This is a genomic window from Sorangium sp. So ce448, from assembly GCF_051520915.1.
Taxonomy (GTDB): domain Bacteria; phylum Myxococcota_A; class Polyangia; order Polyangiales; family Polyangiaceae; genus Sorangium; species Sorangium cellulosum_B.
The window spans coordinates 5,841,640-5,899,310 of the sequence record NZ_CP150343.1; the positions used below are offsets into that span (position 1 = coordinate 5,841,640).

The window sequence follows — 57,671 nt, forward strand, 5'->3', positions numbered from 1 at the left end:
CACAGCCGCGCCGGCAGCTACGCGGCGCTCCTCCAGAACCTGGCGCGACAGATCGACGTCAGCGCGACGCCGCGCCAGAAGATCAACCTCTACGAGCGGATCGCCGGCATCCACGACGAGGAGTTCCTCGATCACGCGAAGGCGGCCGAGGCCCTCGAGGCGATCCTCGGGATCGACAGCGCGCACGAGGGCTCGCTCGCAGCGCTCGGGCGGCACTACCGCGCCCTCGAGCGCTGGGAGGACGTGGTGTCGCTCTACGAGCGGCAGCTCGGCATCGTGCCCGACGACAAGCGCCGGGAGGAGCTGCTGCTCGCGATGGGGCGCGTGCTCCTCGATCAGGTCGGCTCGCCCGAGCGCGCCCGCAAGGCCTATGAGCGGGTGCTCGCGATCGATCCCCACCACGCCGGGGCCCTGGAGTCGCTCGCGCACGTGCGGGCCGCGACGGGCGACGCCGCGGCGGCGCTGAGCGCGATCGAGTCGCTCGCGGCGACGGCGAAGACCGCGGAGAGCAGGGCCGATCTCTGGATCCGCGCGGCGAAGCTGCTCGAGGAGAAGGGCGATCGGGACGGGGCGATCGAGCGCTACAAGATGGCCCTCGAAGCGCAGCCGCAGAACGCGGGCGCGTCCTCGGCGCTGCGCGCGGCCTACCTCGCCCGGGGCGACGCGACGAGCGCCGTCGAGCTCATCGCGCGCGAGGCCGAGGTCGCGGAGGGCAACCTCGCCAAGGGCCGCCTGTACGGCGAGATGGCGCTGCTCCTCCGCGAGCGCCTCAAGGACGACGGGCGCGCCGCGGAGGCGGCGACGAGGGCGGTCGACCTCGATCCGACGGGCGTGCTCGGGCTCATGATCTCGGGCGATCTCGCGTTCGAGGCGGGCCGCTTCCTCGAGGCGGCGCGGCACTACGAGCTCCTGGCGAGCCGGGTCGACGTCCTGCCGAAGGAGCAGGGGCTCAAGCTGCTGCTCCGCTATGTCGACGCGCTCGGCAAGAGCGGCTCGAGCGGCAAGGCGATCGGCACGGTGAAGGCGCTGCTCGCGCTCGCGCCGGACGATCCGGCGGCGCTCTCGCGGGCCGCCAGGGTCAACCTCGACGCGGGAAGGGCGAAGGAGGCCGCGGAGCTCTACGGCCGCCTCGTGGACCGCTTCGGCGCCGGCCTGCCGGAGCGCGATCGGGCGGAGGCGCTCCTCGGGCTCGGCGAGGCGAGGCTCGCGGCCGGCGACCCGGACGGCGCGGTGGCCGCGCTGAACGGCGCCGCCGATCTCCTCCCGGAGTCCCCTGCCCCGCTCGCCCTGCTCTCCAGGGTCTTCGAGGCCAAGAGGGACTGGGAGGAGGTCGTGCGCGTCAAGCACCGGCGGCTCGACGTGGTGACCGGCGAGGAGCGGAGCGCGCTCCTGCTCGAGATCGGCGACTTGCTGGCGGCGCACCTCCACGACCGCGCGCGCGCCGCGAAGAGCTACGTGGCGGCGCTGGACGAGCGCCCGGACGACCGGAAGATCCTCACCAAGCTGATGCAGCTCTACAGCGAGGAGAAGGACTGGTCGAAGCTCGTCGACATCGTCCTCAAGCTCGCCGCCAAGATCGACGACAGCCGGCAGAAGGCGAAGTACCTGCACACGGCGGCGATCGTGAGCGCGCGGCAGCTCGGCGATCTCGACCGGGCCGCCACGTTCTACGACGAGGTGCTGGCGCTCGACCCGTCGCTCACCCGGGCGCTCGCGGAGGCGATCGACCTCCGCGGCGAGAAGGGTGACCACGAGGAGGTGGAGCGCCTGCTCAAGATCGAGCTCGACAGGGCGACCGAGGAGAACGACACCGCGAGGATGCTCGAGACGTTCGACCGGCTGGGCGCCCTCTACAAGGACAAGCTCGGCTGGATGAGCGAGGCGATCGACGCCTACGAGGCGGCGCAGACGCTCGATCCGGACAGCGAGGCGCGGAACGAGCTCCTGGCGAACCTCTACGCGAGCAACCCGGCGGAGTACCTGGACAAGGCGGTGGCCGCGCAGGCCCCGATCCTGCGGCGCAACCCGTACAAGCCGGACGCGTACCGGCTGCTCCGGAAGATGTACACCGAGGCGAAGCGCGCCGACGCGGCCTTCTGTCTGTGCCAGGTGCTCTGCTGCCTCAGCGCCGCCGAGCCGGACGAGGAGCGCTTCTTCCGGCGCCTGCGCCCCGACACGGCCGCGGCGGCGCAGCAGCCGCTCGACGACCACGCGTGGGCGACCGCGCTCGTCCACCCCGACGCGGATCCGCTCCTGACGACGGTCTTCGGCGTCATCGAGCCGGCCGTGCTCAGGAAGAACGGGCAGCCGCTGGAGGAGCTCGGTTACCAGCTCGCCTACCAGCTCGATCTCTCGCGCCACCCCTACCCGATGTCGCAGACGCTCTACTACGCGGCGGGTGTGCTGGGCCTCGCGCCGCCGCTCACGTTCCAGGATCCGAACGACGGCGGCGGCGTCTCGTTCCTCCACGCGCACGTCCCGGCGATCGTGCTCGGCGCCGCGGCGCTCCAGATGGACCTGCCCACGCAGGCCGCCGCGTTCATCGCGGCCCGCCACCTCACCTACTACCGCCCGGGCATGTACCTCCGGCACCTGGTGCCGACGGGCACCGGCCTGCGCGCGTGGCTGTTCGCGGCGATCAAGCTCATCTCGCCCACGTTCCCGATCACGAAGGAGCTGGAGGGGCCGGTGATGGACGACCTGGTGGTCCTGGAGCCCATCCTCGTCGGGCCTGCGCGCGATCAGCTCGCGAGCGCCGTGACGAAGCTGCTCCAGGCCGGCGCCATCGACCTGAAGCGCTGGGTGTCCGGCGTCGACCTGACGGCCGACCGCGCGGGCTTCCTCCTCGCCAACGACCTCGAGCTGGCGCAGGAGATGATCAAGGCGACCGACGAGGCGGGCGCCGCCCTCCCCCACAAGGAGAGGCTCAAGGAGCTCACGCTCTACGCGGCCAGCGAGGAGTATTTCGCCATCCGGCAGCGGCTCGGCATCAACATCGACAGCTGAGGGCCGGCCCCTCGGTCGCGGAGCGCTGGCGCCCGGCCTCGAGCTACGCCTGGCAGGACCGCGGTCGCAATCTGGCAGGGCGGGTCAACTGGATCATCGACGATCCAGCTGCGGGATGTCGCTTCCTGCCCACTTCCGCACCGGACTGGTTGACGGATAAATCCCCAAATTGCTAGGCTGCTGGCCGGCATTAGGCCTTTTCGATCGTATGTTAGCTCGCCGCAGCGTGGCAGCGGGCAGCCTGAGCGATTGTGTGAAAGCACGCCCATGGCGGCAAAGAAGACCCGAAAAACTTCGAAAAAAGACCGGAAGAGAGCGACCAAGGCCAGCGCGGCAAGCTCGAGGCGAGCAGCCTCGACAGCGCGGACGCGGAAGGCAAAGCCTGCCGCCCGCTCAGCCGCGCGCAAGCCGAAGCGGAAGGCCGCGTCCTCTCGTCCTGCTGCGCGACGCACCGCTGCCGTAAAGGCGGCAAAGCGCCGGAAAACCACGACAAAACGGGCGACCACCCGCAAGTCGGCGGCCCCGGCGCGGCGCAAGGCGGCGCGCGCACCGGCGCGGGCAACCCGTACAGGCGCGAGGAAGAAAGCGGCGGTCGGGAGGGCGAAGAAGGCCACCCGCGCGGCCGCGAAGCGAACGAGCGCTTCCAAGGCGAAGAAGGCCGCGGCCAGGACGAAGGCCAGGTCGACGCGCACGGCCGCCAAGCTCAGGACCACCAAGGCCAGGGCGAAGGCCAGGGCGACGAAGGTCAAGGCGAGGGCGGCGAAGGCCAAGGCGACCCGGGCGAAGACGTCGAGGGCCAAGGCCACGAAGGCCAGGGTCACCCGCGCCAGGGTCGCAAAGCCGAGGGCCGCGAAGGCCAGGACCGCGAAGACCAGGGCGGTCGCCGGGCGGGCGCGGAAGGCGAAGGCCGCGAAGACGAAGGTCGCGCGGGTCAAGGCCACCAAGCCGAGGCTCGTGCGGGTCAAGGCGGCCAAGCCGAGGCTCGTCAGGAGAAAGATCGCGGCGCGCTCCGAGCGGGCGCTCGCGGCGCCGGCGGCGGAGCCGACGAAGCTCCCCAAGAAGCTGAAGCTGAGGCTCGACGACGAGCCGAAGCCCAAGGAGAAGCTGAAGCTCAAGGAGAAGCTGAAGCTCAAGGACGTCAGGGAGCAGGCCGAGCCGGGCGAGGCCGAGCGACCGCGCCGGGCGAGCGACAGGCCGTCGCGCACGAGCGACAGGCCGTCACGCACGAGCGACAGGCCGTCGCGCACGAGCGACAAGCCGGTCGTCGACAAGAAGAGCGCGCGGCCGGGCGTGGCGAAGGGGAAGAGCGCCGGGGCGTCGATCGAGCGCCGTCCAGGTCGCGCCCCGCTCCGGGAGGCGCCGCGGGTGGTCACCCTGCCGCTGCCGATGCTGCCGCCGCCTCGGCGCGCCACCATCGAGGAGCGCAGCGCGATCATCGAGCAGCGGCTGGCCGCGCAGTCGGAGGACTTCCGGCGGCGCTACATCGACAGCCTCGATATGTCGTGGATTTACCACGACAGCGCGCTCGAAGGGGTTGTCTATACGTTCGACGAGCTGCGCGCGGCCCTCGCCGGCCCGGCGCCGCTCGTGACGGACTCGAGCCTTCAGCCGACGTACGATGACATCCGGCGGCACAAGGAGGCCATCGCGTACGTGCGCGAGCAGGGCGAGAACAAGCGGGCCCCGCTCACGCTCGACTGCATGAAGAAGCTGTACCTGATCCTCCATCCGGAGGAGGGGGATCTCAAGACGGTGAAATACCGCAAGGACATTCCCCAGCACCGGCTCTACTTCCACGAGTACGCTCCGCCGGACAAGATCGCCTACAAGGTGCGTCAGATCATCGACTGGCTGAACGACCCCGAGACGCGGAAGACGCGGAACGGCATCCGGATCGCTGCGCGCGCGCACTACGATCTGCTGCGGGTCTACCCGTTCCCGAACGACAGCGGCAAGGTCGCGAGGCTGTTCATGAACATGCTGCTGCTCCGCACGGGCCTGCCTCCGTCGATCATCCACTCGACCGAGCGGCAGCGCTACTACGAGGCGCTGAAGGGCTCGGCGACGACGGTGCTGCAGATGGTGCAAGAGTCGGTGGAAAACGCGCTCGCGAGCGTCGAGAAGCTCCTCGATGAGCATGAGACGCGGAAGCGCGCCTTCGTCAGCTGAAACGGCAGAGGGCGGTCGCGCGCGAGACCTCGTCCTGACCGGGCGAGGCGCGCGCCGACCGCCCGCGTCCGTCGCTGTCGATCCCGCGGACCAACATCGAGGCGAGGGCGTCGCACCCCCGGTGAAGCGGCCGGACAAGGCGGCTCGCGCGGGTGCTTCGATGGCGGCGAAGACGCGCGCGTCGAGGTCCAAGAAGGCGACAGCGCTCGCCGACGCGGCTCGGCCGACGCCGGCACGCGCAGCGCCGAGCACACCTCCGGCCACCTTCGCGCGGCTGCGGGCGCTGCACCCGGACGCCCACTGCGAGCTGGATCATCGATCCTCGTTCGAGCTTCTCGTCGCGACGGTGCTCAGCGCCCAGACGACGGACGTGCTGGTCAACAAGGTGACCCCCCACCTGTTCGGCGCGTATCCCGACGCCCGCGCCCTCGCCAGCGCCGATGCCGCCGAGGTGGGCGCGCTCCTCAAGCGGCTCGGGATGGGCATGTTCAACCAGAAGGGGAAGAACATCGTGGGGCTCGCGCGAGGCCTCATCGAGCGGCACGCCGGCGAGGTGCCGAGGACGCTCGCCGAGCTCGTGAAGCTACCCGGAGTCGGGCGAAAGACGGCGAATGTGGTGCTCGGCGTCGCCTTCGGAGCGCCGGAGGGCGTCGTGGTCGATACCCACGTGCAGCGCCTGTCGCAGCGGCTCGGGTGGACGACCAGCGACAAGCCAGAGCAGATCGAGCGCGACCTCGTGGCGCTCTTCCCGCGGCGCGACTGGGATATGCTGTCCCACACGCTGATCTTCCACGGCCGCCGGATCTGCTTCGCGAGGAAGCCAGCGTGCGGAGGCTGCGGGATCAGCGACGCGTGCCCGAGCGCGTTCCGCGCAGAGAACGTGGGGCGCAAGCCGCCGCGGCGCCGCGGCCCCGCGCCGTGAGCGCCAGCCGCGCTGCGCGTAAAGTCGGTGTCGAGCGCACCGGCGGAAGGTCGGAAGCAGGCGAGCGCGGCTCATCGTCGCCCGGCGCCCAGCGAGCTGTTTATCGCGCTGGAACCGAGGACGCGGGATAACCTTGGGCCGATGAAGGCTTCGCACATGATCCTCACCCTTGCCTGCCTCTTCACCGCGGCGTGCAGCCCTCTGGAGGACGATCTCTGCGACTACAAGTGCGACTGCGAGGGGTGCAGCGACCGCGAGTACGGCGACTGTCTCGATCGCTACGATGACAGGTACGTGGACGCCGACCGCCGCGGCTGTGTCGACCAGTACGACGCTCTCCTGGAGTGCGAGGACGACACAGGGATCTGCAACCGCGACGACAAGTGGAGTACGTCCTGTAAACCCGAGAAAGACGCGCTGGATCGCTGCATCGACTAGCGTTGCAGCGCGGTCGACCTGAGCCAACCGCCCGGCTTCCTGGCCGCCGCTCAGGTCCCGCCGCCGGGCGCGACGGCGGTGCCAGGCGTGACGGCGCCCGCGCTGCGGAAGGCCGCGACGAGCCGTTCCGACGCGGTGTAGGGGTCGACCTCGCGCCGCGCGACGGCATGCACCGCGGCCTCGAGCGCGGGACCGAGCGCTGCGACGGCGGCGTCGGTGAGCGCGTCGCGGAGCTGCACGTGCATCGCCTCGCGCAGGCGCTCCTCTCGGCGCGCAGCGCCGGCCTCGGTCCCGAACAGCCACGCCCGGTGCCCCTCCAGCTTGTCCACGAGCGCCGCCACGCCGTCGTTACGTGTGGCCACGGTCCGCGCGATCACGGGCTCCCACGGACCTTCGACGGGCTCGCCCCCCCGAGAGGGCGCCCTCTGCGCACGGGCGTGGAGCGCCGCGGCGCTGTGCCCGCGCGCCCGTCCGGAGGCCGCAGCCACCTCGCCGCCGAGCGCGATCATGAGCTCCAGATCGCGCACCGCCACGTCGGCCCCGTCCCGGTCGGCCTTGTTCACGGCGAAGACGTCGGCGCACTCCAGGATGCCCGCCTTGATCGCCTGCACCTCGTCGCCCATCCCCGGCGCGGCGACGACCAGGGTGGTGTGCGCCATCCGGGTGATCTCGAGCTCGTCCTGCCCGACGCCGACGGTCTCGACCACCACGACGTCCGCGCCCCAGGCGTCGAGCACCCGCACGACGTCCACCACCGAGCGCGACAGCCCGCCGAGCGCGCCCCGGGTCGCCAGCGACCGGATGAACACGTCGGGATCGTCGAAATGGGCCTGCATGCGGATGCGGTCGCCGAGGATCGCGCCGCCGGTGAACGGGCTCGTGGGATCGACCGCCACCACGGCGACCCGGCGACCCTGCCCCCGGAACACGCCGATCAGCCGATCGGTGAGCGTGCTCTTGCCTGCCCCCGGGTTCCCCGTCACGCCGAGGACCCAGGCGCGGCCGGTATGGGGGAAGAGATCCTTCAGGATCGCGGCATAGTCGCCGAAGCGGTCGTCGACGAGCCGGCAGGCCCGCGCCGTCGCGCGCATGTCGCGGGCGAGGACCTTGTCTGCGAGCGGATGCACGCGAGCGGCTTAGGCCCGGCGATGCCGGAACACAACCGGCCCGCGGGCAACGCGGCGCCGGGCTACCTACCCTGCCCCGCCGCCCGCAGCGCCGCCGGTGCCGCCACCGCCGCCGGTACCGCCACCGCCGACCGTACCGTCGCCGCCGGCCGTACCGTCGCCGCCGGCCGTGCCATCGCCGCCGCCGGCCTCACCGCCGCCTGCTCCGCCCTCCCCGCCTGCCGACGAGCCGGCGCCCCCCGCGCCCCCGGCGCCCCCGGCAGCGGTGTCGAAGATCGGCCTCGTATCGCCGCACGCGACGACGAGCAGAGCCCAGAGCACAGCGCACGAGGTGAAAGCGAGAGCGCGATTCCACATGGCTACGTCCTTGCCACGAGACGCCGGGCGGCGCGCTCGCGAAATCCTGCGGCGTGCTCCAGTCATGGCGCCGCAGGCGGCTGCCGCTCGAAGCGCCGCCAGCGGCCATCGATGAGCCGCTCGTGCGGCAGGTACTGGGCCTTGTAGACCAGCCGCGAGCAGCGCTCGACGTAAAGGCCGAGGTACAGGTACCGGAGGCCCCAGGAACGGCACAGCTCGAGCTGCTTCAGGATCGAGAAGACACCGGGGCTCAGCGGCTCCAGCTCGGGCTCATAGAAGGAGTAGACCGCGGACAGCGAATCCTGCCCCCGATCCACGACGGCGACCCCGACGAGACGGCCGCCGACGCGATAGCGCATCTCGAACGTCTCGCAGCAGCTGTCCACGAGGAACGCCTCGTACCCCTCGGCGCCGAGCGGACCGTCATCTCGCATCAACCCCCGGCCGTGCTTGTGCCGGTTGTACAGGATGATCTTCTCGCGCGTGGTCACGGGCGGGCCGATCTCGACGTCCACCACCCGCTCTCCACGGCGGAGCACCCGGCGTTGCGTGCGGCCGGGGACGAAGTCACGAACGACGATCCGGATCGGCTCGCACGCGCGGCAGGAGGGGCACTGGGTGCGGTAGAGCAGCTTGCCATGGCGGCGGTTGCCCGCGACGAGCCGCTGGTCGAACTCCGCACGCGTGAGCGGACGGATGGGCACACGCAGGGGCATCCGCGCCTCGGCTTCAGGCAGGTACGGACAGGGGCTCACCTCGTCATGGACCGTGAGCTCGATCGGGTTCGCTCCCTCATCCAGCCGAGGGAGCTCGGCGTCCTGCCCCGCTGCCGCATCTCGCTCGCTCGATGAGCCCATGTCGGTGTCGATCCGAGCGCTCGATCCCCCGTCGAGCCGCCGGCCGCCAGATCAAGGGGATGCCTGTTGCACGGCCACGTCAAGCAAAACCCAGAGCGCCCGGGCCCTCTGTGAGCTCCGCCCGCTTGCGCCGCGCTGGTCTTTATCGCACATCTACCCATACAAACCCACGTGCACCCCACGCATGCTGCATGGCCCGGTTTACCGGCGCTGGCGCTCGAGCGATTCACGCGTTGTGCGAAGAGCCCGAGCGGCGCGCCCTTTTCGCTTGGCCCGGAGGCCAGTATGACCGCGCGCGCGACCGCGACAGGGACGTCCCTCGACCATCGAGCGCCCGAATCGCGCGACCGCCTCAAGAAAGGCCGAACGCTTTGGATCTGACAGGAAAGCAGCGCCGCCACCTCCGCGCGCTGGGGCATCACCTCGAACCGGTCGTGCAGCTCGGCAAGGCCGGCCTGACCGACGGCGTCGTCGCGGCCGTCGACGCCGCCCTGGAGCGGCACGAGCTCGTGAAGGTACGCCTGGGCACCGAGTGCCCGGACGAGCTGGACGACGTCGCCGACACCCTCTCCGAGCGGCTTCGAGCCGCCGTCGCGCAGACGCTGGGGCGGACGATCCTGCTGTACCGGCGCCACCCCAAGGAGCCGAAGATCAAGCTGCCCGCGGGCAGCTGACCGCGATCCACCGCGCGGCCGCGCCCCCCACCCTGCGCGGCCTCGGGCGCCTCGAGTCGACGAGACGCCGCCGAGGCCGCCTTCCCACGTTCCGCGGCGGCGGCGAGGCCTCGGATCGCCGAGGCCCGAGCAAGCGTCACACGTGCCGGAGCGTGGGGCGCTCGGCCAGCAGGTGATCGAGCCAGGCGTTCGACAGCTTCTCCTGCACCGTGTTGGCCCGGAGCCTCGCGGCGAGGTTCTTGAAGTCGACGTGATCGATGAGCTGGTCCTGGTTGAAGCACGAGAAGACCAGCGTCTCCTTGCCCGTCTCCGGGTCCACGTGCCGCTGGAGGCACTGCGCGCAGACCTCCTTCATCATGCACTGCATCGGCGAGTTGATGCTCGCGATGCCCACGTGCTTCGGATCCAGGTGCGGCGCCAGCACGCCGTGCCGCGCCTCGCGCACGGCGTTCATCATCTTGTCCGAGCCGATCGCGATGATGCGACGGACCTCCGAGAGGGCCGCCAGCTCGCCGCCGAGCTGGCGCTCGGCGTAGGCCCTCATCGCCTGGACGATGTTGCCGCGGAAGTGGTGGTCGGTCGCGCGCCGCGGGGAGATCTCGGCGCCGCCGTCCGTGCACCAGACGACCTGGTCGGTCGCCACCTCGATCTCGTCCTGCTTGAAGAGATCCTCGCCGCGCCGGTAGCCGGCGAAGTAGATCACGCGGTCGCCGCGCGCCTTCAGCGCCTTCGCGATCGAGAACAGGACGGCGTTGCCGAGCCCGCCGCCGGCGAGCAGCACGGTCTCCCCCTCGGGGATGTCCGTGGGCGTCCCGGTCGGCCCCATCACGACGACCTCCTCGCCCGGGCGCAGCGCGGCGAGCAGGCGGGAGGACGCGCCCATCTCGAGCGCGATGAGCGACAGCAGCCCCTTCTCCTTGTCGACCCACGCGCCCGTGAGCGCGAGGCCCTCCATCGCGAGCCGCGTGCCGCGGATCACGGGCGAGCGCACCTCGTAGTTCTGCAGCCGGTAGAACTGCCCGGGCTCGAACTTCCGCGCCGCCGCGGGCGCGCGCACGACGACCTCGACGATCGTCGGCGTGAGCCGCTCGACCCGCTCGACCACCGCGCCGAGGTCGTGATCGAGGCGGGCGAAGAGGTCGCGCCGCCGCGCGTCGCGCGCGCCCTGCGGCTCCTCGCCGAGCCGGGCGATGTCGTGGCGGAACAGTGCGACGACGGACGGGTACGCGTCCTTGGCGCTCGCCATCGCCTTCACGACGCTCCCCGCGTAGTGGGGGTGGTTGTCGCCGTAGAAGCTCACCGCGTGCTCGCCGTCGTTGTAGCTCGTGAAGAAGCCCTCCCGCGGCTTGGCCGGCTCCACCTTGAGCGCGCCGCCCTCGTCGACGTAGGCGCGGTGCGGCTGGAAGAACTGCCGCCACTTGTCGAACACGAACGAGCCCGGGCGCTCCTTCTCGTACGTGACGTTGGGGCTCGTCCCGGCCGCGACGCACACGGTGCGGGCAGGGATCGAGACCGCCTGCCCCGCGCTCCGCCACTTGCCGTCGACGATCTCCTGCCGGTCGAAGACGAGCGAGGAGACGCACCCGCGCTCGTCGAGCACCGCCTCGACCGGGGCGAGGTTCTCGACGTAGCGGATCCCTTCCTCGAGCGACTTGGCGACCTCTTCGTGGTTCAGCCGGTACGCCGGCGAGTCGATGAGCCGCTTCCGGTAGACCAGCGAGACGCCTCCCCACGCGTCGATCAGGCCCTGGAAGCGCGGCGGGCGCCCCTCGCGCGCGGCGCGCGCGCGCTCGTCGCGGATCTCCTCCGCGTGGCGCCGCTGCTCGGCCAGGAACTCCCGCTCCTCCTCGTCGAACATCGCGAGGACGGCGGCCTCTCCGCGCTCCGCGATCAGCGCGTCGAGCCGGTCGGCCGTCTTCTCGGCCTGCACGACGTAGTACGCGGCGAGCTCCGTCGCGGTGTCGATCGCCGTGAGGCCGCCGCCGATCACCACCGCCGGCAGGCGCACCTGCAGGTTCGCGAGCGCCGAGCGCTTGTAGGCCCCGGCGAGCTGGAGCGCCATCAGGAAGTCCGACGCCTTGCGGATGCCGCGCGCGAGGTTGTTCTTGAGCGGGATGATCGTCGGGCGCCCCGCGCCCGCCGCGATCGCGACGTGGTGGAACCCGAGCCGGAAGGCGTCGTCGAGATCGATCGTCCCGCCGAACCGCACGCCGCCGTAGATCCGGAGCAGCCGCTGCCGGGCCAGCGTGACGTACAGGACGGTGAGGAAGTTCTTGTCCCATCGCACCGTGATCCCGTACTCGCTCACCCCGCCGAAGCCGAGGAGGACGCGCTCGTCGAGCTCGGTGTAGAGCCGCTTGAAATCCTTGACCGGACGCGGCGGGCGCGATTCGTCGCCCGTGAGCTCGACCGGCAGCGGCTCGATCTTCAGCCCGTCGATCGCCACGCACGCGAAGCCCTGCCGCGTGAGGTGGTGCGACAGCGTGTAGCCGGCCGGGCCGAGGCCGACGACGAGCACGTTCTTGCCGTTGTACGGGAGCGCGTGCGGCCGCAGCGCGTCGAGCGGGTTCCAGCGCGTGAGGAACCCGTAGATCTCGAGGCCCCACGGGAGCGACAGCACGTCCGTGAGCGCCGCGGTCTCGATCTGCGGGATGTCCACCGGCTCCTGCTTCTGGAAGACGCACGCCTTCATGCAGTCGTTGCAGATGCGGTGACCGGTGCCGGGGCACATCGGGTTGTCGAGGCAGACGAGCGCGAGCGCGGCGATCGACTCGCCCCGCCCCCGCATGGTGTGCATCTCGCTGATCTTCTCGTCGAGCGGGCAGCCGTTCAGCTCGACGCCGAGCGGGTTCGCCTTGATCGCCCCGGTCTTGTTGTCGCGCAGGCCCTTCGAGCACGAGTCCTTGTCGCGATCGTGGCAGAAGAGGCAGTAGTCGACCTGGCTCTCGACCTCGCGGGGCGGCGCGCGACGGTCGGTCAGCGCGAAGCCGTCGCGGTCCCTCCGCTCGTGCTCGGGGCCGACGAGGAGCTCGGCGGAGCCCGGGCTGCCGTTCGCGCCCTTCCTCTGCAGCTGCACGAGCTCCTGGTAGTCGAGCGTGCGCGGCGCCTTCAGCGTCGGCCACCGCCGCGCCGGATCGTGCTCGTCCGCGCGGCGCGCAGCGAGCCACGCCTCGACGGCGTCGAGCGCGAGCGCCACGACCGCCCCGTCCTCGGCCTCCGTCGGCTCCGCGCCAGCGACCGCCGCCGCCGGCGCCACCCCCTCGGCGAGCGCCGGGTCCTCCCGCAGCGCCGCGCGCACCTTCGCCGCCCGCTCGCGGAGCTCGTCCGTCCACTTCGCGCCGCCGGCCTTCGCGGCCTTGCGCGCGATCTCGTCGACCTCGATCAGGGCGAGCGTCGCGCGCGCGATCGCGAGCTCCTCCGCGGCGGAGCCGCCGTCGAGCGCGCTCGCAGGCGCGCCCATGGCCGCGAGCGACCGCCGCGCCGCGTGCGCCGCCTCGACGTGCGTGCCCCGCCACGCCTTCCCCGGGTTCGGCTTGAACAGGCGCTTCTTCGAGAACTCGCGCTTGAAGTCCCAGAGCGCGCTCCGCTCGAGGGTCGCGTCGATCTGCGCCTGCGTCTCCCGCTCGACCCGGAAGAGCGTCGCCACGAAGCGGCCGACGTGGGGCGCCGCCGCCAGGAGCGCCTCGGAGACCTGCTCCGGCGTGAGCGCGGGCCGGCCCGCGCCGGCGCCGGAGGCCTCCACCTGCGCCGCGCGCAGCGAGGCCCGGTACGCGTCGAAGCGCCTGTAGGCGCCTTCGTCTGCTGCGTGGAAATACTCCTCGAACCGCTCCGTCAGCTCGGCGAGCTTCGCAGGGTCGAAGAGATCGGCGTAGCCGAAACCAGGGAGCCCGAGCTCGAGCTCGGAGGCATCGGAGGTCGCCTGCACCCACGAAGAGAAGTCAGCCTGCACTCCAGCGTTCGCTTCCATACCCGCGACAAATGCTTTCTAGTTCAAGGGGTTCGCTCACCCGGCGAGGGCTTGCCAGCGCAGCCTCGAGAGCGACGTAAAGTAGCACCAGGTCGCACTTTCGACCTGTTGCTCGAGCAACATTCAATCGAGCTCGCCCTGCGCTGGTCAGCGCGTCGAGCGCTCGATCACGCAACCGCTGCGCGCTCATCGGCACGTCAACCGCGCCGGTGCGTCGCGTCAGAATCCCTGCGAGACGACGCGCTCGATCGTATGCGTGGAGATGTTGCCTGCGACGACCTCTGGATCTCGCAGCAGCGCCTGGTGCAGCGGGATGTTCGTGCGGATGCCGCCGATGATGAACTCGTCGAGCGCGCACCGGAGCCTGGCGATCGCCTCGGCCCGGTTCGCGCCGTGCGCGATCACCTTGGCCACCAGCGAATCGTAGGAGCTGGGAACGCGGAAACCACCGTACACGCCGGAATCGACGCGGATCCCGACGCCGCCGGGCGAGTGGTACTCCGTGATGAGGCCCGGCCACGGCACGAACGAGCGCGCATCCTCGGCGTTGATCCGGCACTCGATGGCGTGGCCCCGGAAGCTCCAGGGCCGCGTGTCGGGCAGCGAGAGGCGCTCGCCTGCAGCGGCGAGGATCTGCTGCGCGACCAGATCGACGCCGGTCACCATCTCGGTGACGGGGTGCTCGACCTGGACCCGGGTGTTCATCTCCATGAAGAAGAGCTCGCCTCGCTCATCCATCAGGAACTCGAGCGTGCCCAGGCCGGTGTAGCCGGTCTCGAGGATCGCACCCCGGAGGATGTCGCCCATCCGGGAGCGCTTCTCGTTGTCCATCGCCGGGCTGGGCGACTCCTCCATCACCTTCTGGTGCCGGCGCTGGAGCGAGCACTCGCGCTCGCCGAGCGTCCACACGCCCCCGTGCTGATCCGCGAGCACCTGGAACTCGATGTGGCGCGGCGCCTCGACGTAGCGCTCGAGGTAGACGTCCGGGTTCTTGAAGCCGCTCAGCGCCTCCTGCGTCGCGATCTCGAACGAGCGCTGCACCTCGCCGGCCTCGCGGACGATGCGCATGCCCCTGCCGCCGCCGCCGCCGGAGGCCTTCAGGATCACCGGATAGCCGACGCGCTCGGCCTGCTCGGCCGCGTCCGCCGCGCTCTTGAGCACGCCCGTGCCGCTGAGCATGGGGATGCCGAAGCGCTTGGCGACCTCGCGCGCGGACACCTTGTCGCCCCAGGTCCGCATCGCCTCCGCGGTCGGCCCGATGAAGGTGAGGCGGCACTTCTTGCAAAGCTCGGCGAACTTCGCGTTCTCCGAGAGGAACCCGTAGCCCGGGTGGATCGCGTCGGCGCCTGTGACCTCCGCCGCCGCGATGATCTGCGGGATGTTGAGGTAGCTCTTCGACGCCTCGGCCGGACCGACGCACACCGCCTCGTCCGCGAACCGGACGTGCAGCGCCGCGGCGTCCGCCTCGGAGTGGATGGCTACCGTGCGGATGCCGAGCAGGCGGCAGGCGCGGATGACACGCATCGCGATCTCGCCGCGATTGGCGATCAGGATCTTCTGGAACACGGCACCCTCGCCCGGGCAGCGCTAGCTGCGCCGCACCTTGAAGAGACGCTGCCCGAACTCGACCGGCTTGCCGTTGTCGACGAGGATCTCGACGATCGTGCCCGGAGAGTCCGCCTCGATCTCGTTCATCAGCTTCATCGCCTCGATGATGCAGAGCGCCTGACCCACGCGGATCGCGCTGCCCACATCGACGAACGGGGGCGCATCGGGCGACGGCGATCGGTAGAACGTGCCGACGAACGGCGACGTCACATAGGAGATCCCCTCGTCGCTCTCTGCCGCCGCGGGCGCGGCAGGGGCCGCCGGCGCGGCGACCGGCGCAGGTGCCGCCGCGGGCGGCGCCGCCGGCGGCGCGACCGGCGCGCTGTGGATCTGGAAGGCGGCGGGCGCGAGATGCGGCGCCGCGCCCTGCGGGATGACGCCTCCGCGCGTGAGGCGAATGCGAACGTGTTCGTCCTCGAACTCGAAGTCGTTCACGTTGCGCTTCTCTAAGATGCGTACCAGCGCCCGCAACTGCTTGAGGTTGATGTTCATGGAAGGACGTTCGGCCATCGATGTTTGCCGCCTTTCAACCAGAGTGACGGCGCATGTTCAACCTCTTTCGTCGGATCGCAGCTTCTCCAGATGCCCGATCAGCCCGATCAGCCCCAGGACATACGAGCTCGGACCGAAACCCGCGACGCGCGCCATGCACGCAGGCGCGATGCGGGAGCGACGGCGGAACGGCTCACGGCCGTCCGGGTTGGAGATGTGCACCTCGACGGTAGGAAGCGCGCTCGCGCGGATCGCGTCATAGAGCGCGATGGAGGTGTGCGTGTAGGCACCTGCGTTGAGGAGGATGCCGTGGAAGCCGCGATCGCCAGCGTGGCTGATCGCGGTCACGAGCTCTCCCTCGCAGTTCGATTGCATGCACGACACCGAGGCGCCGCGGGCCTTCGCGGCCTCCTCGACGGCGCGGTGAACGTCATCCAGCGTGGCCGTGCCGTAGATCGCTGGCTCGCGCTTGCCCAGTCGATCGAGGTTCGGCCCGGAGATGACCGAGATGCTGAAGCCGCTCAGGCGAGCTCCTTCAGCAGCACCGGCACCTTGGTGCGCAGGAGGTACCGGGCCTTGCCGATGTTCGCGTCGGGCGTCATCGAGAAGGCCACGAAGTACGAGTTGTTCACGACGCGGATCAGGGTCGTGACCTTCTCCGCCTGGATCGCGATCTCGGCGGCGTTGCCCGCGTCGAGCATCTCCGCGGCGCGCTGGATCGACTTCAACACGACGCTGAACTCCGCGCCGATGGTGGTGATGTCGAACGCGGCCCCCGGCTTGGAGTAGCTGTCGACCGGGATCCCCTCGAAATCCATGAGAAGGGTCGCGATGCCGCCCTCGGTGTTCTCTACGACTTCCTTCAGCACGGCCTGGAACATGCGCCGAGATTACCCAAGCGCGGCACGATCGGGAAAACAAACGAACCTGGCCCGGCATCTCGCGCCGCAGCCCGGGAGCGCCGGCGCTCCTCATCGTCGCCCGACCCGCTCGGCCACGCACGGCCAGGCCGATGGCGACCGGGCGCGCGCGGCCAGGCCGATGGCAGACGGCCGCGCACGGCGCTGGCGATAGATGGCGCTGCGCGGCAGCGCCGCGAAAGCTCGTAACCGGCCGCCTGCCATCGTGGACCAGCACGGCAGGCGCGGCAGGCGCGGCAGGCGCAACTGGCGCAACAGACGCAGCACGACGCGACAGACGAAGCGCGGCGAAACGTTGGACCGGGCGGGCGCTTTGCCTCTTGCATCCTGGTCCCAGCCGGGCGATTCCCGCCCCTGGGGGCCCGCTCCAAAGCACGCCTTGACCCTCGTCCAGGCGAGCGGCTAACGTGCGGCCGTTCTTTCGCCTCGCGGCAACGTCCGGAGGCGGATCCCACCGGCGCGTCTCGCCGGGGGGCCGACGTCAAACGTGGTCGGGAGCGGCGTGCGCCGCATCCGCCATCTCATCAAGAAAAACAAGGACGGCCCAACATCTATGCGTGCTCGAGCCGGGGATCCCCCCCGCACGATGCCCCAGAAGATCCTTGCCGGGCGGGCGACGGATCCTCAGCTGCGCGGTGATCTCGTCCAGGTCAAGGTCGACCAGGTGATCCTCTCCAGGGCGCCGTCGCGCGCGCTGGCCGAGGCCATCGCCACGGGCATGAAGAAGACGCCGGTCGAAGTCGCCGTCGCCTACGACGGGACCTGCGTGGCCGACGCGAGCTCGCTCGCGGATATCGACGAGGGCAGCCCGCACTCGGTGTCGCCCGAGTTCCCGACCTACAACATCCCGATCGCGCGGCCCGGCATCGGGTTCCCTGCGCCCGTCCACCTGGAGCGCTTCGCGGCGCCGGCGCGGCTCGCCCTCACGGACGACCCGCGCCTCACGACCGTCGGCGGCATCGGCATGCTGTCGCTCGTCGTCTCGCCGAGCCAGCTCGGGCAGGCGCTCGCCACGGGCTCGGTCTGGCTCCGGCCGCCCCGCAGCGTGCAGATCCACCTCTCGGGCAGGGTGCGGCCCTTCGTCTGCGCGCGGGACGTCGCCCTCGAGCTGCTCCGCAGGAACCTCGACGAGGTGGTGCGCCGCATCGAAGGCGAGCACCACGCGCCGGTGATCCTCGAGTTCGCCGGGCCGAGCGCGCGCCTCCTCTCCGTGGGCGACCGCGCGGTGCTCTGCGGCATCGCGCCGCAGGTCGGCGCGGCGGCGGCGCTCTTCGTGAGCGACGAGAAGACGGAGGTCTTCCTCCGCGATCAGCGCAGGTCGAAGGCCCACCGCGCGCTCGTGCCGGACCCGGGCGCGCCGTGCGAGGAGGTCGTCTCGATCGATCTCGGCACGGTCGATCCGCTCCTCATGGACGAGGAGGGCGTGGTCCGGCCCGTCCGCGATCTCGCCGGCAAGCCCGTGGCGCAGGTTGTCCTCGGGGGCGACTCCGGCGTGACGTTGCGCGACATGCTCGCGGCGGCGCTGCTGCTCAAGTCGAAGCGCGTCCCGTCGCGGCTCGACCTGCTCGTCGCGCCGCCGTCGCGGCAGGTGCTCGAGGTGCTCGCGCAGTCGGGCGCGCTCGTCGATCTCGTCGCGACGGGCGCGCGCATCGTCGAGCCCGACAGGCGCGTCGTCACGTCGGAGATCTACCCGCCGCCGCCCGGCAGCCTGTCGCTGCGCACCGCGGATCCGGAGCCGCGCATCGCCGGGGCGCCGTCGTTCGTCGTGGCCTCGGCGGAGACCCTGGCCTACGCGGTGGCCACGGGCGCGGTCGGCGATCCGCGGTCGTTCAAGCGGCCGGTGCGAGTGACCGTGCCGCGGGCGCTGCCGACCGACGACGTGCTGATCCTCCGCGACAAGAAGGGGGAGCAGGTGAGCACGAAGAAGCCGCCGCCGGCGCCGGCGGCGGTGCCGTGGAAGGGGCCGCTGACGCTCGACGTGCTCGCCGGCGTGCCCAAGGTGAACGGGCACGCGGCGGTCGGGGCGCGCGGTCGCGCCGCCCCTGCGCCGGTCGAGGCGCCCGCGGCGGCCGCCGCGGAGCAGCAGGGGCAGGCAGCGCCGGCCGAGGGCAAGCCAGCCGGCGGCGTGGCGCTCGTCCTGTCGACGCTCGACGAGGTGCGGGCGGTCGCGGAGCGCGCGACCGATCTCTCGACGGTGCGCGCGGTGGTCGCGCCCTTCGTCCCGAGCACCGCGGTGTCGGCGTTCGCGAGCGAGGGGATCGCCACGTTCCTCGTCGGCACGGAGGCCCTCGGCAGCATCAAGGACCAGAAGAGCGTGGAGCTCCCCGCCCCGGCGCAGTGGGGCGATCGCGTCGCGGCGATGTTCGGGAGCGAGCGCGTCGAGATCGCCTGGCTCGCGACCGGTATGGAGCGGAGCTGGACCCACGCAGGCACCGTGCGGCAGCCGCCCAGCGCGAGCAAACCAGCCAGGTAGCCGGGCCGAGATCCCGGTGGCAAGGCCGCCCCCCACGGGAGCGGGAGCCGCCTTCCACCGGGAACCGCGGAGCCGGACAGCTGCGCTCAGGGAGCCGCGCGCACGGGGGCCAGCGGGGCGAGGAGCTTGATCTCGTTCGTGAGATCGCGGAAGCGGATCTGCTGCTCGTTGATCTGCATCTCGAGGACGATGACGCGCTTCGTGATCTCGTCGAGGCGCGCCGACGCCTTCGCGAGCCGATCGGTGAGGTCACGTCGGAGCTCGTCGGCGGTCTTGTTCTTCTCGATGGCCCTGAGGTTCTGGCGGAGCTCGTGGCTCTGCTGCTCGAGGCGCTGCTGCTCGGCGAGGATCCTGTCGCGCTCGTCGATCGCCGGGCGGAGCTTGCCCCGGATGTCCCAGGCCTGGCCGAGCTGCTTGGCCACGGCCGCGTCGGCGCGCGGGTCCTTCAGGTAGCCTTGCACCGCGTCGTCGGCGAGCTGGTCGAGCCAGTCGATCTGCTGCCGGAAGAGCCGCCGCTCGTCCACGTCGAGCACCGCCGTTCCCCGCCGCGGCACGTCGATCGGCACGAGCGCGCTGCCCGTGCCGACGTTGTCCTCCGTGCCCTTCGGGGGCGCGTGCAGCCGCGTCCCGTGCAAGCGCGGGTGCTTCACGAGCGTCCTCGCCGCGAGGTCGCCGCCGTTGCGGACGGCGTACTTCGTGTGCGTGACCCAGTCGCGCTCGATCTCGAGCGCGCCGCCCTCGATCTTCGCGAGGCGCGCGCCCTCCGCGCTCTCCTCGCGCGTCGTGTCGACGGCGAGGCCCCGCTCCAGCGCGAACGGCACCGTCGTCGTGGCCCCCGGCGGCAGCGGCTCGACCATGCCCTGCCCCAGGAACGCGCCGTTCTCGAAGACGGCGATGGGGCCGCGCTCGAGGAGCCCCTTCGTGTCGTTCGTGAAGCGCGCCACCCGGAACGGGTGAGAGCTCGACGCGGGCACGCCGCCGTCGGGCGCGAACAGGAAGATCGACTCGCCCGGGACCTGCCGGGCCAGGAGCAGGACCATCGTCGCGCTCTTGTCGGGGATGTCGACAGGGAACGGGATGTCGTAACGGGTCGTGCCCGCCTCCATCGCGACCGCGGCGAGCGCGCTCATGTTGCGCGGCGGAGAAGGGTTCATCGCCATGGGCGGCGGCGCCGACACCGGCGCTGACCGCTTCAACTGCGGCCCCGCGTGTTGCCCGCCGGCGCGCGCCTCGTCGCGGTCGCTCAGCTTCGGCATCGGCTTCGCGGCGGGCGCCGTGGCAACCGCGCTCGGCCTCGCGGACCGAAGCCTGCCGCCGCCCTTCTCCATTTCGGCCTGGGCCTCGTCCGCGAACGCGTACCCCTCGCCGTCGTCGCCCGGCGCCACGGGCGCAGGCGCGACGGGCGGCGGTGGCGGCGGCGCGGCCTCGGTGGCCAGCGTCGTCTCGCTCGTCGGCACGGACGCGATCACCTCGCCCTGATCGCTGACGACAGGGCGCGGCGGGATCGCCGCCTGGTCGAGCGTCGCCTGGAACGCGAGCGGCGCGCCCGCCACGAGCGACAGCTTCACCCCCTTCCAGTCCTCGCCCGAGAGGTTCTGCACGATGCCCCACGCCTGGAGGTGCGCCTGCTTGGAGTCCGCGCGCGGCGCTGCGCCCTGCGCCCCGCCCGCCCCCATCACGAGCCGGTACGACGGCCTCCACACCGGCGTCTCCGCCACGTAGCCGACCACGAGATCGTGCTCCCGCCCGTCGAGGGTGAGCTTCACCTTCTCGTGCTCGTCGTCGCGCTTCTTCGCCGCCGCCGCGCCCTTGTCCTTCGGCGCCGGCATCGGCGTCACCTCGGGCCCGAGCTCATCCGGCGCCTCTTCCTCGCCGGATCCGTCGTCGACCTCGACAGGGAACGACGCGCTCCGGACGCTGCTGCCGCCGGCCTCGATGACGGCGAGCGTCGCGAGGAAGTCGCCGACCTTCTCCTTGCGGACCCGGAAGGTCACCTGATCGGCGTCGATGAGCCCTCGGCGCTCGAAATACGCGACGCCGTTCCTGTAGATGACCACGCGCCGCAGCGCGAGCCCCGAGGCGTCCACATCGGGGCCGCGCGCGCAACCGGCGAGCAGCGTGAGAGCGAGGAGCAGGCCGGAGCCCGCCCGCGCGACGTCGTTCCGTCTCATGAATGTCCCTGGGTTTCGCTTGCGTCAGCTGTCGGAGGGCGCCGCCGAGGCGCGGCGCCAGTCGGGCGGCAGGTCGAGAAAGCCCTCGTTGCAGAGGAACTCGTAGAGCCCCTCGCAGACCTCGCCGCAGATCATGCTGAAGAGGTGGGGATCGGTGATGAAGAGGATCGTCTCGTCGCGCTCGGCGCCCGCGGTGTCGGCCAGCTGGGCGACCAGCTCGTCCTCGGCGAAGCCGACGAGCATCACCATGAGGTGGCGCTCGAACGCGGCGCGGAAGCGGGGGAACGCCTCGCTCGTCAGCTTGTACGAGTACGCCCTGCCCTCGAACGTCCGCGCGTCCTGCACGACCCGCGCGGAGATCTCGCCGAGGCTCTGGGCGAGCTGCACGCTGAAGAAGTCGACGAGCACGGCGTGGACCACCGAGACGATGCGCCTCAGCTCGCTGGATCGGCGCGCGAGGAAGGCGTCCTGCATGTCCTTCGTCAGCTTCGCGAGCAGCTCGAACGACTGCTCCCGCGCGTCCTCGGACGCGAACTCGAAGCCGTCGAGCTCGGCCTCTATCCGGTTCTTGTAACGGGTCAGCACGTAGAAGAGCGCCTGCTCGCCGTGGTGGATCACCTTCGGCGCGCCGTCGCGGCCGCGCGTCTTCTCGTGGAGCTCGGACTGGAAGAACAGGCGGGCGAGGTTCCTGTGGATCTTCTTGAGCCGCCGCTCGACGAGCAGCGAGATGCCGTCCTCGCGGATGACCCGCTCGAGCAGCGCGCAGAGCGTCTTCTCGTGCGCGTCGCGGATCGCGTCGCGGTTCTTCGCCCCGCGATCCCCGGCGCCCGCCGACGCCTGGATCACCTTCAGCTGGGCGACGACCTGCGCGGTGACCGCGTCGAGCTCGGGGTTGGTCTCGAGATCGGCGCGGTAGTGGACGATGCGGGCCTGCATCTGCTCCTCGAGCAGGCCGAGCGCCATCTCGGTGATGTGATCCTTCAGCGCCTGGCTGACGTGCTCGCCGACGCGCCGCGGCGCGTCGGGCGGGAGCGGCCTCGGCGGCTCGTACGCCGGCCTCCCCCCCGGTTGCGATCGGCCCGTGGGCGGCAGCGGCGGAGGGTTCCGAGGGACCGGGGCCATGACCCGACAGCATAGCGGAACTCGCCCGTGGTGTGCGCTTTTGGCGGAGCGGCGCGAGTCGGAGTAAGACGGCGGCCATGCACGCGGCCATGCACACGCTCGCTTCAACCATGTGCGCCTGGGGACCGGAAGGCCCTCGGGCGCCCTCCTCGCCGGCCCTCTCGTCCATGGCGCCCCCGCGCCTGGATCACCGGCGCCTCGCGGCGGCGCGCCTCGCGGCGGCGCTCGCGCTCGCGCTCGCCAGCGCCGGAGCGGGCTGCTCTCGCGACGGCGACGGCCAGCCGCCCCCCGCGCGCACGCCGGAGCCCGCGGCACGGCAGGAGCCCGCGGCGGCGGCGCCGGCCACCACGACAGAGACCGCCGGGACGACCGCCGCGACGGACAGGAAGGACGGCACCGCCGGGGCGCCGGCAGGGCAGCGCGAGAGGTTGAACGTCCTCGTCGTCTCGATCGACAGCCTGCGCGCGGACATGCCGTGGAACGGTTACGAGCGCGACATCGCGCCCGTGCTCACCGCGTTCGAGAAGAAGTCGGTCAGCTACACCCGCCACTACGCGATCTCGTCGTACACCTCGATGAGCGTCGGCGGCTTCCTCGCCGGGCGGTACCCGAGCGAGGTCGATCGCAGCGGCTACTTCTTCGGCAACTACCCCGACAGCGTCGTCATGTTCCCGGAGCTCCTGCAGAAGGCCGGGGTGCGGACGATGAGCGCGCACGCGCACTTCTACTTCGACCAGAAGGCGGGCTTCCGTCAGGGCTTCGACGTGTACGAGATCGTGCCGGGGCTCTCGGCCGACAACACGACCGACCGGAACGTCACGAGCCCGGGGCACCTCGAGCTCGCGATGAAGATGCTCTCCGACAAGGCGAACACCTCGGGCACCTTCTTCGCGTACTTCCATTTCCTCGATCCGCACGACGTGTACATGACGCACGAGGGGATCCCGACGTTCGGCAAGCGCGCCCGCGACAAGTACGACGGGGAGGTCAGGTTCACCGACATGCACGTGGGCAAGCTGCTGGACTTCGTGGCGCAGCAGCCGTGGGCCAAGGACACGGCGATCATCGTGACCGCGGACCACGGGGAGGCGTTCGGCGAGCACAAGATGTTCCGCCACGGCTTCGAGGTGTGGGACGTGCTCACCCACGTGCCGCTGATGATCCAGGCGCCCGGGATCACCCCGCGCCGGATCGACGTGCCTCGCAGCTCGATCGACCTGGCGCCGACGATCCTGGAGCTGACCGGCGCGCCGGCGGAGCCGTCCTTCCCGGGCAAGAGCCTGGTGCCCGAGCTCCACGGCGCGACGCCGGAGCCGCGCGACGTCATCGTCGACCTTCCGCGCACGAGCGACAACGACCGGCGCAGGGCGCTCATCCACGGGCAGTACAAGCTCATCGCGTACGGCGACGACGACGCGTTCGACCTCTTCGACCTCGTCGCGGATCCGGGGGAGACGAAGGATCTCAAGCGAACGCAGGCGCCGGTCTTCGAGGAGATGAAGGCGCTCTACAAGGAGCGCTCCGCGGCCATCAAGGACGTGTGTCCCAAGAACACGGCGAAGCTCAAGGGGAAGAAGAGCAACAAGCGGTGCTAGCGCGCGGGGCGGAGCGCCGCGCTGCAGAGGAGCAGCGCTAGCGCGCCGGCGGGGCGACGGTGAGCGTCACGACATCGTCCTCGCCCTCCTCGAGCCCGGCGCGCGCCACGAGGCGGGCGCCGTCGCACTCGAGGTGGATCACGACGGGCGCCACCGCCTGGCGGCCGCACGACGGATCGCCCGAGACGCGCGCCGCGAAGGCGCTGCGCGCGAGCTCGACCGCCAGGGCGATGCCTCCGATGCGGCCCATCGCGTCGTCCGGGGCGACCTCGCGCGCCGAGCGCGCCTCCTCGAGGCGCGTGAAGAGCGCAGGCCCGCGGATCGCGACCTCGATCGGGCGGCCCGCCGCGTCCTCGAGGACGGCGACCTCGATCTCCGCCTGGCGCGGCGCGCTCTCGCCCTCGGCCGTCACGACGAACCAGAGCGGGATCCGCTTCGCGCAGACCGCTGCGCCCGGGCCCGCGCGCTCGTCGGCGGGCGCGCAGCGGGGAGGCGGAAGCGCCAGGCTGAACGGGACGATCACCTCCGCCGGCGCCTCTGCGAGGGGCCGCCCCCAGGCCCCCCTGTCCAGGAACCGGCGCAGCCACGCGGTGACCTCCTCGCCGACCCGCGCGCGATCCGCGCGCTGCCTCGCGAGCTGCGCCTCCGTCTCCTGAGCGGCGCGCGAGAGGACGTCGCCGGCGCTGCGCTCGCGGACGAGCTCGCGCAGCCGGTGGGTCGCCTCATCGCGGAACGCGCCCCTGGGCAGCGTCGCGAGGTACGCGGTGAGGCCCGCGGCCGTCCTGCGCTTCGCCGCGTAATAGATCGGTTCGGCCTGCGTGAGGTACGCGCGCACCTCGCCGGCGAAGGCCCCGCGCGGATGGCGCTCCAGGTAGGCCGACGCCGCCGAGAGCCGCCCCTCGAGGGTCCTCGAGACGCGCGTCGCCCGGTACGCCGCGTAGTCGTCGTAGCCCGCCAGGAGCGCCGGCTTCGAGGCGCACCCGGACAGGACCGCGACGAGCGCCGCGAACGAGAACATCCGAGCGGAGGTCGCAAGGCACCGGCTGGAAGCGACTGCGCCACGCCCGCTCATGGCGCCTCTTCCAGTGGGCAAAAATTGCACTCGGTCGGGGTCGACGCGCCTTCGTCGGCCATGTGGCCGCGGTACTCGTCGCAGCTCGCGAACTTGAGCTTGTGCAGGCACACCTCGCCGTCGTGGACCAGCGGATAGCAGCCGGCCGGGAGCTCCGGCGCCGCCTCGAAGGCGCAGGCGGCGTCGCAGACGCGCGTGCGCAGGCCGCACTCGTCGCACCGGGCGCAGTCGATCTGCGCCTTCAGGGCGAAGAACTTGTACGGGTCGAGCTCCTCCGGCGCCTGCCCGCAGCTGCCGATGTCGCCGACCACCGGCGCGATGCCCACGAAGAGCAGCAGCGCCGCCACGCCGGCGATCTCCTTCGCCCGGGGGCGCCCGCCTCGACGCTCGCGCTCCGGCAAGCTCATGGCAGGAGCTCGTGATCGATCATGAGCCCGAGCTGCGCCGAGACGACGGGGTAGACGGTGTACGCCGCGTCGTACGTCGCGGCGCCATAGAAGAGATCCCCGACGATCTCGCCCGAGAGCGCGACGCCCGCGAGCAGGGAATACCCGAGCCCCAGGGCGAGCTCGCCTCCGACGTTCACGTCGGGCTCGATCAGGATCGCCGCGCCGAGCCGCCCGTACCCGAGCACGCGCGAGAGGCCGCGGTAAGCGACGAAGTAGCTCGGCGTGAGCGACTCCTGCGGGACGCCGCCGACGGCGACCGAGAAGCGCAGCGCCCCGCCGTGCTGAACGCCGTCGGCCGGCCCCAGCGCGAGCGCGACCCCGAGATCGAGGTACCCCGCGGTGAGCGAGAGCGACTCCGCCGTATCGCCGAGCTGCGTCTGCAGGCGGTAGGGGTTGTTGAACCGGATCCCCTTCCCCATCGCGACGGTCGACACGACCCGCCCCGCCGTCCCCGGCGGCCGCGCGAGCGCGCGGTACGCATCGAGCTCGGCGCCGCCGCGATCCTCGCCGGGCAGCGGCGCCGCAGCCCCCTCGGCGCCGCGGTCCGCGGCGGGCTGGGCCGCGGCTGCGCGCCCCGAGGACGCCCCGAGCAGAACCGCCACCAGCGCGAGCCCGGTCCGGAGTTCCAGCATGGCCACGAGCTTTCTACCCCGAGGCAGCGCCCGCTGGCACGCTCAATTGCGTCCCGGCCGCGCGCCGCGCGAGCCTCGCCGCGGCATCGGCGCCCGGCGACGGCGCCGCGCGCCCCCCGGCACGGCGCTCGCCACCGCTGCGTATCCGCCCGCTTCACCTGCGGACCGGACCCTGCATGGTGAGACCACCGTGAGCAATTCAAGCACCCGAGGCAGGCAAGGCACCGCCGCACAGCCGTCGGCGCTGCGCGCGCCGCGCGCCAGCACGACGCGGCGTCGAGAACGAGAAGATCGCAGCGAACCGGGAAGGCCAGCCGCGACGTGGGCGGGCGCGAGCGAGCTGGACGATCCGTTCGTCGACATGCTCGACGCAGCGGCGGCGCCGCCGCTGCGGGGCAAGGTGAACCCGCGCAGCGAGATCAGCGACGTGATCCCGACGCTCGACGACGAGGTCCGCGGCTACCACCACCACCCCAACGACGCCGGCAGCACCGAGTTCGAGGTGAACCCCGACGCCGCCGACGCCGCCGCCGATCTGGCGAGCGACCTCGGGGCTGAGTTCCTGGAAGGCGCGACGAGGGGCCAGGACATCAGCGACGTCGTGATGTCGCACGACGACGACGACGGCGATCTGCCCTATCTCCTGGAAGACGAGGACGTCGAGTCCGTGGAACCGGACGCCGAAGCAGAGGACGAGCAACCGGTGACCCAGCGGATGCGGCGGCACGCGGGCTGACAGGCATCGCGCGCCGCGCGTGACGGCCCGAGGTCGCGGCGCGCCGTCATGCACGGCGCGCGACGAGGTCGGGCCCGGTCACGCCTGACCGAGCACGGGCAGCTCCGCCACCACCTCTCCGTCGATGCGGATGAAGGCCAGCAGGCCTTCGTCCTCGTAGGCCAGCACATCGAGCACGATCCGCTCGCACAGCGGCAGCACGTACAGCGCTCCGTCGTCCGCCATCACCGTCATGGATCGCACAGGTGCACTCGCCGTGGGCAGCGTCTCTGTGGTCCGTCGTCGCGCATCCATGTCGCTTGAGCTCCCAGGCTTGAATCGAGCTCCGGCCACCGCCGGCGCCGCGAGGCTAGAGGGCCTGCCCGTCATCTCACCAAGCGCCTTCCATGCCACGACGTTGGCGCAGCAGCGCCCGGGCCCGCGGCGTTCCACGGCGACATATGGCTTTCGCCCTGGCCCGCGCCGCTGCGTCGCTGCGGCTCAGCCGCGAGCGGCGCCGCTCCCCGCCCGCAGCGGAGCCCGGCGCGCCCGGAGCGCCGCAACCCCGCGATTTCGAGCCGTCTCCGGCCTCGCCGACGGCCGAGGCGCGCAGGCGTTCTGCCCGCCCGCGCGCGGTCATCGCGGTCTTCGCGCCGTTCCGGCGTCCGGCGCCGATGCCGCGGACAGGACCTTTCGCGCGAGCTTGGAAACGCCGATATCCAGCGCGCCCGGATCGAGCCACGCCGCCTTCTCGTAGGGGGAGGCAAGCTTTGCCCGGAAGCGCCAGGGGGCCGCCACCTCGGCGCGCGCCACCGTCACGTCGAGGCGCCGGTGCGTGAGGATGTGGCGCACGCGGCCGACCTCGCGGAGCGCCGCGTCACGTGTGACGCCCACCAGCTCCAGGAGCGCGCGGGCGTCCGCGAGCGAGCGCGCCTCGACCATGGGCGGCTCCCAGAGCCCGCCGAAGAGACCTCCCTCGGCGCGCCGGACGAAGAGCACCCGATCGCCTGACCGCACCACCGCGGCGACCATCGCGACCGCCGGGACGTCGCGTTTCGGGGCGATCACCGGCAGCTCCGCCTGCCGCCCCGTGGCGCGCGCGACGCACGCGCCGTCGACGGGGCAGGCATCGCAGCGGGGATTCCGGGGCGTGCACACGGTGGCGCCGAGCTCCATCAAGGCCTGGTTGAAGCGTCCGGGATGGACGTGGTCCGCCGAGCCCCGCACGAGGCGTTCGGCCGTCGACCAGAGCTTGCGCGTGCCCGAGGCGCTGCGGATGTCGTCGTCGATGCCCTCGATGCGGGAGAGCACCCGGGCGACGTTGCCGTCGACGAGCGGCACCGGCTGATCGTAAGCGATGCTCGCGATCGCACCCGCTGTGTACGCGCCCACGCCGGGCAGGGCGAGCAGCGCGGAGACGTCGCGAGGGAGCGCGCCGTCGTGGCGCGTGGTCACCTCTCGCGCGGCGAGGTGGAGCACGCGGGCGCGGCGGTAGTAACCGAGGCCGCTCCAGAGCGAGAGCACGTCGTCTATCTCGGCGGAGGCCAGGGCGAAGACCGTCGGGTAGCGGGCGAGGAAGCGCTCGTAGTACGGGATCACCGTCTCGACGCGGGTCTGCTGGAGCATCACCTCGCTCAGCCAGATCGCGTAGGGGTCGCGCGTCCTTCGCCACGGCAGGTCGCGCGCGACGCGGCCGAACCAGGCCTCGAGGGCGGCCGCGATCTCCCGGTCGCGCTCGCCCGGGTCCGGCGCTGCGGGCGGAGGGGCGCCAGCGCCCTGCTCACCGGACGGGGCGCGGCGGCGCGGGGACCGCAGCCGCGCCTGCTCATCCTCGCCCCCGCTTGCACGGCTGCGCGCGGGCTGCTGGTCTGCGCTCGCACGGCTGCGCGCGGGTCGCTCGTCTGCGCTCGCGCGCTTGCGCGCGGGCGGCCGGGACGTCGTGCTCACGCGCGAAAGGCCCTGCCCCTGCGCTGCCGGCGCGGATCGCCGAGGTCGCACGGATCGCTGAGGTTGCGCGGCTGCCGCTCGCGGTGCTCAGAAAACGCTTCCATCGCGCGGGACTCTAGCGCAAGAGCCGACCGCGGTGTCGTCCCGGCGCCCCTGCCCACCCCAGCTGCTCCCTCGGGCAGCGCGCCTCTGCGCCGCGCTGATCCTCGGGCTCGTCGCGCCTGGGTGCCGCGACGAGCCGCGCCCCTGGGAGGGCAAGCCAGGCCCCCCGGTCGTGCTCTCGGCAGCGCCGCCGCACCCAGCCGCGACGATCGGGACCGGCGGGCTCGCGGACGCCGACGCGGGACAGGGCGAGGGCGACGCCGGAGCGCGCACGGATCTCGATCTGCCGGTCCTGCCGGTGCGCGTCGGCGGTCCCTGGGTACGCTGCTATGGGAACTTCAGGATCAGCGGCGATCCGCTGAAGGACGTGACGCGCCTGTCGCTGCTCTGCGGCCCGGAGAACGGCATGCGCCGGATCTCGCCGAAGCCGATCGAAGGGCAGGTGGCCGAAGGCGGCGCGATCGTCACGGAGAAGCTGCAGGCGGTCCGGGGCGCGTGTTACCGGGTGTTCGCCGTCGGCGGACCGGGGGTCCTCAACCTGGACGTCGCCGTGCGGAGCAGCCGCGGGGCGATGATCGCGAGCGACGGCACCGAGGACGCATGGCCGATCGTCCAGCCGGATCGGCCCTTCTGCCCGCTCGAGGACGACAACGCCACCGTGGAGATCAGCGCCCGCCGCGGCAGTGGCCGGTTCGCAGCGGAGGTCTGGATGCTGAAATCCTACAAACGAGCTCGCCAAGGAGACGCCAGCGCGGAAGCGGGAGAGGACGAGACGTACGAAATGAGCAGCGAGACGGACGCCTACGAGGAGCTCTGAGCTGGCGCCGCCTCGACCATCGCCCGATCCATGGACATCGCGGGCGCACGGTTTCCGTCCGGGTCACTGCAGTGTCCGCCGCCGAGCGATCAAAGGCAGAGCTTTCTCGTCTGCCGGACGCGCGCGAAAGGCTCCCCATCGTCATCAAAATCCGGCAGATCCATGGACCATGGCGCGACGCCGGCACCCTGCACGCACCCCTGCATTGACGTGGCCGCCCCGTCCCGCTAGGGGAGCCCGAGCCATGGCCGACGACACCGAGCCGCTCCGCGAGGACGAAGGGGACAAGGTGGAAGGCGAAGGCGAGAAGAAACGCCTCTTCGAGCGCGCTATCCCCGAGATCTTCAAGCGCGTGGTCGAGCGCGCCGTCGAGAGCGGCATCGACAAGCTGAGCGAGGGGCCCGAGAACCTCCGACACTTCGTGGGCGACCTCAAGCTGCCCAAAGAGGTCCTCCACTACCTCTACACGCAGATCGACGAGACCAAGAACGGTCTCTACCGGGTCGTCGCCAAGGAGATCCGGGACGTGCTCGAGCACACCCAGTTTGCGGACGAGATCACGAAGGTGCTGACGAAGCTCTCCTTCGAGATCAAGACCGAGATCCGCTTCATTCCCAACGAAGCGGCCAAGAGAGACGACAGCCAGGACGAGCCGAGGACCGGGTTGCCGAAGCCGGAGGTCACCGCTCAGGTGAACGTCAAAGACCGAAGCAAAGAGACCGGGCGAGACCGGCGCCGTGAGGAGAAGTGACGACGAAAAAGCTTAGGACAGGCGGCGAAGTCGACGCCTGGTGCACCAAGTGCCGCCTCGACCTTACCCATCGGATCATCGCGATGGTCGGCGACGTGGTGAAGAAGGTCGAGTGCAAGACGTGCATGTCGCACCACCTCTACCGCCAGCCGAAGAGCGAGCGGGAGAACCGCGCGGCGGCGCGCGCCTCCGCTCGGAGCAGCAGCGAGCCGCGGGCGGCTTCGAGCTCGCCGCGCGGCGGCGGCGCGGAGCGCCTCACGGCCGCCCAGCGCGCCGAGCGCGATCAGACGCTCGCGTGGGAGCGCGCCATCGCGGGGCAGCCGTCCGGTGCGTTCAAGCCGTACCGCGTCACGCTGACCTTCGGCGAGGGCGAGCTGATCCACCACAGCAAGTTCGGCGACGGCGTGGTCGCGAAGGTCATCGATCGGGGCAAGATCGAGATCCTGTTCAAGGATGGCCCCCGGACGATGGCGCACGGGCAGCCGTAACGAGCGCCGCGGCGCTCGCTCGAAGCCCGAAACTTGGGGCCGCCCGCGCGATCGGGTAGCCTCCGTATCGCCTTGGACAACCCTTCGCCCCCTTCCGCGAGCGGGTCCCTGCGCAGGCGGCGATCCCGCGCTCGCTTGCCCGAGCGCGCGCTGCGTTGCGTGGCGATCTGCGCGATCGCCGTCGAGGCGCTCTGGTACGGCATCCACGAGGTCCGCGGCTTCGGCCCGGCCCTCGCCGACGGCGTGCGCGCCGTGGTCGGCCCTGCGCCAGTCGCGTGGGCCGAGGATGTGGCCTACGGCGTCGCCGATCGGCTGAACCGGGCCATCTACCGCGACGCGGCCCCGAAGACCTTCTGGGAGCCCCCGCCCGCCGTCGCCGCGGAGGCCGTGAAGAGCGCCGACGGCCCGGAGGCGGAGACGGTCACGTCGCCCGCCTCGTTCCAGCCGCCCTTCTCCGAGGTCGCGGCCACGGGTGACGGCGTCTGGACGCCGATCGCCGACAGCGCCGCCCGGCCCGGCGAGGCGCAGGTGCTCTGGAAGAGCGTCGTGCACCCCGACCCGAGGCGCGTGTTCGCGGCCATCGCGGTGGTGGCGATCGATCTCGGGCGCGTCGATCTCCGCCTGGTCGCGGGCACGAAGGAGCCGTTCTCGCCGGACATCCCGGCAGAGCGGCGCCCTGGCGTCGTGCCAGGAGGCCACGCCGCGGAGCTCGTCGCCGCCTTCAACGGGGGCTTCAAGGCGATGCACGGCCACTACGGGATGATGCTCGACGGCGACACGTTCCTGCCGCCGCGCGACAGGGCGTGCACGATCGCGCTCTACCGCAGCGGCGCGGTGCGGATCCGAACGTGGCCCGAGCTGCGCGACGGCGAGGCCCGCATGGCCGCGTACCGGCAGACGCCGCCCTGCCTGGTCGAGCAGGGCGAGCTCCACCACGCGCTGTACGACTCGAACCGGGACTGGGGCGCGACGGTGAGCGGCGAGACGGTGATCCGGCGCTCGGCGCTCGGCGTCGACGCGACGGGCAAGCTGCTCTTCTACGGGCTCGGCGAGGCCGTCACGGCCCGCAGCCTCGCCCGCGGGATGAAGGCCGCGGGCGCGCACGACGTGGCGGAGCTCGACGTCAACCACGCCTACCCGCGCTTCCTCCTGTACGGTCGCGGCGCGGACGGCGCGGGTCCGCGCGCCAGCTCCGCGCTGATCCCGGACGTGCAGTTCAAGCCCGAGGAGTACGTCGCGGAGCCTGCGCAGCGCGACTTCTTCTATCTGCGACGCCGCCGGCCGTCGGCGCCGCTCGGGATCGCCGATCCGGCGCCCGAAAGCGACGCCCTCGAGCGCGGCGGGCGGTGACCACCTGCCCTCGCCGCGCCCCGAAGCGCTCGCGTCGCTAACGGCGATCGAGCAGGTCGCGCAGGCGCTGCGCGAGGGTCTCGGGGGTGAACGGCTTCTGCAGCAGCGCGAGCTCGCGATCGGGCTCGGCGCCCGAGAGGACGTCCTCGGCGTAGCCGGAGATGTACAGCACGCGGGCGCGCGGGTGGATCGCGACGGCGCGCTCGGCGAGCTCGCGGCCGTTCATGCCCGGCATCACGAGATCGGTGAGCAGGAGATCCACCGCGTCTTCCCCCTCCCGCGCGAGCATCGCCAGCGCTTCCTCGCCGCTCGCGGCCGAGAGCACGCCGTAGCCGCGCCGCTCGAGCACGTCGACGATGAGCTTGCGGACGGCGTCGTCGTCCTCGACGACGAGCACCGTCTCGTCGCCGCCCGCCGGCGACGGCCGCGCGCGAGCGGGCGCCACCTCGGCGCGCTCCTCGACGCGCGGGAGGTAGACGCGGAACGTCGTGCCGCGCCCGAGCTCGCTCTCGACCTCGATGAGCCCGCCGCTCTGGCTCACGATCCCGTACACCGTGGCGAGGCCCAGCCCCGTGCCCTTGCCTCGCGCCTTCGTCGTGAAGAACGGCTCGAACAGGTGGGAGAGCGTGTCGTGATCCATCCCGTTGCCGCTGTCGGTCACCGAGAGCACCACGTAGGGGGGGCCTCCAGCGGCGGGCGCGTCGTCGTCGTCGCGCTCCGCTGGCGCGAAGGACCTCGCCGCCGGGCTCTCGCCGGGCTCGCCCAGGGAGGTCTCGACGACGAGCTTGCCGCCCCTCGGCATCGCGTCGCGCGCGTTCACGACGAGGTTCAGGACGACCTGCTCCAGCTGGCTCTTGTCCACCTTGATCGAGCCGAGATCCCGGCCGACGTTCGTCTGCAGGTCGATGTCCTCGCCGATGAGGCGCTGCAGCATCGTCTGCATGTCGAGCACGACCGCGTTGACGTCGAGCACCTCGCGCTGCAGCGCCTTGCGGCGGCTCATCGCGAGGAGCTGCCGCGTGAGCGCCGCGGCGCGCTCCCCGGCCTTCGTGACCTGGAGGGCGTCGCGCCGCAGCGCGCTGTCGGGTCCGAGGCGGCGGATGAGGAGCTCGCCGTAGCCGAGCATCACCATGAGCATGTTGTTGAAGTCGTGCGCGATGCCGCCGGCCAGCCGGCCGAGCGCCTCCATCTTCTGCGACTCGCGCGAGCGCTCCTCGCGCTGCCGGAGCGCCTCCTCGGTGCGCCGCCGCTCGGTGATGTCGCGGACGAGGACGAGGACGTGCCCCTCGAGGAACGGCATCACCCGCGCCTCGACGTGCCGCTCTCCGCCGGCGCTCGCGACGGCGTGCTCGAGCGCGACCACGGCGCCCGCCTCGTGAGCCTCCTGGCTCGCGCGCTCGAGCCGCTCCCCGAGCTCCAGGGGGAGCACCTCGGTCATGCGCTTGCCCGACAGCGCCTCCGCCGCGACGTGGAGCTCGGAGAGCCGGGGCTGGTTGTAGTCGACGATCTGCAGCTCGGCGTCGAGGCGGAAGCAGAGATCGGGGATGGCCTGAAATAGCGCGCGGAGCTCGCCCGCGGCGCGCGCGCCCTCCCGCTCGGCGCGCCACCGCTCGATGCTCTGCCCGATCTGGCTGCCCACGGACGCAAGGACGCGGAGCAGCTGCTCGTCGCCGCGGTGCGGGGCGCGGCTCCTCAGCTCGATCACCCCGGCGACGCGGGGGCCGCACGGGATCGGGACGGCGCACGCCGCGCGCTCCCAGCCCGGCGCGCGCGCGGCATGCTCGACGACGTCGACGACGCCCGCGCTGGCGCGGAACACCGGCGCGCCGCGCCGGAAGGCCTCGCCGACGAGATCGGACTCGGCGACGAGGGTCGACCCCTCGCGGAGCACCTCCGCGAGCGCCTCGCGATCGCCGTGCGCCGCCGACCGGGCCGCGACGCAGCGGAGCGCGCTCGCCCTCGCCGCGGACCGCGGCGCGTCGCCCGCGGCGCTCGGCTCAGGCTCCGCGAGCCAGAGCGCGGCGACGTCCCAGCCGAGGTGGTCGATCAGCGCGGCGAGCACGCGCGGAGCAGCCTCCGCGAGCGAGGCCGCCTCGCACAGCGCGCTCGTCGTCGCGAGGTGCGCGGCCAGCCGGGCCTCCGCCTGATGGACCTCGGCCAGGCCGCCTGGCGCTGCACCGGCGTGGACCTGTCCCTCGGGATCGAGATCGTCGTGTCGCACGTGAAGCCGCGGAGCCCCCATGCGCTCAGCCGCCGGTCTTCTCTGCGGCGCCGCTCTCGAGGTGGACCGTCCAGCAGACGGCGCCGGAGGCCGGCTCACCGCCGGGCGGCCCCACGCTGATCTCGGCGCGGGCCGGCCCGACGGCCCGGACATAGAGCCGCTGTCCGACGGCGCCGCGCCCGAGCGCGCAGACCGCGCGGCGCACGCGCGGATCGTCCGCCGCGACCTCCCCCTCGTCGTCGGCGGCCATGAACAGGAGCTCGACCTCGGGCTTCAAGCAAGCGCCGACCTCCCGCCAGACGTCGTAGTCGACCGACGGATCCAGGACGTCGGCGAGCTGCCCGTGGCGGGCGCGCCCGACGCGGTAGCGGAACGCGTCGCGCTTCTCCGCGCGGAGCGTGGCCCCGATCCGATCGAACCGGAGCGACAGCGCGCCGAGCGCGGCCGCCATCTTCACGGTGGGCGCGCCCAGGTTGGCCTTGTCCGGCTCCTTGAAGCGGTGCACCTGCACGCCCGCCGGCAGCACGCCGGCGAGCAGCTCCGCGAAGCGCTGGTTCATCCCGAGGCGCCCGCCGAGCAGGATCCGGAGCCCCTGGTAAGGATCCGGCTCCCGCCCGATCTTCGCCACAGCGCCCTCGAGGTGCCGGCGGACCACCTCGACCCCGTCCCGGAACCACGCATCGAGCGCGCCGACCAGCGCGCCGCGCTCGATCGAGAGCGGCACGACGACCGGCTCCCCGTCGAGCCCGACCAGCGAGAGCCGCTCCGCGACCGTCGCGTTCGGCCCCCCCTCGAGCAGAGGCCGCAGGAGCTCCTTGAGCGCCCACGCATTGGCGCGCCCATCGGGGGACGGAGCGAGCAGATCTTCCGCGCCGTCGATCGGGTCCTCCTCGGGCGGGCGCTCGAAGGGGATCCGGCGATCGCGCATCGCGGCCTGGCTGGACGAGTACACCCTGTAGGCGATCCGGTGGAGGAGCCGCTCGCCCCCGAGCCAGGGGATCGCCGTGGGATCGAGGTACTCGACCATCCGCTCCAGCCCCTGCGCGGCCTCGTGCGCCTTCGCGCTCCGCAGGAGGCCGAAGGCGAGCCCCGCCTCGCTGGCGCCGGCGTCGATGACGCAGAACGGGACGCCGCCGTCCCGCGGCTGGATCCCGAACATCCGGAACGCCTGGACCGCATAGGCGATCGCGGACGGCCCCCCGTCGACGACCTGCAGGCCGTCGAGGTCGTGGTACTCGCAGAGGCCCGCGGGCAGGCTCCGGAACATGCCGCGGCGGAAGGCGACGAGAACGCTCTCGCGGCGCTCGGGCGACCAGCCCGTCGGCATCGTGATCGCGTAGCGCGTGGAGAGCCCCCGCGAGCGCTGGTTCAGGTGCAGGCCGACGTAGTACGCGTAGAGCTCCAGCGGATCGAACGGGTCGTGCGCGCCGATCCCTTCCTCGTCGATGATGGGCGGCGCCGGCTTCTTCAGCGCCTCGGTCGTGTCGGGGTCGCTCCTGCCCCGGAGGCGGAACGGCTCGCCGCGCTCGGTCCGCTCGCGCAGGAGCGGGAGGGCCGGCAGGGAGGCCGCGGCGCGCTCGTGGACGTCGGCGCCCGGCCGGACGCGCATGTCGCGCGCTGCGTGCCCCACGAGGACGTCGCCCCAGCGCGTCATGGGCAGGATCACCCGATCGCGCCAGGCCTTCGTCGTCCGGGCCAGCGCATCGAACGCCACCTCGCTCGGGTTCTCGTTGTCGGCAGACACCCGGAGCGGCGCGTCGGCGCCGATCCGGACGAACTCGGCGCCCCCGCGCTCGCCTCGGACGGCGACGACCGTCGACGCCGCGCCGACGTCCACGGCGACCCAGTCGGCGCGCACGTCGAGCCGCGGATCGCGCCGCTTCACCTCGGGCGGGATCGGATCCTTGTCGGTCTTTCCAGTGCGGCGGTGCAGCCCGACCACGCGGCCCTGTCGGAGGATGGCGATGGACGTCGCGCCGAGGAAGCGCGCGCCGGTCCAGAAGCCCTGCGCGGGATCGACGAGCGTCGTCCCCTTCACCGGATCGAGGTTCGCGACGACCTTCGGGAAGAAGTCCGCGATGTGCTCCGGCGAGGCCACCCCGTCGTAGCGCTCGACCTTGATCGGCGGCGAGTAGTAGTTCTGGAGCCCTTCACCGTAGATGCGCGGACTGACCTGGATCAGCTTCAGATAGGGGATCGGGCAAGTCTGCTCGTCCAGGCGGAACTCCTGGTAGAGCGCGGTCGGGGCGATCGTGTTCTCCATCTCGGGCGCGATGCGAGGCACGCTCGCGCTCATCTCGGTGCCGAAGTACATGAACTTCGTGCCGGCGCCCCCGGTGAATGCGGCAATCCTGACCTCGTTGAACGTCGCCTGCCCGACGATGAGCGGCGGTAACGCGATCACGTAATCGAGCACCAGCGTCGTGAGCCAAGGTTGGTCGAAGAGGCGCGATTCCCAGCGCATGACGAGCGTCGGGAACGCGCGGCCCTCGAGGGAGACGATCTTCTCCGCCTCGCGAACCAGCGCACCATCGACGGACAGCTCGTAAACCGGCATACGTGGGCGACGTTATCACGAAGATCCCCTGCGCCGGCCCGGGGATCGCGGGAGCGGGGCGTTCGTCGTCAGGCGCTCGGGCGCTCAGGCGCTCAGGCGCTCGGGCGCTCGGGCGCTCAGGCGCTCAGGCGCTCAGGCGCTCAGGCGCTCGGGCGGCCGCGCGCCCACGCCATCGATCCGCGTTCCTCGTGTGGGGCGTCCACGCCGCACGGCGGCGGGTGAAGGCGACGCCCGTCGTCGCACTGCGAGGGCGTAGGCCGGCCTCGGGCGACCGTGCTAGCCTGGCGGCGTGATTTGCTTCTCCGGACCGGGAACGCTGTCATGAATCCGTTGGTCGGCGAGATCATCGACGGCAAGTACCGGATCGTCCGGCTGCTCGGCCAGGGGGGCATGGGCGCGGTCTTCGAAGGCGAGAACCTGCGCATCCGGCGCCGCGTCGCCATCAAGCTGCTTCACGCGAACATCTCGAGCCAGGCCGAGTCCGTCGCGCGCTTCGAGCGCGAGGCCCAGGCCGCGGCGCGCATCGGCTCCGATCACATCTGCGAGGTGCTCGACCTCGGCGTGCTGCCGGACGGCACGCGGTACATGGTCATGGAGTACCTCGAGGGAGAGACCCTCGGGGCCAAGATCGAGCGGATGGGGCGGCTCGGGCCCGAGCTCACCGTGCCGATCATGGTGCAGGTGCTCGAGGCGCTCGGCGCCGCGCACGCCGCGGGGATCATCCACCGCGATCTCAAGCCCGACAACATCTTCGTCATCCCGTCGAAGGCCGGCCTCAGCAACTTCGTGAAGGTGCTCGATTTCGGCGTCTCGAAGTTCTCGCCGCTCGCCGGCGCGGAGATGAGCATGACGCGCACGGGCGCGGTGGTCGGGACGCCGTACTACATGTCGCCCGAGCAGGCGCGCGGCTCCAGCCCCGTGGATCAGCGGACCGACATCTACGCCATGGGCGTTCTGCTCTTTCAGGCGACGACCGGTCAGGTGCCGTTCGATGCGGCGACCTTCAACGAGCTGCTCTTCAAGATCGTGCTCGAGCCCGCCCCCCTGCCCCAGCAGCTCGTGCCCGACCTCGACGCCGAGTTCTCCGGGATCATCCAGAAGGCGATGGCGCGCGAGCCGGGGAGCCGCTTCCAGAGCTGCGCGGAGTTCAAGAACGCGCTCCTCGCCTGGGCCGCAGCGCGGCCCAGCCTGGCCTTGCTGACCACGGGACGGACGTCCTTCCCCCGGCTGTCGCTGCCGTCCCAGCCCGAGACGGCCACCCCTCCGCCCACCCGCACCGAGGCGCCGTGGGGTGGCCAGAATGCGCCGGCCATGCCCGGCATGGGCCAGACGCCGCAGCTGACCGCGAACTCGTGGGGCGCCTCGTCAGGGGTCACGGGCCGCTCGACGCGCCCGCCGTCCAGGATGCCGATCCTCGCCGCGATCGCCGGGACGGCCAGCTTGCTCGGCGCGGGCGTCGCCGTCTGGCTCGCCTTCGGACACAGCGGGACCACCGGCGCGGCGACCGCGGATCCGAGCGCGGTCGCCGCGACGGCCATCCCGGCGCCCTCGCCCCCGCCGCCCCCGCCGGCGACCACCCCGCCGACCGAGCCGATCGTCACCGCGAGCGCCACGGCCACAGAGCCCGCTCCGCCCGTCACCGCCGAGCCCATCGCGGCGCCGACGGCCTCCTCGGCCCAGGTGAAGCCGCCTCCGCCGCGCCCACAGCCTCCTCAGACGAGGCCATTGCCCGTCACGAAGCCGCCGCAGACGACGCCGTCGACGAAGCCGAGCACGTCGCCCCAGAAGCCGCAAAAGCCGGGGGTACCCGGCGACTTCGGCTACTGACGCCGGCGCCACACAGAGCGCTCGGCTCAGAACGCGCCGCGCACCCCGAGCCCGGTCGGCGTCACGTAGGGGGCGATCCACGCGGAGCTCGAGGGCTCCGGCTTGGACGTCAGCTCCAGTACGAGCAGCGTCACGCCGCCGGCGAGCAGCACGCCTCCCCCGATGAGGCCGACCGCGCCGATCGTCTGCTGTGACGCAGCATCGGCGTCGAGCGACTTGATCTGGGCCTGGATCGCCGGGCTGCACTCACCGCCGGCAAGGCTCTGCGATTCGCACCCATGCGTGGCGCTGAGGTCGTTCGCTTCTTTCTGCGTCCCGCTGCTGTTGGCCAGGAACACCGAGCCCACCACGACACCGCCGAGCCCGAGCGCCGTGGCCGCGATGCCTCCGCCCAGCATCGCCGCGTTCGTCTTTCGCTCCGAGGTGCCAGGCGGGGCGGCAGGGGGGACCTCGGTCTGCCCACCGCCCCAGGTGCCCTGCCCCTCGACCGAGCCTCCCGGCGGCGGGACCACGGCCGGGCCTTCCGGGACCGGGATCTTCAGCTCTTTCCGCTCGCCGTCGCCGACGGTGACCCCCTGCTCGATCGGCGCGAGGCCCGGCGGAACCACGGTGACCACGTGATTCCCCGGATCGATCGGGCGATGCACGCCGAGCAGCGCGTCCGCGACCGGCTGGCCGTCCAGCTTCACGCCGATCTTCCGGCCGGCGGCGCCCTCCAGCGCGATGCGCAGCGACGCGATCCTGGGATCGATCGCGGCGAGCTCCTCCCTCGCGTCCTGCTGCGCCCTCTTGAAGGGAGACGGCGCGGTGGGCGGGAGCTCCTCACGGACAATCCTCAGGTAGGTCTCCTTCGCAGCGACGAGCCGACCGAGGCGCACCTGTGCGCGCGCCATCAGCAGGAGGTGCGTCGGAGCGTGCACGAGCGCCTCGGCGCGACCCAACAGATCGATCGCCTCCTCGAAGCGGCCGGACGTGAACGCTTCGGCGCCCTGCGTGGCCAGCGACCGGGCCGCTGCTCTGTCCTGGTCCGACTGCGCAAGTGCCTCGCCTGTCGGGAGCAGCAGGAACAGCGCCGCAGCGAACGGAACGCATCGTCTCAAGAGCACTCAGGCCTCCTCGCGCGCCACGCTATCACACGCCGTCGACAACGGAACAAATCAGCCCTCGCGGCGCCGCTGCCCGGGCGGAGGCAGGGTTTTCCCGGGCGAAATGCGCGCGGCGCGCGGGCCGCTCGGAGCCGCGCCGCGAGCGCCGGCGCAGGGCGCCCGCGGCGCGGCCGCGCCCGACGCTCCGTGTCGCGGCCCCTGTGAACCGTCCGCACAGCGCGATGGCACCCATTCTGCTGCGTGGAACGCGCCATGGAATGCCTCCGCGCCTCCGCGCCCCTCGACGCGGGACTCCCGTCCTCGGAGCGATTCCTCAGGGGACGCCTTCTCGGGGGGCGGTACCTCGTCGAGCAGATGATCGGCGCCGGCGCGATGGGGCGCGTCTACCGCGCGCGGCACCTCGGGCTCGGGCGCGCGTGCGCGGTGAAGGTCATCCACGAGCGCGTCGCCGCGCAGCGCGTGGGCGGCGGAGCGAGCCACCGCGTCTGCACGACGCGCGTCGCGGCGTCGCCGCGCGGAGAGGGCGCCGCCCACCGAGGATCGAGCGGCGTGAGCGAGAGGTCGCGCTCCGACGAGAGGTCGCGCTCCGGCGGCGTCCGCGCCGGAGACGCGGTGCTGAGGTTCCATGTCGAAGCGCTGGCGGCGAGCCGGCTCGATCACCCGAACATCGTGCGCGTCCTCGATTTCGGCTGCGAGCCGGTGAGTCTACACGGCGCGCTCGGCGGGACCTCTGGCGGACACGAGGCGGCCCCGCCCAGCCTCTGGTACCTCGTCACCGAGCACCTCGACGGCGAGGACCTCATCGACCTCCTGAACGCCGCGCCGATCCTGCCCCCGGAGCGCATCGTCTCGATCATGCGCCAGCTCTGCTCCGCGCTGCAGCACGCGCACGACGCGGGCGTCATCCACCGCGACGTCAAGCCCGAGAACATCCGCCTTGTGCCCCGCATCGACGACGACGGGGCGCCGTTCGAGCAGGTGAAGCTCCTCGACTTCGGGACGGCGAAGCTGCTCCACGACGACCGGTCCGGCGCGTTCGGCGGCTCGCCCCTGCTCCCCGTACCCGACGAGGACGGCGGCAGGCTCGTCATCGGAACCCCCGCCTACATGAGCCCGGAGCAAGCTGCAGGGCAGCGTGTCGATGCGCGGAGCGACGTCTACGCGTGCGGCGTGCTGCTCTTCGAGATGGCGACAGGGCGGCTCCCCTTCGAGCGCCCTACGCCCGTCGCGCTCGCCGCCGCGCACGTCGAGTCCCCGCCGCCCCGACCGAGCGCGCTCCATCCGGCGTTCGATCCGGATCTGGAGGCGCTGATCCTCCAGTGCCTGCGCAAAAATCCAGATGATCGCCCGCAGAGCGCACGGGCGCTGCGCGAGGCGCTCGGGTACATCGCGCTTCGCCGGGCGCGCTCCGCCGCCGCCGAGCACGCCGCGCTCAGCCGCTCTCCGCGCCCCTCGGAGGGCGCGCCCCTAGCGACGGCGTCCTCGTCGCGCTGGAGGTCCTCCGCGGAGGACGCCGCCACGACGCGCTCGGCGGAGGGCGCCGCCGCGGCGCGCTCCGCGGGAGCCTCGACATGGGTGGGCTATCGCTCGCCGTCTCTGCCGGAGAGCGCGCACCTCGATCGGCCCTGCTCTCCACCGACCACGCGGCGAGACGACTCGCCCGCTCCAACGTGGGTCGGCCATCGCTCCACGCCTTGCCCCCCGGCTGCGCTCGTCGAGGCGGACTCGCTCCCGGCGCCGGACGGCGCGTCGCCGGTGGACGCGGCCCCCTCGCCCGCCGAGGCGTCGCCTCCCGCGCACGCTCCGCCCAGCGCCCAGCGCGCTCCGGCGCTCGAGCCGCTCTTCTTGCTTCGAGCGCACCGATCCAGCGGATCGCGGAGCCTGGTCGCGCTGCGCCGACGCCGGCGCGGGCGTCTCGCTCCGGTCGTGATCGGCACCGTCGCTGCCACGGTGCTCGGCGGATCGCTGTGCCTGCTCTTCAACGCTGCAAGCGCCGCGCTCGCCACGCTCACCTCGCCATCGCCAGAGCGCGGCGGCGAGGCGCCCCCGACCGCCGAGGGGCGGGCGTCGCCGGTGCGCGCCCCGGAGCCGGACCCCACCTGCCCTGCGGGACCGCCACGGTGAACGCCCCAGCCGGGCCGCACGCCGGGTCCGGGAACGACAAGAAGCAGACCGACGGCGAGGGCTGACGCGCGCGCGGTGCGAACGAAGCGCTCACCCCACGCCCCGAGCGCGCCGAGCGCGCCGCGATCCGCGATCTCGCCCGTGCCTCTGCGCGCCGATGTACAGCCGATGCCCAGCGCAGCGCGCCCGATGGCGACGCAGTTCACGTTGGCCACCGGGTCTCCGCTTCATGGCGGTGCGAACGGAGCTCACCGCGCGCGGCACGTCGTCTGCAGACGCTGAGCCGGACGAAACGCTGGACGCTGGCCTCCACGTCGACGCGCGAGGACGGGCCTCGGCGTCACGCGGTGTCGAGAGGAGCGAACCATGTCCGTGCTGTTGTGGATCCTGTTTGGCCTCATCGTCGGCGTCATCGCCAAGCTGCTGACCCCTGGCCGCGACCCGGGTGGCTTCGTGGTCACAGCGCTGCTGGGCGTGGCCGGCTCCTTGCTCGGCGGCTTCGTCGGCCGGGCGCTGGGGCTCTATCCGTCGTATCAGTCGAGCGGCGGCTTCTTCACGTCGATCCTGGGCGCCATCGTCATCCTCGCCATCTACAACGCGACGATCGGCCGGCGAGCGACGAGGCCCTGATCGCCGCCGCCCCCGACGGGCTCGCCCCGCCGCGAGGCAGAGAGCTGCCCGAGCAGCGCGGCGGCAGGCACCACGCGGGCCGGCGCGGCACGCCGGTCGAGGCGGAAATCGAGCGCGACGTCCGGCGGTAGCGGCCGGATGGCGCCCGCGCCGAAGCATCGGTGATAGACGAGATCGCCCGGCCCCGCGCCCCGCCCGCCGAGCTGGTGGCTCCACCACCGCGAGTAGACGGTAGGGCGTTCGGGATCGATCGAGAGCAGATCCGAGCGCTCGAGCTGCACCTCGCCGTGATCACCGCGGTCCGCTGCGCCGTGCTCGGCGGTGAGCCGCCCCCCTTCGCCGACGCTGTAGACGATCCTGAACCCCTCGACATCGCCCTTGCCGTAGAGGGCGCGCTGGACTCCCGGAGCGAAGAGCAGCGCGTGCGTGTAGACGAGGTCCACCGCGAGCGCGGGCAGCACGGTCCAGGTCAGCCAGTTGTTGCCCCACGGCCGTTCCTCCGAGAAGAACGCGTAATACCCGACGGAGACCTCGCCGTGCTCTCCGACCCAGCTGCGGTAGTACAGGACGTCGCCGAGCTCGCCCGCGCTCGCGACCGTCGATCCGACACAGATCGGCTGCCGCTCGATGGCCGCGCCGAGCTCCGTCGGCTCCGCCGGCGCACCGGCGACCGGGCACGGCAGCGCGCTCCTGCTCGTCAAGCTCGCGAGGAGCGTGACAGCCAGCGCAGCGATCAGGAGGGAATGGCTCAGGAGATTCCGGACCGGCATCAGGGCGGACAAGGCTAGCGAGCCCGTCGCTATCCGCGCCAACACCAACGGCCGTACGCGTTCGACGCCTCACGACCGCGGCGCCGAATGGAGATCTCCCAGGTCTCGCGGCGCTCCGCGCCGCGGCGCCGGCCTTGGAGCGCTCGTCAGTCGCGGGGCGCGCCGCGGCTCGCCGGCGCAACGCCGCCGTCGAACGCGCCGATTGCCCTGCCCGCGAGCGCCCCTGCGGCGAAGGTCACCGCCGCGATCACGAGCCAGGGCAGGAGCCGAACGCGCCGCAGCGGGCGCGCGTCCCTCCAGTGCGGCGTGACGGCGCTCCTGGCCTCGCTGCGCTCGCTCTCTTCCTCCGGCGCAGATTCCGGCGCAGAGGGGTGTGCCTCTGTCCCGCGCAGCGTTGGCGTCACCTCGCCGCGATCGTCCCCTGAGCGGCCCGCGGCGATCCGCCGCGCGCCCATGCGCCCGCGAGACCCGGCGGATCTCCGGCAGCCCCGCACGAGCAGCGACCGGTGCCGATCGCGCCCGCTCGCGACCTCGCGCACGAGCGCGGCGATCTCCTGCCCCGCGAGCAGCCCGCGCTCGCTCGAGCTCGGCTCGTCGCCGCCGCTCGGCGCTCGGCGCAGCGAGGCGAGCACCTCGGCGAGCGCCTCTTCCATCTGCGCCGCGGTCTCGAAGCGGCCCTCGGGATCGCGCGCGAGCGCGCGCCGGATCGCCTCCTCGAGCAGCGCCGGGCACGCGGGGCGGAGCGGCGCGATCGCCGGCACCTCGCCGGAGAGCACCGCGCCCATCGTCGCGCCGTCGTCCTTGCGGTGGAACAGGCGACGCGCCGTCAGCAGCTCGAAGAGGATCACGCCGACCGCGAAGAGATCGGCCCGCGCGTCGACCCTCTGCCCGCGCAGCTGCTCGGGCGCCACATAGCCGAGCTTTCCCTTCACCGTGCCGCCGTCGCTCGACGGGGCCGCGTCGTCGGACGAGCGCGGGGAGCCGAAGGGGCCGGCCTCCTCCATGCCGCTCATCCCCGTCATCTGCGCGACGCCGAAGTCGATGAGCTTGATCTCCCCCTCGAGCGAGAGGAGCACGTTCTGCGGGCTCACGTCGCGGTGCACGAGGCCGACGAGCTTCCCGCCGTCGTCGCGGAGCCCGTGCGCGTGCCCGAGCGCCCGCAGCACGCCCAGGCCGATCTCGATGGCCGCCTCGAGCGGGAACGGCCGCCCCTCCGCGAAGAGAGAGCGCGCGGCGGCGGCCAGATCGCAGCCCGGGACGTACTCGATCACGAGGTGATGGCGTCCTTCGTGAACGACGAAGTCGTGGAACCGGATCACGTTGGGGTGCTGGAGCCGGGCGCTGATCCAGGCCTCCCAGAGGAACATCCGCACGATCGACGGATCTCGCCTCGCCTCGGGGCGAAGGCGCTTCACGACGACGGGGTGGGCGATACCTGCCGGCCCGCGCCGGCACGCGAGGAACAGCTCCGCCATGCCGCCTGCCGACAGGCGCGCGAGCAACGCATAGCCGCCGTCGCCCATGGGCAGGTCCATCTCTCGATATCTCCACGGCAGCCCTGCCGCGCCGCCCTCGCTTCGCGCCGGCATCCCGAACGCACGAAGCGAGGACGGCCGCCGCGCCATCCACTGCCGGAGTCGCCCCACCCCGGCCAGCCCCCGGACTTGCCCGCGCCGCCACATCGCGCCTTCGCTATTCACGCTGCATGCCACGGAAAGTGCCGCGGCAGCGTCACCTCCGAGCCATGGGCATCGCGCGGTTCTGCGTGGATCCCGCCGGATGAGAGCGCATGTCGGCAGCCGCAGAGACCCACGGCGAGCGCTGCTTCCGGCGGAAAATGCGGAAAACTCGATGGCCCCCTGTTCCACACAGCGGCGCAGAGGAGCGCGCGCAGCGTCGGGCCCGCCCGCGATGGAACGCAGGTCAGGCCACGGTGGCGGGTGAGGCGCGGACGCGGCGCGCGAGCAGCGCGCGCAGCTCGCGGAAGGAGACGACGCGCAACGCGAGGAGGAGGACGGCGTAGACGGCGACGCCCACCGCGATCGACGCCCACATGCCGGCGAGGACGCGCGCGACGTAGGCCGCGGTGACCATGACCGCCGTCGCGGCGAGGACCGCGAGGATGCGGCCGAGCTCCACGACGTGGGCCCAGCGCGCGGAGATTCCCCACGACGCGATCAGCGCGCCGGCGCTCACGGCCAGCGTCGCGCACGCGGCGCCCGTGGCGCGGTAGCGCGGCAGGAGGAGCAGGTTCAGCGCGACGTTGGCGACGAGCGCCAGCGCGAGCAGCTTCACCATCGCGACCTCGCGCTTCGCCGCGAGCAGCGGCAGCGTCACGACCTGGAACGCGAACGTCACGGGGACGCCGCACGCGAGGATCCGGAGGACGTCGGCCGCCGGGGCGTAGTCGCCCGCCCCTCCGTAGACGAGCTGGATGACGTCTGGCGCGAGCAGGACGATGCCGGCGGCGACGGGCAGCCCGAAGAGCGCGGCGACGAGCATGCAACCGCCGTAGAGGCGCCCAAACGCGTCGCGATCCTGGGCGTAGAGGCGCATGCCCGCCGCGAAGGCGGCGCCGAGCAGGACGTCGGGGAGCATCCTGAAGTTCTCGCTCAGCACCAAGGCGGCGCTGTAGACCCCGACGGCTTGCTCGTCGCAGAGGGCGCGGAGCATGACGCGGTCGATCTGGAGCAGCGCGCTCGAGAGCGCCCCGAGCGCGCCGATCGGCAGGCTGCGCTTCGCGATCTGCCAGAGCTCGGCGGGCGGCGTCGTGAGCTCGGGCCGGTAGAGGCGGGCGCGGAGATAGTGCGAGGTGATGGCGAGCTCCAGCACGTTGCCGAGCAGGAACGCCACGGCCGCTGCGACGACGCCGAAGCCGAGCGCGAGCAAGGCCGCAGAGAGCGCGATGACGAACAGCCGCGCGCCGAGCTCCGCGTACAGGATGTACTGGAACCGCTCGTGGGCCTCGAACGAGAGCCACATGGTCGAGTAGAGCAGCGTCGCCAGCTGGGAAGCCGCGGCGAGCACGATGAGCTGCGCGCCGAGCCCCGAGCGCGTCGCCAGCACGACGGCCACGGTCGCGCCGAGCACCACCGTCCCGGTGACGCCCCGGATGGCGAGCGCCGCGCCGAGGTGACGCGGCCCGAGCTCGGGCTTCACGGCGACCTCCCGGGCCAGGTATCCCCTTACCCCGACGCCGGCGGCGATCGTGACGATCCCCGCGATCGCGAGCGACGCCTGGAACTCCCCCCAGGCGGCGACCCCCACCTTCCGCGCGAGATAGCCGACGAACACGACGCCAAGGACGGCCATGATCGCCTGCTTCAGGAGCATCAACGCCGCGTTCAGCGCGATGCGCCGGCCATCCTTCATGAACACCTCCCGGTGTCCCCATGCTGTCGGGCACCGCTGTCCGCGCAGCGGGACCGGCCCCGATTCGAGCGTCGTGCGCCCCCAGAGCGCGTCCGTCTCACGCAGCGAGCGCTGCCCGGTGGCGGGAACGCAAGCGCTCACTCAGCGAACGCCGTCGCCTGAGCTCAGCACGAAGCGCCGTCCGAGATGCCGCTCGCTCACAGAGCGCCTTTTGGAAAGGCGCTCCAACGCGAGACGTCACTCAACCTCGACGCACCCGAGGTGCAGGAGGATCGCCAGCGCAAGAGGGGGTCGGCGATCCTCGGAGCGGGACACGGGATTCGAACCCGCGACCCTCAGCTTGGGAAGCTGATGCTCTACCAACTGAGCTAGTCCCGCGCGAGGTGGAGGAAGCTTCTACCGAATCCGGGGCCGCTTCGCAACCCCTTCATTTCGTTTTTGATCCCGACGCCTTCACGTCTCGACGTATTCGCCCGGTTCGACCGGAGCCCGGGGCTCGGCGCGCGCTCCAAGCCGCGCCGCTACCGGCCAGCCGCGCCGCTACCGGCCAGCCGCGCAGCTACCGGCGCGCGCGCGCACGGAGCGCGGGCGCGCCGAGCGTCTCGCCCGCCAGCGGCGAGCGCACGCGGATGGCGCTGTCGCAGTCGCTGGTCGCCGCCGCGATCGCGCTGGAGATCTCGATCGTGCCCGCGTCCGGCGGGATCCAGGGCAGCTGGTGCAGGATGGGCCTGTCCGGCGGCAGCCAGCGCAGGCTCCGCGTGACGAGCACGACCGGGTGGTTGTTGTCCATGAGCTCGCTCGCGAGGCGCGCGCCGCCGAGCGGGGCCGGCGGAAGATCCAGGCAGACGAGGCACGCGTCGAACCGTTCGGTCGCCGACGCGAGCAGGGCGTCGTCGATCGACGAAGCGTCCACGATCTCGACGTTCGTCAGCGCACCCTCGATCGCGCGGGCGAGCGCGTCGCAGGTCGCGGCGCGGGCGTCGTGCGCAAGCAGGATCCTGAAGCCGCGCACCGAGCGCGGCCCAGGCCGGCGGGCCTCGACGACCTGCAACCTGCCCGAGGGCGGCGTCTCGCGCTCACGAGGTGCACGTCGAACGGTCATGGACTCCCCTTCCTCAGCTACATCAGGGCAACCGTGCCCCAGACTAACACCCCTTGAGCTCAAACTGATCAACCTTTATATGAGGGCGCGCTTCTTTCCTCGTCGCCGGTTCTCGTTCGTCTCGGTTCTCGTTCGTCTCGTCTCGTTCGCGGTTCGCGGCTCGCAGCCGCAGCGCCCGCAAGCACGCCGCGATGCGGCATGCCAGCAAGGTCTACGGAAACATCTACGAAGGACGGTCACGCATGAGTCGGTTTCTCATCTCCACTCCTTGCGAGTGCCAGGCAAGCCTGTCAGCCACCCTGGACGAGCACCGGCACGTCACCGCCGGGTGGGCCAGCCGGAGTCCCCGCGGCCGGTCGGCCGCCGGTGAAGCCGACAAGGAACTCGCGCCGGCGCACAGCATCAACGCTCACCTCGACCGGTTCGACGTGGCGTGGCTGTGCCCTTACTGCGGGCGCAACACGCTCCGCACCTTCGATGCGGGTGCCATGAGGCGGCTGCCAGCGGCGAACGCCTCGCCTGTGGCAGGGCTCGTTCCTCCCGGCACCACCTCCTCGCCGTGAGGCCCCCGATGCGCCGCGACCTCCTCGGTCCGCGCGTCGAGCAGATCCATCCGCTGCGCGCCTGAGCCTGGGCAGGCGCCGTGTGATCGCGGCCACGCGGCGCTGCTGCGCATCATCTCCCACGCAGGCAAGAGCGTCCGGGCGCGACCGCTTCATGGCCCCTCAACCCGCCGCGCTCCGGGCCCATTCCCCCCTGTCGATGATCAGCGCCGGCGCGCTCCGGAGCGCGCCGCTGTCCCGCTCAGCTGCCTTTTCCCACCTGCGACGTGCCCATTGTGCCGAAGACCCAGTCCCAGAGCGGCGACGACACGCCCCACCGGGCATTTTCTCCCGCGTGGTGATGGACCATGTGATGGCGCTTGATCCACTTCCCCCAGCGCGAGCTCATCCGGAAGTGATGAATGGCATAGTGCGTACCGTCGTACGCCAGGTATCCGAGGCCGAAGCCGACGAACAGCGGGTCCGCCGGAACAGGGCCAAAGAGGACGCGAAACAGCGTGTAGAACACGATGCCGAGGGGGATGCTCGCGCCGAGCGGCATCACCAGCCGGTCGGCATCTTGCGGGAAATCATGGTGCACTCCGTGGAGTACGAAATGCATCCGGCGCTGCCACAGGCGCGGCCCGACGTAGTGAAACACATATCGGTGCAGGACATACTCGGCGAACGTCCATAGAAACAGGCCGACCAGCACGAGCCCGAGCCCGGTCAGGAGGCCGACACCATGCCGGGCGGCGCGCACGCCCAGATAGCCGTAGACCGGCAGCCAGAAGACGAACGGTGTGATCGGATGGATCCGCGAAAACCGCTCGATGAGCGGCGTCTCGAACATTTGGCATGTCGCTGGACGCGCGGTGCGCTCGGTGGAGGTGACGGTCATCGTGCACCCCTGGTACCGCATTTATCCATTGTCGGCCAGCGGTAGGCCGGCGCCCAGCGGCCCGCTGGACACCGGGAAATGACCATGATCCCGTCACGGCAGGCGCTCGCCGGCGCGATCCTTCCGCGGCGGCGACGCGTTCGCGTCGGCCCGGCGTCCGTCGCGAGCCGCGAGCCGCACCCGGCCCAGGGCAGGCGCGCGCGATCAGCTCGCGAAGGACGCCTCGTAGAGATGGCGGAGATCGTCACGCGAGCAGGGGCGCGGGTTGCTCGTGTGGCACGCGTCCTGGGCGGCGAGGTCGGCCAGCGCGTCGAGCTTGTCGCGGGGTACGCCTGCCTTCTCGAGGCCGGCCGCGAGCCCGATCCGGGCGCGCAGGGCGCGGATGGCGTCGGCGCACGCGGCGGCGTCCTCGGGAGCGCCGAGCAGGGCCGCGACGCGCGCGAGGCGCGGCGCGGCCGCGGCGACGTTGAACTCGACGACCGGCGGGAGGCAGAGGGCGTTGGCGAGGCCGTGGTGCAGGCCGCACTCGCTCGAGAGCGGGTGCGCGAGCGAGTGGCACGCGCCGAGCCCCTTCTGGAACGCGACCGCGCCCATCATCGCCGCCTTCATCATGCCGCCGCGCGCCTCGAGATCGTCGCCGTGCGTGACCGCCCGCGTGAGGTGCGCGGCGGCGAGGCGGATCCCCTCGAGCGCGATGCCGTCGGCCATCGGGTGATCGCCCTTCGAGACGTACGCCTCGATGCAGTGGGTGAGCGCGTCGAAGCCCGTCGCCGCCGTGAGGAAGGCCGGCATCGACCGCGTCATCACCGGATCGAGCAGCGCGGCGTTCGCGAGCAGGTGCGGCGAGAAGATCACCGTCTTCCGGTGGTTCACGTCGAGCGTCACGACGCCCGAGCGGCCGACCTCGCTGCCGGTCCCGGCGGTCGTGGGGATCGCGAGCATCGGCGGGACGTCGGGCGTGATGAAGCGATCGCCGCCCGTGGCGTCGTCGTAGTCGACGAGCGGCCGATCGTGGTTCACGCCGAGGCGCACGAGCTTGCCGACGTCGAGCGGCGAGCCGCCCCCGAGGGCGACGACGAGATCGGCGCGGGCCGCGCGGAACGCGGCGACGCCGTCGTGCACGTTCTTCTCGATGGGGTTGCCGAGCACGTCGTCGAAGACGGCCACCTCGAGGCCCTCCTTCCGCAGCGACGCGGCGACGGGCTCGAGCAGCCCCGAGCGGACGACGCCCTTGTCCGTGACGACGAGCGCCCGCGCCGCGCCGAGCCGGCGCGCCTCGGCGCCTGTCTGCTCGATGACGCCGGCGCCGAAAAGGATGCGTGTGGGAAAGCTCCAAACCGTGAACTGGCTCATGATCACACCGCCTCGAAGTAACGCTTCAGCTCCCAATCCGTGACCGCGCGCTCGTACTGCCGCACCTCCCAATCGCGCGTCAGGACATAGTGTTCGACGAATCTCTCGCCGAGGATCTCGCGGGCCATCTTGCTCCCCGCGAGCATCCGGGTCGCGTCGGCGAGCGTACGGGGCAGCGACAGGCGCGAGGACTCGGCGGACGACGCATCCCCGGCGGCCTGCGCCGGCGGCTCGACGCCGTTCTCGATGCCGTGGAGCCCCGCGCCGAGGCACGCGGCCATGGCGGTGTACGGGTTGATGTCCGCCGCCGTCTGCCGGTACTCGACGCGCGCGCCGGGCGTGCCGAGGCCGATGAGGCGGATCGCGGCCGTGCGGTTCTCGACGCCCCAGCTGGCGGTGAGCGGGGCCCAGACGCCGGGCACGTACCGCTTGTAGGCGTTGATCGTCGGCGAGTAGATCGCCGTGAGCTCCGGCATCAGGGCGATCTGGCCGCCGACGTAGTGGCGCAACGCCGCCGGGATCCGATCGGGCGACGACCCGTCCTCGAAGACGTTCCGGCCGTCCTTCCAGAGGCTCTGGTGCAGGTGGCCGCTCGATCCGGGGAGATCGGCGTTCCACTTCGCCATGAACGTGACCGAGAGGCCGTGCTCGTGGGCGATCTGCTTCATGGCGACCTTGAAGAGCGCGGCCTTGTCGGCGGCGCGTAGCACGTCGTCGTAGCGGATCGCCGCCTCGTACACGCCCGGGCCAGTCTCGGTGTGCAGGCCCTCGATCTCGACGTCGAAGGCCTGCATCTGATCGAGGATGGCGGCCATGAGCTTCTTGTTTTGCCCCTCGCGGACCCACGAGTAGCCGAACATGCCGGGGCTGAGCGGCGTCAGGCCGGCGAACCGCTTCTCGTGCAGCGAGCGCGGCGTCTCCTCGAAGAGGAAGAACTCGAACTCGCACGAGAACTTCGCCGAGTACCCCATCCGCTCGCCTTTCGCGATGACGCTCCGGAGGAGCGAGCGCGGGCACGCGGGGTGCGGGCCGCCCCGCTCGTCGCGGAAGTCGGCGAGCATCGCGACGGTCCCCGGCTCCCACGGGATGTCGCGCAGCGTGCTCGGATCCAGGACGGCGTGCGCGTCCGGGTAGCCGGTGTGCCAGCCGGTCACCTTGGCATTGTCGTAGAGGACGTCGGCGATGTCCCAGCCGAAGATCACGTCGCAGAAGCCGAAGCCGCTCTTGAGCGCGCTCTTCAGCTTCTCGATGGAGACGTACTTCCCGCGGAGGATGCCGTCGATGTCAAAGCCGCCGATCTTGGCGCGGGTGATGCCCCGCGCTTCCAGATCGGAGAGGAGCTTCTCGGAGGTCGAGGCGGTCATGGGCCGCGACGATAGCAGGGGAACGGGGCGACATGGCAAGCGCCCGCGTGAGCCCTCGGATGACGCCCCGCCGCCTGGATGCGCGCGTCCGGCGCGCGCTCACTTCACCCGGACGACCTGGATCGGATAGCGCTCCGCGAGCGGCACGAGCACGCGCTCGACGAGCTCGCGGACGCGCGCGTAGCGCTGGTGGTTCGTCGCGGCCGGATTGCGCTTCGAGTCGACGACGCCGATGCGGATGTCCAGCGTGCGCGCGTCCTCGACGCCCCCCGTCACAAACGCGTCCGGGTGCACCTTGTCGAGCTCGACGTTGAGCTCCGTCGCTTCCGGTGCCGCGCCGACGAAGGTGACCTCCAGCGCCTCGCCCAGGCCGTTCAGCACGGCGTTCAGGTTCTCCACCGGGAACGGCTGGCGCGCGAGCCACGCGACGACGGCGCGACGCGCGCCGCGCAGCGCCACGCTGACGACGAGCGCGACCGAGATCGGCGCGAATACGAGGACCCCGAGCGCGCGCGCGACCTCGGGGCCCGCATCGCGGCCGAGCGCCCCGAGGAAGACGAGCAGGAACACGCCGGAGGCGAGCGCCACGAGCGGCGGATCGGTGAGCACGCCCCACCGCGAGGTCGACGCGTTCATCAGCCGCGTGAAGCGGGCCGACACGCTCTGATCGGCGCGCTCGCCCGCGGCGGCGCTCCCGTGCGTCAGATCAGGCATCTCCAGCATCTCCGAGCATGCGCCAGAAGAACAGCCCGACGCCGAACAGGAGCAGCACGCCGGCGACCCAGAACGAGCGCACCGGGCCGAAGCTCAGCGCCTCGCCCGATTGCTTCATGATGAGGTCGGCCACCGTGACCACGCACGCGAACACGATGCAGGCCACGGGCAGCCCGAGCTGCTGGAGGAGCGTCGGCCCGCCGAGCGGCTTCGGGTCCGGCGGGCGCGGCCGCACGTCCGCCGGCGGACGCCCCGTCGGCCGGTACCTGCTCGACGGCATGTCCGACAGCGCGCGCACCGCGGCCGGCGCGACCGACGTCGTGCGCGGCGCGACGCTGAGCGCCATCTCCAGCGGCGGCGTGCTCTCGATCATCCCGCCCCCGCGCGCGAGCATGCTCGGCGGGGCGCTCTCCATGCCGCCGCCGCGCGGGAGCGCCCCCACGGGCGTCGCCTCCGCGAAGCCGGCGCGGCCTCGCGCGCTCGTCGGCATGCTCTCCGGGACGATCGCGCCCATGCCTCTGCTCCGCGCGCTCTGCGGCGCCTCGGGGAGGTCCATCTCGAGCCCGGCCGATTCCGAGGGCGGCGGTGGGCGCACGCTGCTCGCGGGACCTTCGCGGCGCCCTCCCCTCGGCGCGCGCATCGAGGCCGGGGCCACGTCGAGATCGAGCTCGAGCGACCCGGCGTCGCTGGGCGTGTCGAGCCACACGTGCGCGGCGCGCTTGACCTGCGGGGCCGCGCGCATCGACGACGACGGAGGCGGCGGAACGGAGTACGCGTCGTCCTGCGCGGAGGTCCGCCCGAAGGTCGCCGGGAGCCCCATCGCCGCCTCCAGCTCCGTCCAGAAGGCCTCGATGTCGCGCGTGCGGTCGCGCGGGCTCACGGCGAGCGCGCGCTCGAACACCGCGTCGACCTCCGGCGGGATGTTGGCGCCCTCGGCCCGGGGCGTGGGCCGGCGCTTCACGTCGAGCGCCGTCCCCATCATCGCCTGCGCCTCGCCGTCGATCACCTGCCGCCCTACGAGCGCCTCGACCATGGTGAGCGCGAGACCCCAGACGTCGGTCCAAGTTCCCGCCTGCCCGAACCGCTTCGGCGCCCACTGCTCCGGGGCGCCGTACGCCGGGGAGAACGCGTTCAGCGGATCGCCGTTCGTCACCCGTCCGACCGCCTGCTCGGCCAGCGTCTTCGCCTGCGCGATGCCGTAGTCGAGGATCTTGAGGCGCTCCGTCCCCTCCTGCGTCGTGATGAAGATGTTCTCGGGCTTGAGATCGCGGTGGATGATCGACACCGTTCCGTTCGGGCTCGGGAAGCGATGCGCGCGCGCGATCGCCTGCGCGATGGGGCGCATCATCTTCATCAGCCTGTGGAGCGGGATCGGCGGCTCTCCCTTGAGCCTCCGTCGATCGATGACCTTGTCGAGCGACTCACCCTCCAGCCACTCGAGGGCCAGGAAGGGGACGAACTCCCCTCGCTTCAGGTGCAGCACGTCGACGTGGAGCGGGCGGACGACCTCCGGGATCGAGGCCGAGAGCCGGAAGAGCAGCTGGGCCTCCTCGCGGAACTTCTCGAGGAAGAGCTGCCGCTCGCGCGGGGTCTTCGCCTCGGACACCTTCAGGCATTTCAAGGCGACAGGCGCGCGAAAGCCGGCGTGGAGCGCGCGGTACACCACGCCGAATCCTCCCTCCGCGACCACCTGCTCGACGTGGAAATTACCCGCCTGCGTGGTCCCGACGATGCCGAAGACGTCGTCCGCCATGCTCCCTGAGCCATAGCGCACGGGGCCGCTGGACCGAAGGGTGAAACCTAATTTTCCTGTTCGATCGTCCCAGGTCTGCCGGGCCATCCGCCATCGGGGGGCGCCGGGGTGACCAGATGGGCGTAGAGGACGGAGAAGGGAGCGAGGTCGACCGTTCAACGTGACCGCACGTGGCCGCGAGGCGGCCGCGCGGCGCCGGTTCAGCTCCGGAGGTGCGAGGAGGCGTCGCGGTGGGCCCGGTCCTCCTCCTGGAGGATCGAGAACACAAGCCCGGCGCCGATGATCGGCAGGAGCCAGACGAGCTGCGCCTGCCAGACCTTCTGCTTGGGCTCGTAGACGCGGCTCCGGAAGACGCGCACGGTGACGTAGACCTGGAAAGCAAGGACCGCCGCGAGCGCGGCGCCGACGAGGATATCGAAGAGCGTCATGGGTGGGCCGCGGACCAGCCTAGCCATGAAGGGTCCCCCCGCAAGGCAGCGGGGCCTGCCGTCGCGATTTCGTCCCCGGCGGGCACGGACCCGACGCACTGGCGGGCGGGCAACCCGATCGAGACCGTCCGCGGCTGCGTCACGGCGGGCGCAGCCTGGCGGTGATGAGCCGGTCGGGCTCGACGCTCGCCACGAAGACGCGCGCCACGAAGTGGAACGAGCGCTCCATCGACGTCGATCGCCCCCCGGAGGCACCTCGCCACATTCCAGCTCGCACCGATCGCCTCACGGCGGCACTTCGAAGTAAGACATCTTACTTCGATCACCTCCCGGAGGCCCCTCCCCACATTCCAGCTCACGCCTATCGCCTCACGGCGGCACTTCGAAGTAAGACACCTTACCTCGATCGCCTCCCGGAGGCCCCTCCCCACGCTCCAACTCGCTTCGGTCGCCTCCTGGCGGCACCTCGAAGTAAGACATCTTACTTCGATCACCTTCCGGCGGCGCTTGGCCGCATTCCAACTCGCGCCGATCGCCTCCGGTGGCACTGCCTCCCCCGCGACCCGCCGCCTGCTCCTTCCGAGCGTATCCAGACAAGGGGGTCGATACGCCGGACCTGATACCCTCGTCGGAGCGAGCATGGCCCACGAACGCGAGCACAGGTTGCCCAGGCTGCGTGGGAGCAGCTGCGCGCCGAGCTGCCCGACGTACCTGCGATCGAGAGGTCACGCTGGCTAGGGGGCGGCAAGACACCCCGCGGGTTGCGGGACGAGCAGCGCGAGCAGGTCCTCGAGCGAGGGGCCGCGTTCCGTGCGTGGTTGTCGTCCATCGGGCATGACGCCCTCTTGCCCGATCGCTCGCCGCACGGGCGGCTCGGCTACCGCGTACGGGTGCCTGGCTGGCCTTTCGACGTGCACGGCCTCGATTCGGCGTGGCTCTGCGGCGACAACGCGGATAGCGGCAACCTCCTGCTCACCGAGGATCAGGTGGCGCGCCTCGTCATGGACGCGGACGGCAAGACCCTGCCGGGTTTTCGCCTCGCGCTCATGCACCATCCGCTCACGGATCTCGGAGACGCCGACAGTTGCCGCGACCTGCTTACCGAGCACGTGGATCTGGTCCTGCGCGGGCACCTGCATCGTGAGGAGCTCGCCGCATGGGTGGGCCCCGGGCAGATCCTGCGGCAGGTCGCGGCGGGGTGCCTCTACGAGGGGAGCCTCGCGAACACCTGGCGGAACGCCTGCCACCTCTTCGACGTGACGCTGGACGGAGCGGGACGACCGAAGCGCTACGACGTACGGCTGCGCGGGTTCTCCGATCGCCAGAGGGGCTTCTGGTTCGATGATGGAGGCTTGTACTCAGAGGCGCCGCACGGCCGTCTCACGTGGGTGCTGCGCTCTCCGTCCGAGCCTCCCCCCCCACCATCTGCGCGTGGCCGCATCTTCGTCGGGCGGCGAGAGGAGCTGCGACGCATCGCCGAGGCGCTCCTACCCAGCGCGGGTGAGCGCAAGCCCGCAGCGATCTGCGCCGTGCAGGGGATGCCGGGCGTGGGCAAGTCGTACCTCGCGGAGCAGTTTCGGCTCGACAGGGCCGCCGACTTCCCGGGTGGGACGGTGCTCGTCGCGCTCCAGCCGGAAGAGAGCCGTGCGGCGGATTCGCTCTCGACCGCGTTGCTCGGGCAGATCGCGGATCGGTTGTCCCTGCGCGCGCCACCGGAGGAGATGGCTACGCTGTTGCGCGATCGGCTGCGTGCGCCGCTGACGCTCCTGCACTTGGAGAACGTGGACAGCGAGGCGGCGGCCGGTGCGGTTGTACAGCTCACGAGGTGGTTGCGGGGCTGTCCTATGATCGTGACGGGCCGTTACAAGGGGCTCGGAAACCATGCAGGCTGGGCGCGCGTCCCGGTCACGGAGTTCGACGAGCCGACGGCGCTGGCACAGATCGAGGCTGAGCTTCCGCCCGAGCGCGTGCGAGGCAAGAGGGACGAGCTCGGGCACCTCGTGCGGGAGCTTGGACGCTTGCCGCTGGCGCTTCACCTCGCCGCCGGGTACCTGCGCGCGGGCGGATATGATGCGGCGACGTTCCTCGACGAGCTGCGCCGCAGCGGGTTCGATCTCGACCCAAACCATCCGGACGATAGGCTGCTCCAAGAGGATCCACGGCGGGCGAACCTGCACCGGACGTTCTCTCTCTCACTGGCGTTGCTCGGCAGGCAGCTCGGGGCCGACGCCGACACGCTCGTCCCGGGGCTGCGCGCGCTTGGGCATGCGCCACTCGGCGGGTCCGGGCGAAGCCTCGGCGAGGCGATCGCCGGGCTCTCCGCCGTGGAGTTCAGCCGGTTGATGAACACCGCGGGGAAGCTCTCCTTAATAATGCTGGCGGAGCAGCGAGAGGACGATGCCTGGCGGATCCACCCGCTGCTCGCGGAGTGGCTGCGACGGGGCACGGATGAGACAGCAGCGCTGGCTCGAATGACGGAATGGTTCGTGACACGGTTGGGAGCGAAGGCGGAACAGCCGTGGAAGGAGGTGACACGCGAAGCGGGGACGCTTTCGGCATGGCTCGGACGGGTGAGCGAGGAGGAGGTCGCGCTGGTGGAACGGGCAGGGTCGCAGTATGCAATGCTGAATGGCCCGTTCCACGTGTGGATGGAGTTCTGCATGCGGGGGCTCAAGGAGAGGAGCGA

46 protein-coding genes and 1 tRNA gene (2 of these 47 only partly in view) are annotated in these 57,671 nt (G+C 71.8%); 17 read left to right on the plus strand and 30 right to left on the minus strand.

Features of this window, described 5'->3' with window-relative positions; genetic code table 11:
• Window positions 1-3,006 carry the 3' portion of a protein kinase domain-containing protein gene (locus tag WMF45_RS22015; protein WP_437718820.1) on the plus strand. It extends 2,292 nt beyond the left edge of the window, so only the last 3,006 of its 5,298 coding nucleotides appear in the window; its start codon lies off the left edge, out of view; the stop codon is at window positions 3,004-3,006.
• Here WMF45_RS22015 and WMF45_RS22020 read toward each other — a convergent pair.
• On the minus strand, window positions 2,943-3,980 hold the full coding sequence (locus WMF45_RS22020; protein ID WP_437718821.1) for a hypothetical protein: 1,038 nt from the start codon (window positions 3,978-3,980) through the stop codon (window positions 2,943-2,945). The two genes, WMF45_RS22015 and WMF45_RS22020, sit on opposite strands and share 64 nt — an antisense overlap.
• Here WMF45_RS22020 and WMF45_RS22025 point away from each other — a divergent pair.
• The 3 genes from WMF45_RS22025 to WMF45_RS22035 all read left to right on the plus strand — a co-directional run bounded on the left by WMF45_RS22025 (window position 3,961) and on the right by WMF45_RS22035 (window position 6,535).
• Window positions 3,961-5,175: a Fic family protein gene (locus WMF45_RS22025; protein ID WP_437718822.1), complete on the plus strand. Its 1,215-nt coding sequence runs from the start codon at window positions 3,961-3,963 to the stop codon at window positions 5,173-5,175. The genes WMF45_RS22020 and WMF45_RS22025 overlap by 20 nt on opposite strands.
• Window positions 5,176-5,335: 160 nt before the next feature.
• Complete coding sequence (gene nth / locus WMF45_RS22030; RefSeq protein ID WP_437718823.1) at window positions 5,336-6,097, plus strand: endonuclease III; 762 nt, start codon at window positions 5,336-5,338, stop codon at window positions 6,095-6,097.
• Between the two features lie 156 nt (window positions 6,098-6,253).
• Window positions 6,254-6,535, plus strand: a complete 282-nt coding sequence (locus WMF45_RS22035; RefSeq protein WP_437718824.1) for a hypothetical protein — start codon at window positions 6,254-6,256, stop codon at window positions 6,533-6,535.
• Window positions 6,536-6,585: 50 nt separating this feature from the next.
• On the opposite strand, the gene meaB is transcribed toward WMF45_RS22035, so the two are convergent.
• From meaB to WMF45_RS22050, 3 genes are all read right to left on the minus strand, one after another.
• Window positions 6,586-7,662, minus strand: a complete 1,077-nt coding sequence (gene meaB, locus WMF45_RS22040) for a methylmalonyl Co-A mutase-associated GTPase MeaB (RefSeq protein WP_437718825.1) — start codon at window positions 7,660-7,662, stop codon at window positions 6,586-6,588.
• 66 nt (window positions 7,663-7,728) lie between these two features.
• Window positions 7,729-8,019 (minus strand): hypothetical protein, encoded by a 291-nt coding sequence (locus WMF45_RS22045; RefSeq protein ID WP_437718826.1) that lies wholly within the window; start codon window positions 8,017-8,019, stop codon window positions 7,729-7,731.
• A gap of 62 nt (window positions 8,020-8,081) precedes the next feature.
• A complete protein-coding gene (locus tag WMF45_RS22050) occupies window positions 8,082-8,876 on the minus strand; it encodes an arginyltransferase (protein WP_437718827.1) in 795 nt (264 codons plus the stop codon).
• Window positions 8,877-9,247: 371 nt separating this feature from the next.
• Between WMF45_RS22050 and yhbY the strand changes: the two genes are divergently transcribed.
• Window positions 9,248-9,550, plus strand: coding sequence for a ribosome assembly RNA-binding protein YhbY (gene yhbY, locus WMF45_RS22055; RefSeq protein WP_437718828.1), 303 nt, complete (start codon window positions 9,248-9,250; stop codon window positions 9,548-9,550).
• A 136-nt stretch (window positions 9,551-9,686) separates the two neighbouring features.
• Here the strand turns inward: yhbY and WMF45_RS22060 are convergent, their stop codons facing one another.
• The 5 genes from WMF45_RS22060 to WMF45_RS22080 form a co-directional block, all read right to left on the minus strand.
• Window positions 9,687-13,517, minus strand: coding sequence for an FAD-dependent oxidoreductase (locus tag WMF45_RS22060; protein WP_437718829.1), 3,831 nt, complete (start codon window positions 13,515-13,517; stop codon window positions 9,687-9,689).
• 219 nt (window positions 13,518-13,736) lie between these two features.
• Entirely contained in the window at window positions 13,737-15,083 is a 1,347-nt protein-coding gene (gene accC / locus WMF45_RS22065) for an acetyl-CoA carboxylase biotin carboxylase subunit (RefSeq protein WP_437554476.1), read from the minus strand.
• A gap of 21 nt (window positions 15,084-15,104) precedes the next feature.
• Complete coding sequence (accB, locus tag WMF45_RS22070; protein WP_437718830.1) at window positions 15,105-15,635, minus strand: acetyl-CoA carboxylase biotin carboxyl carrier protein; 531 nt, start codon at window positions 15,633-15,635, stop codon at window positions 15,105-15,107.
• Window positions 15,636-15,674: 39 nt separating this feature from the next.
• The gene (locus tag WMF45_RS22075; RefSeq protein ID WP_437301589.1) at window positions 15,675-16,142 is read right to left on the minus strand and encodes a type II 3-dehydroquinate dehydratase; all 468 of its coding nucleotides are present in this window, start codon (window positions 16,140-16,142) and stop codon (window positions 15,675-15,677) included.
• Window positions 16,139-16,498 (minus strand): roadblock/LC7 domain-containing protein, encoded by a 360-nt coding sequence (locus WMF45_RS22080; RefSeq protein WP_012236555.1) that lies wholly within the window; start codon window positions 16,496-16,498, stop codon window positions 16,139-16,141. The genes WMF45_RS22075 and WMF45_RS22080 overlap by 4 nt, the downstream gene beginning before the upstream one ends.
• Before the next feature lie 625 nt (window positions 16,499-17,123).
• On the opposite strand from WMF45_RS22080, the gene WMF45_RS22085 reads away from it, so the two are divergent.
• Window positions 17,124-19,010 carry an aconitase family protein gene (locus tag WMF45_RS22085; RefSeq protein WP_437718831.1) on the plus strand — a complete coding sequence of 629 codons (1,887 nt, stop codon included), beginning with the start codon at window positions 17,124-17,126 and terminating at the stop codon, window positions 19,008-19,010.
• Between the two features lie 86 nt (window positions 19,011-19,096).
• Here WMF45_RS22085 and WMF45_RS22090 read toward each other — a convergent pair whose 3' ends face one another.
• Window positions 19,097-21,181 carry a hypothetical protein gene (locus tag WMF45_RS22090; RefSeq protein ID WP_437718832.1) on the minus strand — a complete coding sequence of 695 codons (2,085 nt, stop codon included), beginning with the start codon at window positions 21,179-21,181 and terminating at the stop codon, window positions 19,097-19,099.
• Window positions 21,182-21,205: 24 nt separating this feature from the next.
• On the minus strand, window positions 21,206-22,303 hold the full coding sequence (locus tag WMF45_RS22095) for a hypothetical protein (protein ID WP_437718833.1): 1,098 nt from the start codon (window positions 22,301-22,303) through the stop codon (window positions 21,206-21,208).
• A 167-nt stretch (window positions 22,304-22,470) separates the two neighbouring features.
• Here WMF45_RS22095 and WMF45_RS22100 point away from each other — a divergent pair, with 167 nt between their 5' ends.
• The gene (locus tag WMF45_RS22100; RefSeq protein WP_437718834.1) at window positions 22,471-23,898 is read left to right on the plus strand and encodes a sulfatase; all 1,428 of its coding nucleotides are present in this window, start codon (window positions 22,471-22,473) and stop codon (window positions 23,896-23,898) included.
• Between the two features lie 37 nt (window positions 23,899-23,935).
• Here WMF45_RS22100 and WMF45_RS22105 read toward each other — a convergent pair whose 3' ends face one another.
• From WMF45_RS22105 to WMF45_RS22115, 3 genes are read right to left on the minus strand one after another with little or no spacing between them, the layout of a single operon-like run.
• Entirely contained in the window at window positions 23,936-24,916 is a 981-nt protein-coding gene (locus WMF45_RS22105; RefSeq protein ID WP_437718835.1) for a hypothetical protein, read from the minus strand.
• Window positions 24,917-24,966: 50 nt separating this feature from the next.
• Window positions 24,967-25,377: a hypothetical protein gene (locus WMF45_RS22110; RefSeq protein ID WP_437718836.1), complete on the minus strand. Its 411-nt coding sequence runs from the start codon at window positions 25,375-25,377 to the stop codon at window positions 24,967-24,969.
• Window positions 25,374-26,051: a hypothetical protein gene (locus tag WMF45_RS22115; RefSeq protein WP_437718837.1), complete on the minus strand. Its 678-nt coding sequence runs from the start codon at window positions 26,049-26,051 to the stop codon at window positions 25,374-25,376. The genes WMF45_RS22110 and WMF45_RS22115 overlap by 4 nt, the downstream gene beginning before the upstream one ends.
• A gap of 190 nt (window positions 26,052-26,241) precedes the next feature.
• Between WMF45_RS22115 and WMF45_RS22120 the strand changes: the two genes are divergently transcribed.
• Complete coding sequence (locus WMF45_RS22120) at window positions 26,242-26,787, plus strand: hypothetical protein (RefSeq protein ID WP_437718838.1); 546 nt, start codon at window positions 26,242-26,244, stop codon at window positions 26,785-26,787.
• 78 nt (window positions 26,788-26,865) lie between these two features.
• On the opposite strand, the gene WMF45_RS22125 is transcribed toward WMF45_RS22120, so the two are convergent.
• Complete coding sequence (locus WMF45_RS22125) at window positions 26,866-27,021, minus strand: hypothetical protein (RefSeq protein ID WP_020736650.1); 156 nt, start codon at window positions 27,019-27,021, stop codon at window positions 26,866-26,868.
• Between the two features lie 381 nt (window positions 27,022-27,402).
• Window positions 27,403-28,713: an A/G-specific adenine glycosylase gene (mutY, locus tag WMF45_RS22130; RefSeq protein WP_437718839.1), complete on the minus strand. Its 1,311-nt coding sequence runs from the start codon at window positions 28,711-28,713 to the stop codon at window positions 27,403-27,405.
• 136 nt (window positions 28,714-28,849) lie between these two features.
• Between mutY and WMF45_RS22135 the strand changes: the two genes are divergently transcribed.
• The 4 genes from WMF45_RS22135 to WMF45_RS22150 all read left to right on the plus strand — a co-directional run bounded on the left by WMF45_RS22135 (window position 28,850) and on the right by WMF45_RS22150 (window position 32,221).
• A complete protein-coding gene (locus tag WMF45_RS22135) occupies window positions 28,850-29,632 on the plus strand; it encodes a hypothetical protein (protein WP_437718840.1) in 783 nt (260 codons plus the stop codon).
• 244 nt (window positions 29,633-29,876) lie between these two features.
• Window positions 29,877-30,383: a hypothetical protein gene (locus WMF45_RS22140; protein ID WP_012236567.1), complete on the plus strand. Its 507-nt coding sequence runs from the start codon at window positions 29,877-29,879 to the stop codon at window positions 30,381-30,383.
• Window positions 30,380-30,871: a hypothetical protein gene (locus WMF45_RS22145; protein WP_012236568.1), complete on the plus strand. Its 492-nt coding sequence runs from the start codon at window positions 30,380-30,382 to the stop codon at window positions 30,869-30,871. Before WMF45_RS22140 ends, WMF45_RS22145 begins: the two co-directional genes overlap by 4 nt.
• Window positions 30,872-31,030: 159 nt before the next feature.
• A complete protein-coding gene (locus tag WMF45_RS22150) occupies window positions 31,031-32,221 on the plus strand; it encodes a phosphodiester glycosidase family protein (RefSeq protein WP_437718841.1) in 1,191 nt (396 codons plus the stop codon).
• Window positions 32,222-32,258: 37 nt separating this feature from the next.
• Here WMF45_RS22150 and WMF45_RS22155 read toward each other — a convergent pair whose 3' ends face one another.
• Together WMF45_RS22155 and WMF45_RS22160 are read right to left on the minus strand one after the other, a co-directional pair.
• Complete coding sequence (locus WMF45_RS22155; RefSeq protein ID WP_437718842.1) at window positions 32,259-34,442, minus strand: ATP-binding protein; 2,184 nt, start codon at window positions 34,440-34,442, stop codon at window positions 32,259-32,261.
• Window positions 34,443-34,467: 25 nt separating this feature from the next.
• Complete coding sequence (locus WMF45_RS22160; protein WP_437718843.1) at window positions 34,468-36,999, minus strand: hypothetical protein; 2,532 nt, start codon at window positions 36,997-36,999, stop codon at window positions 34,468-34,470.
• A 321-nt stretch (window positions 37,000-37,320) separates the two neighbouring features.
• Here WMF45_RS22160 and WMF45_RS22165 point away from each other — a divergent pair, with 321 nt between their 5' ends.
• Window positions 37,321-38,826: a serine/threonine protein kinase gene (locus WMF45_RS22165; protein ID WP_437718844.1), complete on the plus strand. Its 1,506-nt coding sequence runs from the start codon at window positions 37,321-37,323 to the stop codon at window positions 38,824-38,826.
• A gap of 26 nt (window positions 38,827-38,852) precedes the next feature.
• Here WMF45_RS22165 and WMF45_RS22170 read toward each other — a convergent pair whose 3' ends face one another.
• Window positions 38,853-39,932: a hypothetical protein gene (locus WMF45_RS22170; protein WP_437718845.1), complete on the minus strand. Its 1,080-nt coding sequence runs from the start codon at window positions 39,930-39,932 to the stop codon at window positions 38,853-38,855.
• A gap of 252 nt (window positions 39,933-40,184) precedes the next feature.
• On the opposite strand from WMF45_RS22170, the gene WMF45_RS22175 reads away from it, so the two are divergent.
• Window positions 40,185-42,056, plus strand: coding sequence for a protein kinase domain-containing protein (locus tag WMF45_RS22175; protein WP_437718846.1), 1,872 nt, complete (start codon window positions 40,185-40,187; stop codon window positions 42,054-42,056).
• A 366-nt stretch (window positions 42,057-42,422) separates the two neighbouring features.
• Complete coding sequence (locus WMF45_RS22180) at window positions 42,423-42,686, plus strand: GlsB/YeaQ/YmgE family stress response membrane protein (protein ID WP_437538714.1); 264 nt, start codon at window positions 42,423-42,425, stop codon at window positions 42,684-42,686.
• Here the strand turns inward: WMF45_RS22180 and WMF45_RS22185 are convergent.
• The 5 genes from WMF45_RS22185 to WMF45_RS22205 form a co-directional block, all read right to left on the minus strand.
• Entirely contained in the window at window positions 42,647-43,456 is an 810-nt protein-coding gene (locus WMF45_RS22185; protein ID WP_437718847.1) for a hypothetical protein, read from the minus strand. The genes WMF45_RS22180 and WMF45_RS22185 overlap by 40 nt on opposite strands.
• 146 nt (window positions 43,457-43,602) lie before the next feature.
• Window positions 43,603-44,991 (minus strand): serine/threonine-protein kinase, encoded by a 1,389-nt coding sequence (locus WMF45_RS22190; protein WP_437718848.1) that lies wholly within the window; start codon window positions 44,989-44,991, stop codon window positions 43,603-43,605.
• 388 nt (window positions 44,992-45,379) lie between these two features.
• Window positions 45,380-46,828 (minus strand): flippase, encoded by a 1,449-nt coding sequence (locus WMF45_RS22195; RefSeq protein WP_437718849.1) that lies wholly within the window; start codon window positions 46,826-46,828, stop codon window positions 45,380-45,382.
• A gap of 305 nt (window positions 46,829-47,133) precedes the next feature.
• A tRNA-Gly gene (locus WMF45_RS22200) sits at window positions 47,134-47,206 on the minus strand.
• A 181-nt stretch (window positions 47,207-47,387) separates the two neighbouring features.
• Window positions 47,388-47,930, minus strand: coding sequence for a hypothetical protein (locus tag WMF45_RS22205; RefSeq protein ID WP_437718850.1), 543 nt, complete (start codon window positions 47,928-47,930; stop codon window positions 47,388-47,390).
• Between the two features lie 242 nt (window positions 47,931-48,172).
• Here WMF45_RS22205 and WMF45_RS22210 point away from each other — a divergent pair, with 242 nt between their 5' ends.
• The gene (locus WMF45_RS22210; protein WP_437718851.1) at window positions 48,173-48,493 is read left to right on the plus strand and encodes a hypothetical protein; all 321 of its coding nucleotides are present in this window, start codon (window positions 48,173-48,175) and stop codon (window positions 48,491-48,493) included.
• Between the two features lie 241 nt (window positions 48,494-48,734).
• On the opposite strand, the gene WMF45_RS22215 is transcribed toward WMF45_RS22210, so the two are convergent.
• The 6 genes from WMF45_RS22215 to WMF45_RS22240 form a co-directional block, all read right to left on the minus strand.
• Window positions 48,735-49,373: a sterol desaturase family protein gene (locus WMF45_RS22215; protein ID WP_437718852.1), complete on the minus strand. Its 639-nt coding sequence runs from the start codon at window positions 49,371-49,373 to the stop codon at window positions 48,735-48,737.
• A gap of 204 nt (window positions 49,374-49,577) precedes the next feature.
• Window positions 49,578-50,732, minus strand: a complete 1,155-nt coding sequence (locus tag WMF45_RS22220; protein WP_437718853.1) for an iron-containing alcohol dehydrogenase — start codon at window positions 50,730-50,732, stop codon at window positions 49,578-49,580.
• Window positions 50,729-52,090 carry a glutamine synthetase family protein gene (locus WMF45_RS22225; protein ID WP_437718854.1) on the minus strand — a complete coding sequence of 454 codons (1,362 nt, stop codon included), beginning with the start codon at window positions 52,088-52,090 and terminating at the stop codon, window positions 50,729-50,731. The genes WMF45_RS22220 and WMF45_RS22225 overlap by 4 nt, the downstream gene beginning before the upstream one ends.
• Window positions 52,091-52,189: 99 nt before the next feature.
• Window positions 52,190-52,804 (minus strand): hypothetical protein, encoded by a 615-nt coding sequence (locus tag WMF45_RS22230; RefSeq protein ID WP_437718855.1) that lies wholly within the window; start codon window positions 52,802-52,804, stop codon window positions 52,190-52,192.
• Entirely contained in the window at window positions 52,797-54,557 is a 1,761-nt protein-coding gene (locus WMF45_RS22235; protein WP_437718856.1) for a serine/threonine protein kinase, read from the minus strand. Before WMF45_RS22235 ends, WMF45_RS22230 begins: the two co-directional genes overlap by 8 nt.
• Before the next feature lie 200 nt (window positions 54,558-54,757).
• Window positions 54,758-55,012 carry a hypothetical protein gene (locus WMF45_RS22240; RefSeq protein ID WP_437718857.1) on the minus strand — a complete coding sequence of 85 codons (255 nt, stop codon included), beginning with the start codon at window positions 55,010-55,012 and terminating at the stop codon, window positions 54,758-54,760.
• Between the two features lie 734 nt (window positions 55,013-55,746).
• Between WMF45_RS22240 and WMF45_RS22245 the strand changes: the two genes are divergently transcribed.
• Window positions 55,747-57,671, plus strand: the 5' portion of a protein-coding gene (locus tag WMF45_RS22245) for a metallophosphatase (protein ID WP_437718858.1). Its footprint extends 565 nt past the window's final position; the window shows 1,925 of its 2,490 coding nt (coding positions 1-1,925); its start codon is at window positions 55,747-55,749; its stop codon lies beyond the right edge, outside the window.

Coding starts and splice junctions, on each gene's coding strand:
- nth (WP_437718823.1), top strand. CDS start 5,336: ATGGCGGCGAAGACGCGCGCGTCGAGGTCCAAGAAGGCGACAGCGCTC.
- WMF45_RS22035 (WP_437718824.1), top strand. CDS start 6,254: ATGATCCTCACCCTTGCCTGCCTCTTCACCGCGGCGTGCAGCCCTCTG.
- WMF45_RS22045 (WP_437718826.1), bottom strand. CDS start 8,019: ATGTGGAATCGCGCTCTCGCTTTCACCTCGTGCGCTGTGCTCTGGGCT.
- WMF45_RS22050 (WP_437718827.1), bottom strand. CDS start 8,876: ATGGGCTCATCGAGCGAGCGAGATGCGGCAGCGGGGCAGGACGCCGAG.
- WMF45_RS22060 (WP_437718829.1), bottom strand. CDS start 13,517: ATGGAAGCGAACGCTGGAGTGCAGGCTGACTTCTCTTCGTGGGTGCAG.
- accB (WP_437718830.1), bottom strand. CDS start 15,635: ATGGCCGAACGTCCTTCCATGAACATCAACCTCAAGCAGTTGCGGGCG.
- WMF45_RS22080 (WP_012236555.1), bottom strand. CDS start 16,498: ATGTTCCAGGCCGTGCTGAAGGAAGTCGTAGAGAACACCGAGGGCGGC.
- WMF45_RS22085 (WP_437718831.1), top strand. CDS start 17,124: ATGCCCCAGAAGATCCTTGCCGGGCGGGCGACGGATCCTCAGCTGCGC.
- WMF45_RS22090 (WP_437718832.1), bottom strand. CDS start 21,181: ATGAGACGGAACGACGTCGCGCGGGCGGGCTCCGGCCTGCTCCTCGCT.
- WMF45_RS22095 (WP_437718833.1), bottom strand. CDS start 22,303: ATGGCCCCGGTCCCTCGGAACCCTCCGCCGCTGCCGCCCACGGGCCGA.
- WMF45_RS22100 (WP_437718834.1), top strand. CDS start 22,471: ATGGCGCCCCCGCGCCTGGATCACCGGCGCCTCGCGGCGGCGCGCCTC.
- WMF45_RS22105 (WP_437718835.1), bottom strand. CDS start 24,916: ATGTTCTCGTTCGCGGCGCTCGTCGCGGTCCTGTCCGGGTGCGCCTCG.
- WMF45_RS22110 (WP_437718836.1), bottom strand. CDS start 25,377: ATGAGCTTGCCGGAGCGCGAGCGTCGAGGCGGGCGCCCCCGGGCGAAG.
- WMF45_RS22115 (WP_437718837.1), bottom strand. CDS start 26,051: ATGCTGGAACTCCGGACCGGGCTCGCGCTGGTGGCGGTTCTGCTCGGG.
- WMF45_RS22125 (WP_020736650.1), bottom strand. CDS start 27,021: ATGACGGTGATGGCGGACGACGGAGCGCTGTACGTGCTGCCGCTGTGC.
- WMF45_RS22140 (WP_012236567.1), top strand. CDS start 29,877: ATGGCCGACGACACCGAGCCGCTCCGCGAGGACGAAGGGGACAAGGTG.
- WMF45_RS22160 (WP_437718843.1), bottom strand. CDS start 36,999: ATGCCGGTTTACGAGCTGTCCGTCGATGGTGCGCTGGTTCGCGAGGCG.
- WMF45_RS22165 (WP_437718844.1), top strand. CDS start 37,321: ATGAATCCGTTGGTCGGCGAGATCATCGACGGCAAGTACCGGATCGTC.
- WMF45_RS22175 (WP_437718846.1), top strand. CDS start 40,185: ATGGAATGCCTCCGCGCCTCCGCGCCCCTCGACGCGGGACTCCCGTCC.
- WMF45_RS22180 (WP_437538714.1), top strand. CDS start 42,423: ATGTCCGTGCTGTTGTGGATCCTGTTTGGCCTCATCGTCGGCGTCATC.
- WMF45_RS22185 (WP_437718847.1), bottom strand. CDS start 43,456: ATGCCGGTCCGGAATCTCCTGAGCCATTCCCTCCTGATCGCTGCGCTG.
- WMF45_RS22190 (WP_437718848.1), bottom strand. CDS start 44,991: ATGGACCTGCCCATGGGCGACGGCGGCTATGCGTTGCTCGCGCGCCTG.
- WMF45_RS22195 (WP_437718849.1), bottom strand. CDS start 46,828: ATGAAGGATGGCCGGCGCATCGCGCTGAACGCGGCGTTGATGCTCCTG.
- WMF45_RS22205 (WP_437718850.1), bottom strand. CDS start 47,930: ATGACCGTTCGACGTGCACCTCGTGAGCGCGAGACGCCGCCCTCGGGC.
- WMF45_RS22210 (WP_437718851.1), top strand. CDS start 48,173: ATGAGTCGGTTTCTCATCTCCACTCCTTGCGAGTGCCAGGCAAGCCTG.
- WMF45_RS22215 (WP_437718852.1), bottom strand. CDS start 49,373: ATGACCGTCACCTCCACCGAGCGCACCGCGCGTCCAGCGACATGCCAA.
- WMF45_RS22225 (WP_437718854.1), bottom strand. CDS start 52,090: ATGACCGCCTCGACCTCCGAGAAGCTCCTCTCCGATCTGGAAGCGCGG.
- WMF45_RS22230 (WP_437718855.1), bottom strand. CDS start 52,804: ATGCCTGATCTGACGCACGGGAGCGCCGCCGCGGGCGAGCGCGCCGAT.
- WMF45_RS22235 (WP_437718856.1), bottom strand. CDS start 54,557: ATGGCGGACGACGTCTTCGGCATCGTCGGGACCACGCAGGCGGGTAAT.
- WMF45_RS22240 (WP_437718857.1), bottom strand. CDS start 55,012: ATGGCTAGGCTGGTCCGCGGCCCACCCATGACGCTCTTCGATATCCTC.